At 38.5% G+C, this 57671-nt stretch carries 56 protein-coding genes and 2 tRNA genes (1 of these 58 running past the window's edge); 22 read left to right on the top strand and 36 right to left on the bottom strand.

Annotated elements, in window-relative coordinates; translation table 11 throughout:
* From iscX to trmJ, 9 genes are all read right to left on the bottom strand, one after another.
* Positions 1-116, bottom strand: the 5' portion of a protein-coding gene (iscX, locus tag AACV33_RS15375) for a Fe-S cluster assembly protein IscX (RefSeq protein WP_012549528.1). It extends 85 nt beyond the left edge of the window; 116 of the gene's 201 nt are visible here — the first part of the coding sequence; the start codon lies at positions 114-116; the stop codon falls past the left edge of the window.
* A gap of 128 nt (positions 117-244) precedes the next feature.
* Entirely contained in the window at positions 245-583 is a 339-nt protein-coding gene (fdx, locus tag AACV33_RS15370; protein WP_012549527.1) for an ISC system 2Fe-2S type ferredoxin, read from the bottom strand.
* A 2-nt stretch (positions 584-585) separates the two neighbouring features.
* Entirely contained in the window at positions 586-2439 is a 1854-nt protein-coding gene (gene hscA / locus AACV33_RS15365; RefSeq protein ID WP_182699402.1) for a Fe-S protein assembly chaperone HscA, read from the bottom strand.
* A gap of 35 nt (positions 2440-2474) precedes the next feature.
* Positions 2475-2990, bottom strand: coding sequence for a co-chaperone HscB (gene hscB / locus AACV33_RS15360; RefSeq protein ID WP_012549525.1), 516 nt, complete (start codon positions 2988-2990; stop codon positions 2475-2477).
* A gap of 15 nt (positions 2991-3005) precedes the next feature.
* The gene (iscA, locus tag AACV33_RS15355; RefSeq protein ID WP_012549524.1) at positions 3006-3329 is read right to left on the bottom strand and encodes an iron-sulfur cluster assembly protein IscA; all 324 of its coding nucleotides are present in this window, start codon (positions 3327-3329) and stop codon (positions 3006-3008) included.
* A gap of 120 nt (positions 3330-3449) precedes the next feature.
* Entirely contained in the window at positions 3450-3827 is a 378-nt protein-coding gene (gene iscU / locus AACV33_RS15350; RefSeq protein WP_012549523.1) for a Fe-S cluster assembly scaffold IscU, read from the bottom strand.
* Positions 3828-3860: 33 nt separating this feature from the next.
* Positions 3861-5075 carry an IscS subfamily cysteine desulfurase gene (locus AACV33_RS15345; protein WP_023603714.1) on the bottom strand — a complete coding sequence of 405 codons (1215 nt, stop codon included), beginning with the start codon at positions 5073-5075 and terminating at the stop codon, positions 3861-3863.
* A gap of 31 nt (positions 5076-5106) precedes the next feature.
* Complete coding sequence (gene iscR, locus AACV33_RS15340) at positions 5107-5613, bottom strand: Fe-S cluster assembly transcriptional regulator IscR (RefSeq protein ID WP_012549521.1); 507 nt, start codon at positions 5611-5613, stop codon at positions 5107-5109.
* Between the two features lie 105 nt (positions 5614-5718).
* Positions 5719-6447, bottom strand: coding sequence for a tRNA (cytosine(32)/uridine(32)-2'-O)-methyltransferase TrmJ (gene trmJ / locus AACV33_RS15335; RefSeq protein ID WP_023603715.1), 729 nt, complete (start codon positions 6445-6447; stop codon positions 5719-5721).
* Between the two features lie 208 nt (positions 6448-6655).
* Between trmJ and suhB the strand changes: the two genes are divergently transcribed.
* Positions 6656-7459, top strand: coding sequence for an inositol-1-monophosphatase (gene suhB, locus AACV33_RS15330; protein ID WP_023603716.1), 804 nt, complete (start codon positions 6656-6658; stop codon positions 7457-7459).
* Positions 7460-7563: 104 nt separating this feature from the next.
* Here the strand turns inward: suhB and truC are convergent, their stop codons facing one another.
* Positions 7564-8319: a tRNA pseudouridine(65) synthase TruC gene (truC, locus tag AACV33_RS15325; protein WP_182699430.1), complete on the bottom strand. Its 756-nt coding sequence runs from the start codon at positions 8317-8319 to the stop codon at positions 7564-7566.
* Between the two features lie 32 nt (positions 8320-8351).
* Positions 8352-8672, bottom strand: coding sequence for a YqcC family protein (locus AACV33_RS15320; RefSeq protein ID WP_012549517.1), 321 nt, complete (start codon positions 8670-8672; stop codon positions 8352-8354).
* 102 nt (positions 8673-8774) lie between these two features.
* Between AACV33_RS15320 and AACV33_RS15315 the strand changes: the two genes are divergently transcribed.
* On the top strand, positions 8775-9815 hold the full coding sequence (locus AACV33_RS15315; protein ID WP_182699401.1) for a DUF3549 family protein: 1041 nt from the start codon (positions 8775-8777) through the stop codon (positions 9813-9815).
* Positions 9816-9817: 2 nt separating this feature from the next.
* Entirely contained in the window at positions 9818-10126 is a 309-nt protein-coding gene (locus AACV33_RS15310; RefSeq protein ID WP_012549515.1) for a DUF3301 domain-containing protein, read from the top strand.
* 67 nt (positions 10127-10193) lie between these two features.
* Here AACV33_RS15310 and AACV33_RS15305 read toward each other — a convergent pair whose 3' ends face one another.
* The 7 genes from AACV33_RS15305 to AACV33_RS15275 form a co-directional block, all read right to left on the bottom strand.
* Complete coding sequence (locus tag AACV33_RS15305; RefSeq protein ID WP_065611467.1) at positions 10194-11471, bottom strand: carbohydrate porin; 1278 nt, start codon at positions 11469-11471, stop codon at positions 10194-10196.
* 242 nt (positions 11472-11713) lie between these two features.
* The gene (locus AACV33_RS15300; RefSeq protein WP_182699400.1) at positions 11714-12724 is read right to left on the bottom strand and encodes a LacI family DNA-binding transcriptional regulator; all 1011 of its coding nucleotides are present in this window, start codon (positions 12722-12724) and stop codon (positions 11714-11716) included.
* 69 nt (positions 12725-12793) lie between these two features.
* Positions 12794-13117, bottom strand: coding sequence for a PTS lactose/cellobiose transporter subunit IIA (locus tag AACV33_RS15295; protein ID WP_017023005.1), 324 nt, complete (start codon positions 13115-13117; stop codon positions 12794-12796).
* A gap of 10 nt (positions 13118-13127) precedes the next feature.
* On the bottom strand, positions 13128-14063 hold the full coding sequence (locus AACV33_RS15290; protein ID WP_182699399.1) for an ROK family protein: 936 nt from the start codon (positions 14061-14063) through the stop codon (positions 13128-13130).
* A gap of 29 nt (positions 14064-14092) precedes the next feature.
* Positions 14093-15502 (bottom strand): glycoside hydrolase family 1 protein, encoded by a 1410-nt coding sequence (locus AACV33_RS15285; protein ID WP_182699398.1) that lies wholly within the window; start codon positions 15500-15502, stop codon positions 14093-14095.
* Between the two features lie 86 nt (positions 15503-15588).
* Entirely contained in the window at positions 15589-15894 is a 306-nt protein-coding gene (locus AACV33_RS15280) for a PTS sugar transporter subunit IIB (RefSeq protein WP_017023002.1), read from the bottom strand.
* Between the two features lie 32 nt (positions 15895-15926).
* Positions 15927-17297 carry a PTS sugar transporter subunit IIC gene (locus AACV33_RS15275; RefSeq protein WP_065611477.1) on the bottom strand — a complete coding sequence of 457 codons (1371 nt, stop codon included), beginning with the start codon at positions 17295-17297 and terminating at the stop codon, positions 15927-15929.
* Positions 17298-18224: 927 nt separating this feature from the next.
* Between AACV33_RS15275 and AACV33_RS15270 the strand changes: the two genes are divergently transcribed.
* Together AACV33_RS15270 and AACV33_RS15265 are read left to right on the top strand one after the other, a co-directional pair.
* Positions 18225-18494 (top strand): hypothetical protein, encoded by a 270-nt coding sequence (locus AACV33_RS15270; RefSeq protein ID WP_017023000.1) that lies wholly within the window; start codon positions 18225-18227, stop codon positions 18492-18494.
* Positions 18494-18949: a YaiI/YqxD family protein gene (locus AACV33_RS15265; protein ID WP_182699397.1), complete on the top strand. Its 456-nt coding sequence runs from the start codon at positions 18494-18496 to the stop codon at positions 18947-18949. Before AACV33_RS15270 ends, AACV33_RS15265 begins: the two co-directional genes overlap by 1 nt.
* A 61-nt stretch (positions 18950-19010) precedes the next feature.
* On the opposite strand, the gene AACV33_RS15260 is transcribed toward AACV33_RS15265, so the two are convergent.
* Together AACV33_RS15260 and syd are read right to left on the bottom strand one after the other, a co-directional pair.
* A complete protein-coding gene (locus AACV33_RS15260; RefSeq protein ID WP_023603724.1) occupies positions 19011-19784 on the bottom strand; it encodes a Zn-ribbon-containing protein in 774 nt (257 codons plus the stop codon).
* Between the two features lie 103 nt (positions 19785-19887).
* Entirely contained in the window at positions 19888-20436 is a 549-nt protein-coding gene (syd, locus tag AACV33_RS15255) for a SecY-interacting protein (RefSeq protein ID WP_017022997.1), read from the bottom strand.
* Between the two features lie 108 nt (positions 20437-20544).
* Here syd and queF point away from each other — a divergent pair, with 108 nt between their 5' ends.
* The 5 genes from queF (at position 20545) to xni (ending at position 27814) form a co-directional block, all read left to right on the top strand.
* Positions 20545-21390, top strand: coding sequence for an NADPH-dependent 7-cyano-7-deazaguanine reductase QueF (gene queF, locus AACV33_RS15250; protein WP_065611479.1), 846 nt, complete (start codon positions 20545-20547; stop codon positions 21388-21390).
* Between the two features lie 119 nt (positions 21391-21509).
* Positions 21510-23732, top strand: a complete 2223-nt coding sequence (locus AACV33_RS15245) for a tetratricopeptide repeat protein (protein WP_182699396.1) — start codon at positions 21510-21512, stop codon at positions 23730-23732.
* Positions 23733-23908: 176 nt separating this feature from the next.
* A complete protein-coding gene (locus AACV33_RS15240) occupies positions 23909-25471 on the top strand; it encodes a GGDEF domain-containing protein (protein WP_017022994.1) in 1563 nt (520 codons plus the stop codon).
* 128 nt (positions 25472-25599) lie between these two features.
* On the top strand, positions 25600-26958 hold the full coding sequence (ppnN, locus tag AACV33_RS15235) for a nucleotide 5'-monophosphate nucleosidase PpnN (RefSeq protein ID WP_017022993.1): 1359 nt from the start codon (positions 25600-25602) through the stop codon (positions 26956-26958).
* 82 nt (positions 26959-27040) lie between these two features.
* Complete coding sequence (gene xni / locus AACV33_RS15230; RefSeq protein WP_182699395.1) at positions 27041-27814, top strand: flap endonuclease Xni; 774 nt, start codon at positions 27041-27043, stop codon at positions 27812-27814.
* 205 nt (positions 27815-28019) lie between these two features.
* Here the strand turns inward: xni and rlmM are convergent, their stop codons facing one another.
* From rlmM to AACV33_RS15215, 3 genes are read right to left on the bottom strand one after another with little or no spacing between them, the layout of a single operon-like run.
* Entirely contained in the window at positions 28020-29111 is a 1092-nt protein-coding gene (gene rlmM, locus AACV33_RS15225; RefSeq protein ID WP_017022991.1) for a 23S rRNA (cytidine(2498)-2'-O)-methyltransferase RlmM, read from the bottom strand.
* Positions 29108-29494: a DUF423 domain-containing protein gene (locus tag AACV33_RS15220; protein WP_023603728.1), complete on the bottom strand. Its 387-nt coding sequence runs from the start codon at positions 29492-29494 to the stop codon at positions 29108-29110. Before AACV33_RS15220 ends, rlmM begins: the two co-directional genes overlap by 4 nt.
* Positions 29487-30395: a transcriptional regulator GcvA gene (locus tag AACV33_RS15215; RefSeq protein WP_012549496.1), complete on the bottom strand. Its 909-nt coding sequence runs from the start codon at positions 30393-30395 to the stop codon at positions 29487-29489. The genes AACV33_RS15220 and AACV33_RS15215 overlap by 8 nt, the downstream gene beginning before the upstream one ends.
* 361 nt (positions 30396-30756) lie before the next feature.
* Between AACV33_RS15215 and csdA the strand changes: the two genes are divergently transcribed.
* A complete protein-coding gene (csdA, locus tag AACV33_RS15210) occupies positions 30757-31974 on the top strand; it encodes a cysteine desulfurase CsdA (protein WP_182699394.1) in 1218 nt (405 codons plus the stop codon).
* A 24-nt stretch (positions 31975-31998) separates the two neighbouring features.
* Positions 31999-32424, top strand: a complete 426-nt coding sequence (gene csdE / locus AACV33_RS15205; protein WP_023603729.1) for a cysteine desulfurase sulfur acceptor subunit CsdE — start codon at positions 31999-32001, stop codon at positions 32422-32424.
* Between the two features lie 84 nt (positions 32425-32508).
* Here csdE and tcdA read toward each other — a convergent pair whose 3' ends face one another.
* The 3 genes from tcdA to AACV33_RS15190 form a co-directional block, all read right to left on the bottom strand.
* Entirely contained in the window at positions 32509-33318 is an 810-nt protein-coding gene (gene tcdA, locus AACV33_RS15200; RefSeq protein WP_017022987.1) for a tRNA cyclic N6-threonylcarbamoyladenosine(37) synthase TcdA, read from the bottom strand.
* Between the two features lie 94 nt (positions 33319-33412).
* The gene (gene mltA, locus AACV33_RS15195; RefSeq protein ID WP_182699393.1) at positions 33413-34513 is read right to left on the bottom strand and encodes a murein transglycosylase A; all 1101 of its coding nucleotides are present in this window, start codon (positions 34511-34513) and stop codon (positions 33413-33415) included.
* 178 nt (positions 34514-34691) lie between these two features.
* A complete protein-coding gene (locus AACV33_RS15190; protein WP_182699392.1) occupies positions 34692-35078 on the bottom strand; it encodes a DUF2850 domain-containing protein in 387 nt (128 codons plus the stop codon).
* 150 nt (positions 35079-35228) lie between these two features.
* Between AACV33_RS15190 and argA the strand changes: the two genes are divergently transcribed.
* Positions 35229-36569, top strand: coding sequence for an amino-acid N-acetyltransferase (argA, locus tag AACV33_RS15185; protein ID WP_182699391.1), 1341 nt, complete (start codon positions 35229-35231; stop codon positions 36567-36569).
* A 61-nt stretch (positions 36570-36630) separates the two neighbouring features.
* Here argA and AACV33_RS15180 read toward each other — a convergent pair whose 3' ends face one another.
* The 5 genes from AACV33_RS15180 to AACV33_RS15160 form a co-directional block, all read right to left on the bottom strand.
* Entirely contained in the window at positions 36631-36963 is a 333-nt protein-coding gene (locus tag AACV33_RS15180; RefSeq protein WP_069591564.1) for a DMT family transporter, read from the bottom strand.
* 229 nt (positions 36964-37192) lie between these two features.
* Positions 37193-39217, bottom strand: coding sequence for an exodeoxyribonuclease V subunit alpha (gene recD / locus AACV33_RS15175; RefSeq protein ID WP_182699390.1), 2025 nt, complete (start codon positions 39215-39217; stop codon positions 37193-37195).
* On the bottom strand, positions 39210-42836 hold the full coding sequence (recB, locus tag AACV33_RS15170; protein WP_182699389.1) for an exodeoxyribonuclease V subunit beta: 3627 nt from the start codon (positions 42834-42836) through the stop codon (positions 39210-39212). Before recB ends, recD begins: the two co-directional genes overlap by 8 nt.
* 335 nt (positions 42837-43171) lie before the next feature.
* Positions 43172-46591 (bottom strand): exodeoxyribonuclease V subunit gamma, encoded by a 3420-nt coding sequence (gene recC, locus AACV33_RS15165; protein WP_182699388.1) that lies wholly within the window; start codon positions 46589-46591, stop codon positions 43172-43174.
* A gap of 80 nt (positions 46592-46671) precedes the next feature.
* The gene (locus AACV33_RS15160) at positions 46672-47661 is read right to left on the bottom strand and encodes a TDT family transporter (protein ID WP_182699387.1); all 990 of its coding nucleotides are present in this window, start codon (positions 47659-47661) and stop codon (positions 46672-46674) included.
* A gap of 135 nt (positions 47662-47796) precedes the next feature.
* Here AACV33_RS15160 and AACV33_RS15155 point away from each other — a divergent pair, with 135 nt between their 5' ends.
* The gene (locus AACV33_RS15155) at positions 47797-48672 is read left to right on the top strand and encodes a LysR substrate-binding domain-containing protein (RefSeq protein WP_065611499.1); all 876 of its coding nucleotides are present in this window, start codon (positions 47797-47799) and stop codon (positions 48670-48672) included.
* A gap of 32 nt (positions 48673-48704) precedes the next feature.
* Here AACV33_RS15155 and AACV33_RS15150 read toward each other — a convergent pair whose 3' ends face one another.
* Complete coding sequence (locus tag AACV33_RS15150) at positions 48705-49340, bottom strand: alternative oxidase (protein ID WP_026025540.1); 636 nt, start codon at positions 49338-49340, stop codon at positions 48705-48707.
* Positions 49341-49554: 214 nt separating this feature from the next.
* On the opposite strand from AACV33_RS15150, the gene AACV33_RS15145 reads away from it, so the two are divergent.
* The 3 genes from AACV33_RS15145 (at position 49555) to AACV33_RS15135 (ending at position 51629) form a co-directional block, all read left to right on the top strand.
* The gene (locus AACV33_RS15145) at positions 49555-49845 is read left to right on the top strand and encodes a YebG family protein (RefSeq protein ID WP_012549481.1); all 291 of its coding nucleotides are present in this window, start codon (positions 49555-49557) and stop codon (positions 49843-49845) included.
* 397 nt (positions 49846-50242) lie between these two features.
* The gene (dapD, locus tag AACV33_RS15140) at positions 50243-51274 is read left to right on the top strand and encodes a 2,3,4,5-tetrahydropyridine-2,6-dicarboxylate N-succinyltransferase (protein ID WP_182699386.1); all 1032 of its coding nucleotides are present in this window, start codon (positions 50243-50245) and stop codon (positions 51272-51274) included.
* A gap of 166 nt (positions 51275-51440) precedes the next feature.
* On the top strand, positions 51441-51629 hold the full coding sequence (locus AACV33_RS15135; RefSeq protein ID WP_012549479.1) for a YqaE/Pmp3 family membrane protein: 189 nt from the start codon (positions 51441-51443) through the stop codon (positions 51627-51629).
* Positions 51630-51644: 15 nt separating this feature from the next.
* On the opposite strand, the gene AACV33_RS15130 is transcribed toward AACV33_RS15135, so the two are convergent.
* Positions 51645-52577, bottom strand: a complete 933-nt coding sequence (locus AACV33_RS15130; protein WP_182699385.1) for a LysR family transcriptional regulator — start codon at positions 52575-52577, stop codon at positions 51645-51647.
* A gap of 109 nt (positions 52578-52686) precedes the next feature.
* Between AACV33_RS15130 and chrA the strand changes: the two genes are divergently transcribed.
* The gene (gene chrA, locus AACV33_RS15125; RefSeq protein WP_065611503.1) at positions 52687-53838 is read left to right on the top strand and encodes a chromate efflux transporter; all 1152 of its coding nucleotides are present in this window, start codon (positions 52687-52689) and stop codon (positions 53836-53838) included.
* A 36-nt stretch (positions 53839-53874) separates the two neighbouring features.
* Here chrA and AACV33_RS15120 read toward each other — a convergent pair whose 3' ends face one another.
* On the bottom strand, positions 53875-54258 hold the full coding sequence (locus tag AACV33_RS15120; RefSeq protein WP_304503132.1) for a type IV pilin protein: 384 nt from the start codon (positions 54256-54258) through the stop codon (positions 53875-53877).
* A 151-nt stretch (positions 54259-54409) separates the two neighbouring features.
* Here AACV33_RS15120 and AACV33_RS15115 point away from each other — a divergent pair, with 151 nt between their 5' ends.
* Genes AACV33_RS15115 through AACV33_RS15100 form a run of 4 tightly spaced genes read left to right on the top strand, consistent with a single transcriptional unit; the run spans position 54410 to position 57176 of the window.
* On the top strand, positions 54410-54925 hold the full coding sequence (locus tag AACV33_RS15115) for a GspH/FimT family pseudopilin (protein WP_023603743.1): 516 nt from the start codon (positions 54410-54412) through the stop codon (positions 54923-54925).
* The gene (locus AACV33_RS15110) at positions 54903-55523 is read left to right on the top strand and encodes a PilW family protein (protein ID WP_065611507.1); all 621 of its coding nucleotides are present in this window, start codon (positions 54903-54905) and stop codon (positions 55521-55523) included. Before AACV33_RS15115 ends, AACV33_RS15110 begins: the two co-directional genes overlap by 23 nt.
* Complete coding sequence (locus AACV33_RS15105) at positions 55523-56779, top strand: hypothetical protein (RefSeq protein ID WP_182699384.1); 1257 nt, start codon at positions 55523-55525, stop codon at positions 56777-56779. The genes AACV33_RS15110 and AACV33_RS15105 overlap by 1 nt, the downstream gene beginning before the upstream one ends.
* Entirely contained in the window at positions 56769-57176 is a 408-nt protein-coding gene (locus AACV33_RS15100; RefSeq protein ID WP_182699383.1) for a type IV pilus modification PilV family protein, read from the top strand. The genes AACV33_RS15105 and AACV33_RS15100 overlap by 11 nt, the downstream gene beginning before the upstream one ends.
* A gap of 257 nt (positions 57177-57433) precedes the next feature.
* On the opposite strand, the gene AACV33_RS15095 is transcribed toward AACV33_RS15100, so the two are convergent.
* Positions 57434-57510, bottom strand: a tRNA-Trp gene (locus AACV33_RS15095).
* Between the two features lie 38 nt (positions 57511-57548).
* Positions 57549-57625 (bottom strand) — tRNA-Asp (locus tag AACV33_RS15090).
* Positions 57626-57671 lie beyond the last annotated feature (46 nt).

The raw sequence follows: 57671 nt of genomic DNA, 5'->3' as shown, positions 1-57671 counted from the left end.
AATTCCAATATCCACTCAAGTAAATCCGTAAAGCGAACCGTTTTAGGGTCAACTTCTGGGTATTTTTCTACTAATTCAATCGCAATATCTTGAGAATCTATCCATTTTAAGCTCATAATCACATCCTTAAATTATGTTGATACCATTAACTTACTAATATAAAAAAAGGTAAGTTCTGAGGGGTAAGCTATTACTCACATCTCATCCCTTACCTTTTTAGAAGAGGCTAATTAATTCGTTAAAATTAATGCTCTTCTGATGCTAAGTTTAGTGTATATTTTGGAATTTCTACCACTAAATCTTGTTTTGCCATTCTTGCTTGGCAACCTAAACGAGATTCAGGCTCTAGACCCCATGCTTTATCTAGCATGTCATCTTCAAGCTCATCACTTTCTTCTAATGAATCAAACCCTTCACGAATAACAATGTGGCACGTTGTACAGGCACATGATTTTTCACATGCATGCTCAATAGCAATACCATTTTTTAATGCAACATCTAAAACGGTATCGCCTTCATTCGCTTCAAGCACTGCGCCGTCAGGACATAATTCACTGTGTGGTAGAACAATTATCTTTGGCATTTCTATACCTCATCAATAGATTGACCAGCTAATGCGGCACGAATAGAGGCATCCATTCGACGCGCTGCAAACTCTTGGCTTGCTTCATCAGCGTGTTTAATTCCGTCTTCAATTGCTTGCGTATCAGTACCTTTACGTACCGTAATTAACGCTTCAACTGCTTGTAATATTACTGTTTGTTCTTCTTTCGATAACAATGCATCACCATCGTTATTTAACGCTACGACTAATCCTTCGATAACACGATCGGCTTCAACTTGCTGCTCTGCTAATGCACGAGCTTGCATATCTTCTTTAGCAAACGTCATTGAATCTTTCAGCATGTTCGCTACTTCATTATCACTTAAACCATAAGAAGGCTTAACTTGAATATGAGATTGAACACCAGTGCTTTTTTCCATTGCCGTAACAGATAAAAGACCATCGGCATCCACTTGGTAAGTCACTCGAATATGTGCAGCACCAGCTGTCATTGGAGGAATGCCTTTCAATGAGAAGCGCGCTAATGAGCGTCCATCTTCAACCATTTCACGCTCACCTTGAACAACATGAACCATCATGCCTGTTTGACCGTCTTTAAAAGTCGTAAATTCTTGTGCTTTAGCTACTGGGATTGTGGTATTACGAGGAATGATTTTTTCAACTAATCCCCCCATGGTTTCAATACCCAGAGACAGTGGAATTACATCGAGTAATAACATTTCTGCGTCTGGTTTATTACCCACTAAAATATCCGCTTGAATGGCTGCGCCAATAGCAACCACTTGATCAGGATCGATACTGGTTAATGGTGTTTTAGCAAAATAATCACCAACAGAACGTCGAACGATAGGTGTTCTTGTTGAACCACCAACCATGACCACTTCCATTACGTCTTCAGAACTAATATCGGCATCTTTAAGAGCACGGCGGCACGCCATTAGTGTTTTCTTTACTAATGATTGAATTAATTGATTAAAGATATCAACCGTAATAGTGCCTGACCATTCTTTAAAAGAAACCGTGACTGAATCTGCATCTGACAATGCGACTTTGGTTTCTGTTGCTAATGTCAAAAGCTCACGTTGTTCTTGATTAGAAAGGGCCGTCGTAATTTCTGCTTGATCTTTAATCCATTGGGATAGTACATGGTCAAAATCATCACCACCGAGTGCTGAGTCGCCCCCTGTAGCTAGTACTTCAAATACACCTTTTGATAAACGTAATATTGAAATATCAAACGTACCACCACCAAGGTCATAAACCGCAATAATACCTTCTTGACCAGAATCAAGACCATAAGCAATCGCTGCGGCCGTTGGTTCATTTAATAAACGTAGAACATTTAAACCCGCAAGTGTTGCTGCATCTTTTGTTCCTGCTCGTTGAGCATCGTCAAAATAGGCAGGAACCGTAATTACGACACCTTCAAGACTGCCACCTAAAGTGACTTCTGCGCGATTGGATAATGATTTTAAAATTTCAGCAGACACTTGAATTGGATTAACATCACCCTGAGTAGTATGGATAACAGGTAACCCATTATCGCTTTCCGTAAATTGATACGGTAAATCAGGATAACGAGCCTGAATGTCTTTCAATGAACGGCCCATTAAACGCTTTACTGAAATAATGGTATTTTGAGGATCAGAAGCAGCCGATTGGTAAGCATTAGCACCTACACAAATTTTATCATCTTGATATTTCACTACAGATGGAAGAATCACGTTACCTTTCATATCGGGCAATGTATTCGCTTCACCACTTCTAACAGAGGCTACCAGCGAGTTAGTGGTTCCTAAATCAATGCCAACCGCTAACTTATGTTGATGCGGTGCAGCACTTTGTCCAGGTTCAGAAATTTGTAGAAATGCCATCGGTAATATCCTTCACTTAGTTAATCTAACAAAGATTAACCTAATAATTTATCTTCTAACTTTTCGACTTCTTGGTTTAGCTTATCAATAAACTTAAGTTTACGAACGCTTTGTGCCGCTTCTTGCCATAACTCGGATTCTAATTGCTGCTTTAATTCAGCTAATTGAGTTTTACGCATTGCAGAAACATTTTCTGAAAAATCAAACAGTGCACTTTCAGGATCTGAACTTGATAGCAAGTCTTCGAGATCTTCTCGTAACTCCATCTGTTGCATTAGAAACATAGGATCTTGCATTGTGGTTTGTTCGCCACGAATGTCATGTCCTTGCTCTGATAATATATACTCTGCACGAGTGACTGGATTTTTAAGCGTTTGATAAGCGTCGTTGATTTGTGCCGCTTTTTGAACGGAAAGCAAGCGGTCACGCTCTGAAGAGGTCGCGAAATTGTCGGGGTGGAATCGTTTCTGCAATTCAAGGAACTGAGCAGAAAGAAGGCCACCATCCAGTTCAAACTGGTTTGGTAGCCCAAATAATTCAAAATGATTCATAGTTAACGTTATGCTCTATACGTTGAAGCTTTCACCACACCCACATTCACTTTTTACGTTAGGGTTGTTGAACTTGAAGCCTTCATTTAGACCTTCTTTGGCAAAGTCTAATTCAGTGCCATCCATATAAGCTAAACTTTTTGGATCGATGATGATTTTTACACCAAACTTTTCAAAGACTTCGTCTTCTTCATTTAGATCATCAACAAACTCAAGAATATACGCCATACCAGAGCAACCAGAGGTTCTTACGCCTAAACGTAGACCAATGCCTTTTCCTCGGTTTTCAAGAAATGTTTGAACACGGCTTGCTGCTGCTTCGGTTACTGAAATGGCCATACTACAACCTTTACTATATTTGTTTTGTGGTCATGGATGTCATTAACTAATAATGACCTACTTAGATAACAAAGCGCTTTACTATATTACAAACAAAACGCTTTATTAGATTGCTTAATCTTAGTGCTTATTACGGTAATCAAGTACCGCTGCTTTAATTGCATCTTCCGCTAAGATTGAACAGTGAACTTTTACTGGTGGTAATTCTAGCTCTTCTGCAATTTCAGCATTTTTCAATGCAGCAGCTTCGTCAAGAGTTTTACCTTTAACCCATTCAGTTACTAATGAGCTTGACGCAATTGCAGAACCGCAACCGTATGTTTTGAATTTTGCATCTTCAATAATGCCTTCTGGAGACACTTTGATTTGCAATTTCATTACGTCACCACACGCTGGAGCACCAACCATGCCGCTACCAACTGATGGATCATCTTTTTCAAATGAACCTACGTTACGTGGGTTTTCGTAGTGATCGATTACTTTTTCGCTATAAGCCATGATAAATACCTCTAAATTCTGAAACGTCCGTGTTTAGTGGTGTGCCCACTCAACCGTGTTTAAGTCGATGCCTTCTTTGTACATATCCCATAACGGAGACATATCACGCAGTTTATTTACTGCCTGGCTAATTTGTGTAATTGCATGATCAATTTCTTCTGCCGTTGTATAACGACCAAAAGAGAAACGAATTGAACTGTGTGCTAATTCATCATTCAAGCCTAATGCACGCAATACATACGATGGTTCAAGACTCGCTGAAGTACATGCTGAACCAGAAGAAACAGCAAGATCTTTCAATGCCATTAGCAATGATTCACCTTCAACAAACTCAAAGCTGATGTTTAAGTTATGTGGTACACGTTGGTCTAAATCACCATTAATGTGTACCGCTTCCATATCTTTAACACCATCAAGAAGACGATCACGCATTGCTAGGCAATGGTCGTAATCTTTTTGCATCTCTTCTTTTGCAATACGACAGGCTTCACCCATACCAACAATTTGGTGAGTTGCTAATGTACCAGAACGGAAACCTCGTTCGTGGCCACCACCATGCATTTGTGCTTCTAAACGAATACGTGGTTTACGACGAACGTACAATGCACCAATGCCTTTAGGGCCATACATTTTATGAGCAGAAAGTGAGATTAAATCTACTTTCACTTCTTGTACATCAAGTGGGATTTTACCCGCTGATTGCGCGGCATCTACATGGAAAACAATTTTACGTGAACGACAAAGTTCACCGATTGCCGTGATATCTTGAATCACACCAATTTCATTATTTACGTGCATAATAGAAACAAGAACCGTGTCTTCACGCATTGCTGCTTCTAATTTAGCTAAATCAACCAAACCATTTGATTCTGGATCTAAGTACGTTACTTCATAGCCTTCGCGCTCAAGTTGACGACATGGATCAAGAACCGCTTTATGCTCAGTTTTACATGTAATTACGTGCTTACCTTTCTTATGATAGAAATGCGCAGCACCTTTAATTGCAAGGTTATCTGATTCTGTAGCGCCTGATGTAAATACGATCTCACGTGGATCGGCATTTAATAAAGCAGCAATATTGTCACGAGCAGTATCTACTGCTTCTTCAGCCTGCCATCCGTAACGGTGTGAACGTGATGCTGGGTTACCAAAGCATCCATCCATAGTCATATGTTGAACCATTTTATCGGCTACGCGCTTATCAACAGGACAAGTCGCCGAATAATCAAAGTAAATTGGCAGTTTCATTTTCATCTCCGAGAATACAGACGTTTGACCGTCAAAAGCGGACATTAACACCCACAGAATTTGTTAATTTTGAATTCGTTACTAACCCATTATTTAAGGCTGCATCGATGTTTTGTCGATCTGATACTTGTTGAACTTCATTATCAACCATCAGCTCACCAAGGCTTATACCATCTAAGAAGCTACTGATACGTGAACTTAAATCACGCCACAATGTGTGCGTTAAACAACGCGTGCCACCTTGACAACCTTCTTTACCATGGCACTTAGTTGCATCAACCGATTCATCAACCGCCGAAATAACCATTCCAACCGCAATTTCATCTGGTTTTAATCCTAAGCGATAACCACCACCTGGACCTCGAACACTAGCAACTAAACCAGCTTTACGTAATTTAGAGAATAATTGTTCAAGATAAGATAATGAAATTCCCTGTCGTTCCGATATATCGGCAAGTGGCACAGGCCCTTCTTGAGCATGCAGTGCAACATCAAGCATTGCCGTTACTGCATACCTTCCTTTCGAAGTTAATTTCATAAGTTACCTCATACCCACACTATTCGTATGGAATGAAGTTTCCCATACCTGACCATTTTGGTCAAGTATTTATCCTACTATTTTAGTCAAGTATTCTAATTGCATCTATTTTTTAAGATTTGAGCTTCTTTCTACCGCAGTTAATATACCGCGTAATGTACGTAATTCATGAATTTCAGGACGAGCACGATTAAACATCCGGCGCATCTTATTCATTACTTGTCCTGGATGAGCCTTATTAATAAAGTCGGTATCCGTCATCACTTTTTCAAGATGCTCATAAAATAATTCTAATTCGTTATTTAAAGGATATTCCGCTTCTTTAGATTCACCTTTATACGCCTGACTATCTAACCAAGCAACACGCGCTTCATAACTAATTGTTTGCACTGCCATTGCTAAATTTAATGAGCTGTATTCAGGATTTGCTGGAATACATACATGAAAATGACATTTCTGTAATTCTTCATTGGTTAATCCAACTCTTTCTCGACCAAATACAAACGCAATAGGATGAGACGGCGCTTCTTCTATTGCTTTGACGCCCGCTTCTCTTGGTTCTAACATTGGCCATTCGAGTGTTCTTGAACGAGCACTTGACCCAATAACTAAACCACAATCAGAGATAGCTTCATCTAATGTACTAACAATACGCGCTCGATTCGCAATATCACTTGCACCGGCAGCTAATGCGATGGCTTGACCATCAACTTCACATTCAGGCGCAACTAATACCATATTAGTTAAGCCCATTACTTTCATGGCACGAGCCGCTGACCCAATGTTTCCTGAATGGCTAGTACCAACAAGGACAATACGAATTCTATCTAACATGTTATTTTTCCATATGATGAAAAGAGCCGCCGGATACTACCATAAAGCAATATCCCTTTCTTCTTTATATACCAGAGATTTTAACCTGTAATCGCTTTTTTCATAATAAAGACACGAACTGAACAAAAAATAAACGCTTCCTTTTAATTATTAATTTATGTATACTCGCGGCCGATTTCTGTTCTTTAACATCTTTTGGGATATAACTATGCATCCAATGCTAAATATTGCTATACGTACTGCGCGTAAAGCCGGTGACTTTGTTGCTAAATCTTTTGAGCAAACTGACAAAATTGAAACAACAAAAAAAGGCAATAATGAGTTTATTACGAACATCGAAAACGATGCTCAATATATGCTTGTTGATATGATCAAGAAATCTTACCCTGATCACAGCATCATTTCTGAAGAGTCTGGCCTAATCGAAGGCAGAGACGCTGACGTTCAATGGATCATTGACCCATTAGATGGCACTACTAACTTCGTTAAAGGTATCCCACACTTCGCTATCTCTATTGCTGTTCGCATTAAAGGTCGCACAGAAGTTGCTTGTGTATACGATCCAATCCGTAATGAATTATTCACAGCTCAACGTGGTTCTGGTGCTCAACGCAACAACCAACGTATGCGTGTGCAAGAATTAAAAGACATGAATGAAACCATTCTTGCAACAGGTCTTCCTTACCGTCAAAAACAACACGCTGAAAGCTACACAAAAATCCTAGGCGCAATGTTTGTTGAATGTTCTGATATCCGCAGTTCTGGTTGCCCTTCTCTAGATTTATGTTACTTAGCAGCAGCTCGTATTGATGGTTTCTTCGCTCTAGGTCTTAAGCCTTGGGAAATCTCAGCAGCAGACCTAATCGCTCGTGAATCTGGCGTTATCTGTACTGACTTCACTGGCAATACTGACTACATGAAAACAGGTAACCTAGTTGCTGGTAGCCCACGTATGGTTAAGTCTATGCTTAAAAAAATCCGTGACAACGGCAGCGAAGCTCTTACTAAATAGACGCGTTGACGACATAATTGTCATTGATTGAAAATTGAATTAAAAAAAATGGAAGTGAATTTATTCACTTCCATTTTTATTATCTCGATGTTATTGATGATCGATCACAGCTCAATTTCCCACCCAAAATTAGCCATTAGTTTATTCCACTTGTCACCAACACTCGCTTTTATTACAACATGCTTATTCGTGCTCGGATGAATGAAACTCAATTCAGACGCGTGTAATAATAAACGGTGACTATCTAAATTATTTTGAAATAATCGATTATGTTTGCTATCGCCATGAGTCGTATCCCCAACAATTGGGTGGCGTAAATGCGCCATGTGACGACGTAGCTGATGTTTTCTGCCTGTATGCGGCTTTAATTCCATCAAGCAATATCGACTGGTTGGAAATTTACCTGTTGAATAGGGTAATTCAACGTTAGCTAAGGGTTTATATTCCGTTATTGCTTCTTTTGCCTCAACGTCTTTTGACGCCTTTTTATCCGCAATTTTATCTAATTGTTCTTTAAGTGGGTAATCAAGAATACCCCCCTCTTCTATCCAGCCACGCACAATAGCATGATACGTTTTTTTAATTTCTCGACTTGCAAATAACGGTGAAAATTGAGCAGCCACCGCGCTTGATAACGCAAAAAACAAAATGCCAGATGTAGGTCTATCTAAGCGGTGTAATGGAAAAACATGTTGGCCAATTTGATCTCGTAATGTTTGCATCGCAAATACGGTTTCATGTTTATCAAGCCATGAGCGGTGAACAAGCATTCCTGCCGGTTTATTAATGGCTATCAAATCGTCATCACGATACACGATCTCTAATTCAATCGGCTTTGGTTTTTCTTCATGTTCGCTCAACGCTTCAGTGTTTATATTGTGTTTATTAATGTTCACAAAATCTTACCTAACTTATCAATATTCTGGCAAATACCTATGATCTCAGTAGTGCCTTTTTGATTTTTCAATGCTTCTTCGATATAAGGCGCGATAGAGAATCCTTTCGGTAATGGGTGCCCATTTTCGATTAAAATAAACATCTTAGGGATAAAAATCCACTGCAACCACTCTGTTGAAGATAACGTATCAATAGCAAAAGGTTCTGTACTCGCCAACGCAGACAAAGACGGAGTTGCTGTCTGCCAATGACCATGATGCTGTAATTGCTCAGTTAACTGCTTTAATAACACCGTTAATGATAATGAAGTTGTCATAACCGATTGTTCTCGCACTCTCTAATACTTTTAATGACAAAGGATACCATCTTATCAACGGTTGGGTATAATCGAAGCATTAACCATTGAATAAGATATATCATGGAACAGATTTATACGCTTAGCCAACTAATCCAACAGTCCAATTGTGAGTATGCTATTTATGATTTAGGTCGTCGTGTCCAACGCATTGACAGTAAACAATTTGAGTCAATTGAAGCGGCACAACAACCTTATCTTTTTCCTTTGCAACGTCATGCTCACTTAGCTATCGCTTATTGGAATGAAACAAAACAACCTTGGATTTGGTTTTTAAAACTACCTCTAGATGAACGCAGTCTGTTGCAACAAGCTGATGTAGGTAATTTTATTAAGTATGTAATTGAAGCGATTGGTGTCTCACTAAGCAGTGAGTTAAATGAAGATCAACAACAAAATCTGTCCAACAATCCATACACGTTTAAGCCTAAAGATGACAAGATGGCGATGTTTCATAGCCTCTTACGCGCTGACTTAAAACAGCCAATGAGTCAATATTACGAACATGCGAAAACCTATCTTTCTGGCAATAATGGTTGGACTAATTGGCAATCGGTTGGCGTTCAAGGGTTAGCTGATGTATGTGCAAATCTAGATAAAGACAATAACTCAGTCGCACTGCGTAACGCATTAACCCACCTACCAAATACAGTTTTATACGCAACGCTAGGGTGCTTAGAGCACATTAAATTGCCAGAAAAACTAGCTCAAAGACAACTTGAAATCATTAATGATCTTTGCGACTCAGATGCTGCTGATTTATTTTTATTATCAGCCCACATTCGCGCCCTTTCTGGCGCACCTAAAAAGGTCCTTTCTGAAGCATTAGCTCAAATTCTACGTAGTGAACGATTAAGCCACCCTGAAGTATTAGTCGCAATTGCAGGGCGTTGCTGGGGAAGATTAGAAGACATTGCTATTGCGAATCAATTTTTACTTCGTTTGGCCCAAACCGGTGATCAGCAACTCTTTAATCAACTGTTTGCCGATCTCGTAATGCAACCAACATTACGTATGTGTATGTTACAAATTCTACACGGTGATGCCGACTCTCAACTGGCTCAAGCATTAGTCAAACTACAGCAAAATACGAAGAGTGAATAAAAATGGAGAATCTCTTTGCGATACTCGGCTTAACGTTTTTTTGCTTTCTATTTTGGCAGCAACGAAGACAATCAGAATTTGCTAACCAAGCAATTCAACATTATTGTAAAAAAATGGAATTACAACTATTAAGTGTCGCAAGAGGCTCTTATGGTTTTCGTCTACCTAGTGGAAAAAAGCGCCTTTATACTACGTATGAATTTGAATTTTCTTCCATTGGTGATGATCACTATACGGGGAAATTGATCATGGTTGGATTTAAAGCCGCTAAATTTAATCTACCTCCATATCGTATTGATGGTGAGTTTTAATACAAACGGTATAAGTGGGTAGTAACTCAATGCTACCCACTTAAGAGCTTAAGTTATACGATGATAATTACCACCACGCCTCCCACATTGCACCCACTGCAAATGTGTCTTGCTTACCGGTTTCTCCGCGAGTTAAATCTACTTCAGTATTTGAATCACCAACCGTTGCATAGAATCTCAACATTGGGCGTGCTCCTGAGTCCATATCAAAACTGATATTTTGAGATAGTGTGACTTTCCACGCGTCGTTCTGTCCACTTTGATTATCAAAATCAACCACAGAATAACCCGCTTCCAACCAAGTAGAATGAATACTATTCCATGCATATGTTGGTCGGACAATTGCACTGTAGTTCGCTCGGTCATCCTGACTTGCATTTTTATCTTCTAACGATTGATAACCTGCTAAATATTCAATATTGGTTTGATTACTAATAACCAACTTACCTTCTAACTGCATAAGCAACGTAGTGAGATCTTCCGTTTTATTAAAGATATTATTATCGACATTGTTGCCATAACGAGTAACAAACTGATTCGTCATTGCACCATAAGTATGATCAAGTTGAATGGCTAATTGGTATGAATCAATATCATCCACATAGCACTGTTTATCCAGCCCAGTGCCCGTACATGTTTGCGTATCTTTATCTGTCTCTGTATTTTTAGAAGAGAAACCATAGTTAGCATACAGTGATAATGCTAATGCATCTGTCAGGTTAATATCATGCAATTTAGAGGTAATCGCATAATTTCCGCTATCACCAGTACCGCCATTGTCATCAACTTGCGCAACCGCTGCCATGTCAAATTTTACACTGCCAAATTCAAGGTTTTTAATACCAGCACCTTGAGCATCATTCTGCATCCAAAAGTAATCATTTAACCCTGTTTGAGGACGATTATGGAAATCTCGGCCAGCCCAAATATAAGCATTAGGTTGTGATTCAAAAACATTCGTAGCCCCCGCATAGAATTTTTTCAAACCAACTTCATCACCCCAATGCTCTAACATTAAAACGACATCCCAAATCGTACCATTATCAGAGACGAATCCTTTAGCAAATTGAAATTCCCCCCCATTACTTTCGTTACCTAAACGACCCGTAGCATTTCCAATCAATTGACCATCAGCAGAAACGTATTTCTCTGTGTCATCTGAAAAGTGAAAACCATAACGAGCGTACCCTGAAAATACAATGCCATCAGGTATGTCTGTTTCCGGAGAAATAACTAAGGGTTGTTGATCATCTAATTGGATATTATCTAGCAATTCTGTTTCAGCCAAAATGATTGGTGAAGAAAGTGCAGCTGTAACAGCAAAAGCAACAGGTAATAACTTCATTTTATATTCCTTTAAATATTTAGACAGCAAAAAACAAATCAATGCAAAAACGCACTAATTAAAGTTATTCATTTATTCTCTATTTAATTATTAAACACTTACTTAAATATATTCAAACACAGAAAGTGTTAACTATTAAGTTAATCACATGGCTTTTATATTTATATATATTTTATTTTTGTGCTTTAAAAAGAATAGTTAAATCCGAACGAATCATATCTACGTACGGATATTTATATTAGTTACTGGTTTTTATTATATATACTAGAATCACGAATAATAAGTTCGCCAGTTAATACTTCGGTTGTTGGTTTGATTTCTTTATCCGAGATTAACGCTAATGCTTTATTCATTGCTAGTTGTGTTATTTCTTGTATTGGAACATTAATTGTTGTTAATGCAGGAGATAAGAACGCGGATATCTCATCATTATCAATACCTACAATTGAAATATCTTCAGGTACTCGCAGGTTCATTTCTTTCAATGCCTTTATTGCCCCTAGAGCTAAATGATCATTAAAACAAAATATAGCGGTAATTTTATCTGATTTACTCAATAATTCTTTGCACGCTTGATAACCATCTTCCAACTTACCATGCTTCACGATGGTTAAGCTCTCATCGTAATATACACCATGTTTTTCTAGTGTTTCTTTCGCACCTTGTAATCTTATTTTTCCGGTACTTGAAGCCAAACTAATAGTAATAATTGCAATATTTTTATGTTTTAATTCAATAAGATGCTCTATTGCCATTCGACTTGCATCATATTGATCAAAAGCAACAGCATGCCCTAGCCCATCAGGTAATGTTCTATTGATAACAACTAAAGGAATAGGTAGTGTTTCTTGGATCTTACAATAATCAGTCGCTGTCATGGTTCGGCTATAAATTAAAATAGCATCACACTTTCTAGAAACTAATGAATTAATGGCTTCTATTTCGGTTTCAAGTTGGTTGTGACCATCAGTAACAATTAACTGCTTACCTGATTCTTCTGCAATTCTTGTTGCTTCTTTGAGTAAAATACCAAAATAATAACCATCAAAGAAAGAGACAATAAGACCAATGCTATTTGAACTATTTGTTGCCAATGCTTGAGCTACGAGGCTCGGTTTATAGTTCAATGTCTCCATTGCATCAAAAATCAGTTTTTTGGTTTCTTCCTTTACCGGCCCTTTCCCATTCATTACTCGAGAAACCGTCGCTTTAGAAACACCAGCAAGCTTACATACATCATTAATTGTTGCCATTCACCCACCAAATACACCCAAAAAGAACTAGCGTAATAATAGCTAAGTTATTACGCTAAATACACTTTATTATTTATTTTGCAAAACTCGATGGATCTCAATCAACTCTTGGATCATTTCTTTTGCAAGCATAGAAGTCATTATATGATCTTGAGCATGCACCATAATTAAATTTACCGGTACTTTACCTTCCCCTTCATCAAGACCAATTAACTGCGTTTGCACATCATGAGCTTTTTTTGATGCTTCTGCTGATTGTTTTAATAACTCATCAACTTTATCCCATTCACCCGATTTTGCAGCTCGAAGGGCTTCCATTGCGCATGATTTTGATTCACCAGCATTAATGATCAGTTCCATTACCGTGCTTTCTAGTTCTTCACCGACTAACATCGCTTTATTCCTATTTAATTTGATTGGTCATTGATAAAAAGTGATAAACAGATCCAATTAATCCGCTGTCATTATTAAACGTACTTTTTTCAATAGTGACTAACTCTTTAACATTAAATTTATTTATTGATGGTTGAGTTTGTATAATCTCTTCAAATTTATGTTCTATATTTGAAATTAAATCATCTCGATTACTTATTGCACCACCAATGATTATTTTCTCTGGATTTAAAATAAACGTTAAATTATATAAACCAATGGCTATATTCTTATAAAAGTCATCAATAATATTAATTGCAATATTATCTCCAGACTCCGCCAATTTAAATATATCTTTACCTGATAAATTTTCAATACTATTAATATTTTTTAATTTAGAATATCGACGTCTAAGTCCTTCTCTTACTGATGCAGTAAAACTCATTGTTGCTGTCGCTTTATCTTCAGTATCAAATATATTCTTTGTGAACATATAACCAAATTCACCCGCCATGAAACCATGACCTCGAACCATTTGATTATTGATATAGATAGCACCACCGATACCTGTGCCTATCGTAATGCAGATAAAATTATCAACCGATTGTGCTTTACCAAGCCACTTCTCAGCTAAAGCCACACAATTAACGTCATTTTCTAATTCAACCGGTAATGACAATTTTGCAACCATTACCTCTTTAAATTGAAATCCATAAAAATCATCAATGGCTCCACCAGTTTTTAAATACCCCGTGTTTACATCAACAAAGCCAGGTAATGAGAAAGCCGCACCATCAAACGTATATCGTGTAGACCATTGTTCTTTTATATCAACAATGGTTTGAATGATTTGCTCCCCACTTGACTCAGTTTGCACCTTGCCTTGCTCTAGAATGTGGCCGTGTTCATTCAACACGCCAAACTTAATGTCTGTTCCACCAATATCAAACGATAAATACGTTGCCATAATTCGACTTTCCCATTTCTAATATAACGCTAGATATTTTCACCACGAGTCGCGATAACATCTTTAAACCAATGGAAAGACGCTTTTTTCTTACGCTCTAGTCCATTTTGATGATCAACATAAATAAACCCATATTGCTTTTTGTAACCGTTTAACCAGCTCAATAAATCAATCGCTGACCATGCGTAATACCCCTTAATGTGAACACCACGACGAACCGCTTCTTTTACTGCACCTAGATGATCTTTAATAAAATTGATTCGCGAAATATCACACACTTCACCATCAATAATCGGATCTTCATCACCCAATCCATTTTCTGTAATGTACAGTTTGATCTGACCATAATGCTCTTTTATCATTTCAAGCCCAGCAACAAACCCTTCAGGTGAAATTTCCCAATCCCATTTAGTGTATTTTTTATCGTCCATTTTAACTGTGCGATATACATTATCGTAACTTGAGTTGCCCGGAGAACCAGTCGAATTTTCACGAGTGATTTTACGAATTTCCATACCACTTTCAATTTTTTCAACACGTTGTGGTTGGTAGTAATTCAGTCCCATAAAGTCATTCAACGGTGCGGCTTCAAAAATAGTTTGTAGTTCTTCATCAGTCCAATCGGGCAAGTTACCTTCTTCTTGTAGTTGCTTAACCACGTATTCAGGATACTTACCTAATAGGATAGGATCATAGAACCAATTCATACTAAATTGGTTCGCATGCATTGCGGCAAAGTGACTCGCCTCTGAATCATCGACCCCAAATGCAGGGCTAAATACATGACTCAAGCCAATCTCACCAAATTGATTCAGTTTTTTATACTCAATCACCGCCTTAGCGTGTGCATAAAATACATTATGCGTCGCTTGAAAATATTTCTTAGGATCATTTTGAATCCCTGGTGGGTGTGCGCCTGCCATATAACCTAATGCGCAAAACACAACGGTTTCATTAAAAGTAATGAAATGTTTAACACGATCACCAAACTCATTAAAACATAGCTTTGCAAACTCAACATACGCATCACAGGTTGCTTTGTTTAACCATGAACCTTCTTTTTCTAGCGTTAAGGGTAAGTCCCAGTGATATAAAGTGACAAAAGGAACAATGCCATATTTCAAACATTCATCAATGACATTGTTATAAAAATCGATTCCTTTTTGATTAATCTCACCGGTGCCATTTGGAAAAATACGAGCCCAAGAGATTGAAAAGCGATAAGACTCTAAGCCCATTTCAGCCATTAATGCGATGTCTTCTTTATAACGATTGTAATGATCAATTGCGATATCGCCATTAGTTCCTTCGAACGTTTTCCCTGGAATTTTAGTAAACTCATCCCAGTTTGTTGGACCTTTTCCATCTTGATCCCATGCGCCTTCTATTTGGTAAGAAGCCGTTGCTGCGCCTAATAAAAAATCATTTGCAAATTTCATCTCGAATTCCTGCTCTACTGCTGCTAACAAATCGATAGCCAACTGATGTTTGTATTGGCCTAAGTCTTCTTAGGCCTAGAATATGATTAACTTAAAAGTACCAATGCATCTTTAAGGATCTTGTCGCCTTTCATCATGCCGTAATCCATCATGTCGATGACTTCTACCTTTTTATTTACTTCATCTGCCAATTTCTGAAGCTCATCTTTCTTGAAGCGGATTTGTGGCCCTAATAAAAATAAATCATATTCAGCTAAATAATCTTGAATGGTCTCAACACCATGAGCTTCGATATGAATCTCCAATCCTTGTTGTGCCGCTGCTTCTCGCATTTTTTTAACAACCATTGATGTAGACATGCCCGCTGCACATAGTAGTAAAATCTTTTTCATAATAACCTCGATAATAATCTAATAAATTTCAATTAAGCTGTTGCTGTCGTTGTTACAGATTCTGTTTCTGGCGCTGTTGATTTAGCTTCTTCTTGCGCCGTTAATTTGTCTAGATACTTAAAGAATGGGAAATACACACATAACGTCATACAGAAGACTGCGACTTGTAATACAGCGGCACTCCACCCCCCAACAATAAATCCACTCAATACTATTGGCGTTGTCCATGGCACTTGAACGGCCGTGAATGGTCCAACAAACCCCATGTTAATTGAGGTATAAACCATGATTGCTGACAGCACTGGAGCAGTAACAAATGGAATAAACATAATTGGGTTAAAGATGATTGGTGTTGCAAAAATTACAGGCTCATTGATATTAAAGATACCAGGAATAAAAGAGAGACGACCTAGCTGCTTAAACTGAACAGAGCGGGCAAATAGCACCATACAACACACCAAGCCAAACGTTAGACCTGAGCCACCAACAGTAATGAATTGGTCAACAAATTGGTTGGTCACTATTTTTCCATTCTCACCAGCAATAAGAGCTTCGCCTGCATTCACTATAGATTGATTATGAAGTGCATTGGCTGTAACGATAGGTCCCATGATACCCATAACAATGACTGGCCCATGAACACCACACCACCAAAGTAAAGAGATAAGTAAAGCAATACCTACTGCACCAAAAAATGAATCAGACATGCTCTGTAACGGTGTTTGAATAATATGGTAAATGGTTTCAATAAAGGTTCTTTCAAACACCACTTCAAAGAATATGTACGTTAAGAAAGCAAGAGTGATAATAATAAAGCCAGGAATCAATGATTTAAAGGCATTAGATACACCTTCAGGCACGCTATCTGGCAGTTTAATCACCCAATTACGGTTAAAGGCCATTGAGTAAATCATGCCAACAACTAAACCAATAACAATAGCTGCAATCATGCCTTTACCACCTAGGAAGGCTTTTGGTATCACACCACCTATATGCGTCACACCATCTGGCGCCACAACAAAAGCGTTCATCACAATAAGAAGAGACACAATGGCTAATACCCCCGCATTTACGCCATTGTGCCCTTCATATTTAACGTAAGTGTAAGCGATACCAAAAGCTCCAATCAGTGCCAAAATATCAAAAGTAGCGCCAACAACTTGAAACAATGGTGTTGACCATTCAGCACCAAAAATTCCCGCCATAAATTGGTCATAGCCATCAATAGGAACAAAGGCCAATAACAAGAATACCGAGCCAATGATTGTCAATGGCATGGTTAACATGAAGCCTTCTTTAATGGCTACAATTGGTTTTGAATTCACTACCTTTAAAAGCTTAGGAAGGATTTTATTTACCTTCTCCATTATTGTGCTTTGCATAGTTGCCGCTTGCGTACTCATTTTTCACCCCTGAATTGAATTTTAAACATGCGAATTAATTTAACCTGAAATCAATGTAACCGGTTTCAGTAACCGGTTACATATCATAATTGAGCAAGTTTGATTCAACTCACGCTTATTAATTAAACGAATAATAAAAATGTGATCTATGTAATTTATTACTGAAGTTATGAGGGGAATGATCTTTTAAAGCAGATAAAAAAGAAAAACCCCACTAAGCTTTCGCCTAATGGGGTCATAACTCTACTCGCAGCAGTCCGGCTACTAATGGGGCTCCGTGCATCAATTCCTTGATAGTATGCTGAAATCCGTCAGCGTATCCTTTCATCGCTATCCTAGCGGTGTCCATGATCTAATCCTGATCCGTTAACAGTCCATCGCTAACTTTCTTCACTTATCCTTAAACGGTGTCCCTTACATCATCCTGATGCTTTATCCTTCCTCTATCCTAGAGGGGTCCACTGTCTTTCCTTAGTAGTAACCATCCTAGTTACTATTGAATCCATTCAATGTCCAAATTTGCTTTCCATGCCGATTACTCATCCTAAGTAACCGAGTGCTTCATCCTAAAGCGTACCAAATCCTTGGTCGTTCCTATTCCGTGTCAGTATCCTTCTGACACCAATAAGATTACGCTTTTTACTTTTTTGAACAATCCCTTGCATACAAACTTTTAAAGAAATAGAGGGTGAGATATAAGATTAAAAATAAATAGCAATAAAAAACAATAAGATAAGAAACGACCACAAACTAAAGCCGATAAAACAAACGACATATCTCAATCATCTTGTAAGAGATCTCTTACACGTTGCTTCTACTATGTCTTTACTCCCTCTTTAAATGTTCTATATACCTAGCGAATTACTTCTGTGGTGAATTAGATCAGTATTCGATATCATGGCGAAAGATGAAGCATAGGAAGTCATAATGAAAAATGTAACGGATGAACTGCAAACAATAATGCAGGATTTAATGAATGAAGGTAAAAAACCAACCACCGCTCTCGTTAAATCTCGCTTAAGTACTCAAGTTCCGATCCCTGCAATTATTACAGCGATTAAATCATTTAAATCCAGTGCTCAAGTTCCAAAAATTGAAGTCCGTGAAACGTCATTGACTGCAGATGAGCGTATTGCTCAGCTTGAACAACAAATAAAAGAATTAACCCAGCGTTTAAACGCTTTGGAGAATAAATAATGCAAATTTGGGTAGATGCTGACGCGTGTCCAAAAGTAGTGAAAGAAGTTCTTTGTCGCGCCGCTACACGTACAGGGCTTCAAATTACTTTTGTTGCTAACCACTACGTACCGGTTCCGACAGCGCCAAATATTAAATCTATACAAGTTGAATCAGGCTTTGATGTTGCAGATGATGAAATAGTAAGACGCTCTGAAGCGGGTGACTTAGTTATTAGTGGGGATATTCCACTGGCCGCTGAACTTATCGAAAATAAAGTTCAAGTATTGAATCCTCGCGGCGAACTCTATACTGAAGCGACGATTAAAGCGCGACTGAATATCCGTGACTTTATGGATACAATGCGAGCAAGTGGTATTCAAACTGGAGGTCCTGCGGCATTATCGCAGACAGAACGACGTGAATTTGCCAACCAATTGGATCGTATTTTAGCGAAAGTGAAAAAACCAATTTAATCGATCTTCGTTGGTATAAATAAAGATCCCGCATTCATCGCGGGATCCTATTCAGCTCTATCTACTCTTTAAAGTCCCAAGATAAATTACTGACTAATCGGCATTCATCGCACTTAAAATCAAACACGTCATGGATTGGCTCTTCTAACGCCCAATCTCCATCGCATACTGGGCATTTACGTGCTAATTCTTTTTCTTTGCTTTCACCACCCACGCGATAAATGTACAGATACGTTGAAATACCACTCAGTACTTCCATACGACGACACAAATCCCAACCGCGCTTAAACAAACGACTCTCACTTGAGCTCACTTCATGCAATGCTGGATGCTCAACCACTGACCCATTCATTTGCAATTGATCACACGCACTCCAATCTTCTTGCCATTTTATGAATTGTTTTTGATCGCCATTGGCAACCGCCGGTAAGCGATAAAGAGGAATAGGTTGAAATGTCTCACCGTGACGAATTGGCGAGCAAGTATGTAAATGAGTAGTGTACAGAATTTGCCAGCTCACCTTTTCACTCTCATCACTTGGATCCGAGTTCATGTCTTGGCCAACCACTCTTATTTTTGGTTGCAACAATCCGAAATCACTTAGTTGCTTAAGCGCTAGATTCACTTGCGGACTGTGATTATCAGGATGAAGAGAGTCTTCTTCTGGACAAATAACACGAGCAACAAAGTTAGTGCCCTTCATTAAGACTGGTAGTTCACGTCCAATCACTTGTCCGTTATAACGCAGACAATCTAAACAGTAATTTATCGCTTTCTCTACCGCTGCCATTGAGGTATCGCAGTACACTTCAAAATCTAACTCAGTTACAAACATTAACGCGTCTTTCCTACTACAACTTTAAAAATAAAAATTCCGATACATACACCTTATCGGAATCCATTTAACTCTGCTCGTTACCTGACACAATAATTTTTATTTACGCGACAACAGGTTCAAGCTTTTCTAAAAACTCAGCCATACTTTCTGCTAATACTTTTCGCTTTTTCGTTCCTACGGTATCTAGAATCACTTCCCCAGATTGATTACAAATAGAAATCACTTCCATCTCATCATCCGTCACCGCAATAAACAACGTAGGGACTAATTTTAATCGACGCTGCATAACAAGGTGCCCTAGCATGTTCCCTTGTAAATTCTCAAGATCTTCATCACTCCAAATTTGAAGTAATTCAACATTCATATCTTCAAATTTAGCCGTCATATCAGCACTAAATTGAGCACCATAAAACGCATGAAAATCATCATGCAGATCGAGTTCAATGCCATTCTCGATATTAACCAATCGAATACTTTCATCGCGAGCGACGGGTTGCCATGAAACCTCTAAATCGCGCGTTTCATCAATACAAGGAGAAGCTAATCCCACTAATTCTTCATTTATCGGAAGGCTATCATGTTTTTCTTTCCATGCTTCGACATAACGTTGACTAAAGTTAGCAAGCGCTTGCTCTACCGAAAGTGGCATTCGATTCTCCTAATAAGACAAAAATTCAAGTAAACTAGCGTCAATTGCATCAAATAACGCTAATTTACTAAGCGACCTTTATTCTAATCTACTTTTGGCATTTTCAATATGACTAAATACACGAACGCTGATGAGCTAAAATCACTGACTCTTGGCCAGAAAACTGAATATAAACACAGCTATGAGCCAGAGTTGCTGCAAGCAGTTCCTCGCAGTTTAAATCGCGATGATCTAGCTCTTGGCGATGAATTACCTTTTGTTGGTTGTGACGTATGGACACTCTATGAACTGTCTTGGTTGAACCAAAATGGTTTACCTCAAGTTGCCATTGGGGACGTTGTATTACCTGCAACAAGCCCTAATTTAGTTGAATCGAAGTCCTTTAAATTGTATTTAAACAGCTTTAACCAAACTAAATTTTCATCATGGGAAGACGTAACCAGTACGCTAATTAAAGATTTAAGCGTATGTGCAGGTGAAGATGTTATGGTTAACATCCACCCTGTTCAAGCTTATTCACAACAACCTATTGTCGATATGCAAGGTGAATGTATTGATAACCAAGACATTGTTATTAATAGCTATGAGTTTGATGCTAATTATTTAGAATCAAGTACATCAGAAAAAATGGTGAATGAAGTTCTGCATAGCCATCTACTAAAATCAAATTGTCTGATCACCAATCAACCAGACTGGGGCAGTGTTGAAATTAATTACGAAGGCAATAAAATTGATCGTGAAAAATTGCTTCGCTACTTAATTTCGTTCCGTCAACATAATGAGTTTCATGAGCAATGTGTTGAACGTATTTATACGGACATTATGAAATTCTGCTCACCAAAATCATTAACGGTATTTGCTCGTTACACTCGTCGTGGCGGATTAGATATTAACCCATTCCGCAGTTCTCATTTAGTTAAGCCTGAACATAATCGACGTTTGGCTCGCCAATAAGAAATAACACGAAAAGCACATATTTATCGTCTAATTTGTCTACTTTGAACCGTTTTCTTAGTAGACAAATTTCATGACAACGATAGTATGTAATAGTTGTTTTTTAGTGGATGATTTACATGCCTTTGCGTCAATGCTTTCTTGTTATTTTGATTTTATTCCCGCTTTCTGCTTGGGCTAAATTTTTCTCTGCGCCAATTCTAAATGATGCTTATCAATTATTAGAAACAAACCCAGAGCAATCCCTCTCTATTGCTAATCAATATCTAGAACAACGCCAGATATCACCAAGCCAAGATCCTAATCGAATTCAAATCAACAATGATTCTGAGCGTACTATTCGTACGCCAATCAGTACTGTTGAGGCATTTCAAATAAAAGCACTCGCCAATAAACGATTAAGTCGAAATCGTGAATCCATAGAATCAATTAAACAAGCAATCTCTTTGGCTGATGATTTCAGTTTAAAATCAAGCTACCTTGAATCAAAACTAATTTATGCCAGTTTATGGTGGGATTTAACGAAAGACGTTGATGAAACGAATACTATTTTAGACGACATCCAACAAAATTTATCTCAATTAAATACCAAGACAGATATCCATCAAAAAATATATTTTGGATTAGCATTAATTCATGCTCAAGTCGAGTCAGGGCAAGGAAACAACAATAAAGCCCAACGCTACTTTAGCGAAGCCATGAGCTACGGTAATTCACTGAACGATCCAAGTAGCATGATTTATTATCATATCTCTTACGGTCGACATTTCTTAAAGAACAAGCAATTTGACCAAGCCTTAACGGAACTATTAAGTGCTTATTGGCAATCTATTGAGGCTGATAATAGTGGCCAATTAGCAAGTACTAATTATTTATTAGGTCAGCTTTTCTTCCAACGAAAAGTACTTGATAAAGCCCTTGAGCATGCTTCTCAATCTGCCGAGTTTTATGGTCGCTATAATAAAAGCGAACAGCTTTCTAATGTGCTTGTGTTAATCGCGAAGATCCACCTTGAACAAGGCCGATTCAACTTAGCGCTTGTTCAATATTTTAATGCCCTCGATCAAGAGAAAGAAAAGAATAACGTAAATAAACTGATTTCACTTCGTTTAGACATCGCGAATACGTATTTCTTACTTTATAACTACGCCCTTAGTGAGCATTACTTAAAACAAGCAAACAACCTAAACGAATACGTTGATTTACCAAAAGAGCAAGCCGTCGCCAACTTACTTCAGGCAAAACTAAACCTAGTGCACAACAAACCGAAACTGGCTGTTAGCGACATTCAAAAAGCAATTAAATACAGTAATCAAGATAATAATATTTCATTAAAATTACAGTCTCAGAAACTTCTTTCTGAGACCTATGAAAAAATGGGATTATTTAAAAAAGCACTGGTTGCACAACGTGAATACGAAACATTAAATTCATCGCTTCAAGCTGCTCAAAACCAGATCAATGAAGAAGTTTTCCGCCAACAAAAAAGTATTATTGAACAATCTTTACATTACCAAGGTTTAGAAGAGCAATTAAAAGAAAACCATGTTCAAACGCTTAAAATACAAAAGATTGCCGGTTTCTTAGTCGTATTACTGACTGTGTTGGCTATTTATTCTTTTAGAAAACAACAGGTAAACCGATTCTTAAAAAAACGCTTACATTTATTACTCAATAAATACTATACCCATCCAAGAAGTGGATTACGTAACTTACGATTGCTAACAGAGCGTTTACCTTCGTCTTTACAACAAAGTAGTTCCAACTTAGAACAATGGCATTTAGGTGAGCTAATCAATGAACCATTAAGTGACCGCTTACGCTTTACCCTTTTTAATGTACCTATGCTACAAGATTTATATATGACCCAAGGGTATCAAGAAGGGTTAGCAATAGAGAAAGAATTTGGCGATCATTTATCGGCTGTAGTGAGATCCCCTAGCCGTATTTATCATTTTTCAGATGCGAGTTTTCTTTACATAGAGCATAAATCAGACACAACAAGTTGCGCACAAGAAATGGCAGAAACCGTTCAACAATGGATAAACGACTTCACATCCGATGTTATGACAGATAAAACCGTTAATATAGGAATGGTTGAATACCCATTTTTACCCCGAGCATATACTGCGATTAATGATCGGGAGCTGATTGATATTTTATTGATGGCAACGAACACGGCAAGAGATATTCACGCCCAAGAATCAGGCAGTCAATGGGTGCATTATCGAGCAATAGATAACGCACCAGCGGCAAGTTTTGCCACGAATAATATACGTTCAGCGTGTGAACAAGCCATCAATCAAGGCTTAATCAAAGTGTACTCGTCAAGAAATACATAATCATTTTAAAAAACAACTCACAAATTTAATAAAATTTCGCTACAAATGATTATCAACTATACAAACACCGTTATTTTTTTTAGTCTGTTAATTATAAATTTGTTATTATGAAGAGTATTGAATTTCTCAATATATACACTGCCACTTATTCTAATATGAGTTTTATGTAAGTTATTATGATTGAAGTATCCATTGTTGCCTCAGAGTTAAGCCAATTAAAGCAACAATTAGATCAAACGCGCTTATCACACCGTGACACCTCGTTGAAATCACGCCGTGAAATATTGTTGCTTAAACGCATTATTTTGCGATTTTGTGCTGCGTGTAAACATCATGATAGCGATCTAGATAAAGAAATTATTGAGCTTGCTCATGATATTGAACATATCGAAAACACCTCAGATTTAACCGTCCGTATTGCGACTTTTGAACGCTTAATTAACCGCTATCAATTAAATGTCCAAAAAGAACATTCAGTAATGGAAGAACATATTTCTTATTGTGGCGAGACATTACAGCGTGTTGTTGGATTGCCGACAGGTTTAAAAAGAGACTTACGTAATCTACTTAGGCACCCATCTCAAGATGGAACTAAACATATCCAACGTATTGTTCGCCTTATTGAGCTGTACGAAAGAGCAATTAAGTTTATTTCAGCGGGTAGCGTATCTTCCGAAATCAATGCCAATGAAATCATTGATGTTGATACTCAAGAGCAATTAAGTAATGAATTGCAACACCTGATCTCAGAGCTTGATTTCAATAACACCTCCGGTGAAGACCTCCTTGATATCAGAAATAAACTGCTCACTGGCGTTGATGCTGTATCCCTAATTGATTTAGCCCTGCAAACGTTACAACTCGTTCTTCAAGGCACAAATAAAGAACGAAAAGCATCCCAAGTCTTTGTTGGTGAGATGAACACTCAAGTGGCTCAAATCATAAAAACGAGTGAGCAAAACCAAGAACAAGGCCAATCTTATTTAGATCAACGTTCATTACTAAATGAAGAATATGGCCTTTTAATCAAACAAGCCGAAAACATTCTAGAAAGTAAAATAAGCGCACAAGAACACAAAACAAAAATGTCGTTACTGCTCAATGAAATGAGCGATCTTGCAGAGCGAAATAAAGCCATGCAGGAGCGAGAAGCCGCACTAATAGAACGTCATGAATACACAACAAAAAAATTAAATAGCGTCTATCAAGAAACTCTAGAATATCGTCGTCAATTAAACGATCAACAACAAAGAGTGTTTAAAGATCCATTAACCAATGTTTATAATCGCGCTGCTATGCATGAACGTTTAGATTTAGAATATAAACGCTGGGTCCGTCATCAACACTCTCTAGTATTAAGCATGATAGACATTGATCAGTTTAAACGTATCAATGAGCAATTTGGACACCTCGCTGGTGATAAAGCACTTAAAATCATCGCAAAAACCATAGAAAAACAAGTCTCGAATACTGATTTTGTCGCTCGATTCAGTGGTGAGGAGTTTTTAATCCTCTTTACAGAAACCACGAAAGAAGAACGAGAAACGGTGCTTAAAGCGATCCAAGCTGCCATCGCAAAATTACCCTTCAAATTTAAAGGCAATCACGTTCAAGTCACGGTTTCTATTTGCAGTTCTGAATTTACCAACAGTGATATTCCTGAAAAAGTCATCGAACGATCAGTTCAAGCGCTATACAAACAAAAAACCAAAGGCACTCAACAACGCATTTGTGCATAGTTACCTTTTATATTGCCTACGATAAATCCATAACCCTCTCACTTTTTTACTCTTTTTCTAGCTAAAGTCCCCATTGCTGTGTAAGTTTACTATTCGAACAATAATAAAAATAAGCTAGGGAGGCGCATATGATCACTCATATAAGCCCAGCAGGTAGCATGGATTTGCTATCGCAATTAGAAGTCGACCAACTAAAAAAAACCGCATCGAGTGATGTCTATAGAATGTATCGCAATTGCACTTTAGCGGTTCTAAACTCAGGCAGCCACACTGACAGCTCAAAAGAACTCCTCGATAAATATAAGTCATTTGATGTTTCAGTAACACGACGTGATCGTGGTATTAAGCTTGAGTTAAGTAACCCACCAGAACATGCGTTTGTTGATGGCAACATCATTAAAGGGATCCAAGAGCACCTTTTCTCTGTGTTACGCGATATGGTATATGTGAATATGCAAATAGCGGATCACAATCGATTGAATTTAACCAAAGCCACTCATTTAACTAATCTCGTTTTTAGTATATTACGTAACGCAAAAGCGCTTCATACGGGAATTGAACCTAACCTTGTCGTGTGTTGGGGGGGGCATTCAATTAACCCAATCGAATATCAGTACACTCGTGAAGTTGGTCATGAACTTGGCTTACGTGAGCTCAATATCTGTACTGGTTGTGGTCCAGGAGCAATGGAAGGTCCAATGAAGGGCGCCGCGATTGGTCACGCTAAACAACGTTATTCTCAAAGTCGTTTTGTTGGATTAACTGAACCCTCAATTATCGCCGCTGAGCCACCAAACCCTATCGTCAATGAACTGATTATCATGCCTGATATTGAGAAACGTTTAGAAGCGTTTGTTCGTATGGCACATGGAATCGTTATTTTTCCTGGTGGCCCAGGGACTGCTGAAGAATTACTGTATATCTTAGGGATCATGATGAACCCTGCTAATCGTCAGCAACCAATGCCTATCGTTCTTACCGGTCCAAAAGAGAGTGAAGCTTACTTCCTTTCAATTGATACCTTTATTCGTGAAACATTAGGGGAAGAGGCGACTCAGTATTACAGTATTGTCGTTGGCGATCCTGAAAAAGCAGCGGTGATCATTAATCACGGGATCAAAAAAGTGAAAGAATATCGTAAAGCAACCGATGATTCTTACAGCTTTAACTGGGCATTAAAAATAGAGCCAGAGTTCCAACTGCCATTCGAACCCAATCATGAAGCGATGGCGTCACTTGATTTGCACCTTAACCAACCAACAGAAAGTCTTGCTGCCAACTTGCGCCAAGCTTTCTCTGGTATTGTGACGGGTAATGTCAAAGCGGAAGGCATTGCCGAGATTGAAAAGCACGGTGTGTTTAAGTTACACGGCGAACCAGAATTGATGGAAAAAATGGATCGTCTACTTCAAGATTTTGTTGAGCAAGGCCGAATGAAGCTTCCGGGCTCTAAATACGTCCCTTGTTATGAAATCGTCGTTGATTAGGGGTAGAATCTCACCTCATCACTAACGTACAATAAGAGGCCTACTAGGTCTCTTTCTTTTTATACATAGGAATGAATACGTTATGGCAATTCATCTGGTTATTATCGATGCTCTCAATCTCATTCGTCGTGTTCATTCAGCACAACCAAACCAAGATGATATCCAAGCAGTAGTGACAACGACAGGCCGTACAATTAATCGTATTTTAAAAGAAACCGAACCAACTCATATCATTGCCGTCTTTGATCACCACCTTCAAGACAGAGGGTGGCGAGCCGAAGTATTGCCTAAATACAAAGAAGACCGAAAACCAATGCCTGAAGCTCTGCAAAAAGGCATGGATACAATTCAAGAATCTTGGTGGAAACTGGGGATTGACTCTCTTTTATCTGATGGAGATGAAGCTGACGATTTAGTCGCAACACTTGCCAATAAAGTAGCCTCTCGCAACGAACAAGTCACAATAGTCTCTACCGATAAGGGCTATTGCCAGTTACTTTCCCCGACGCTACGAATTCGTGATTATTTCCAACATCGTTGGTTAGATGAACCTTTTATTGAAAAAGAGTTTGGACTAAAGCCTGAACAATTGGCCGATTACTGGGGATTAGCTGGAATTAGCTCAAGTAAAATAACGGGGATCCCAGGGATAGGCCCTAAAGCAGCATTAGAAATTTTGACTCAATTTCCAACAATTGAAGCGGCCAATGAATCCGATGAATTACCAAAGAAATACCGTAAGAAATTTGATGAGCATTACAATACCTCGATTCTATGTCGAAAAGTCGCCGGTTTAAGAACCGATATTGAACTTGGATTTAACTTACAAGATATACGATATGAGAAGCCAGAATAGTTGAAATTAAAACAATGAATATAATGTGCTTTTCTACAAAAGAAAGATGGCTGTATTTGATGTGGTTATTACGTCGATGACAAACCGTTTTTTTGCGCCAAAGTACATCATATTTAACACTGTATTTAAATAAAAACGCCCGTAGATCAGACGATCTACGGGCATTTTTATTTATCTTGCAAGAGCGTTTTATCTCATAGCAAAATTAATGTGGAGAGATATTTGTAATCGCTTGAATATGTACCGTAATTTCTTCACGGTCATGATACAAATGCTTCGCTTGAAGTTTGTATTTAAAGCCATTCTTATTTAAAAATTCTTTTAAGTTTTCAATATCTTGAAGAACTTCGTCGTAACGACCTTTCATTGGTAACTTAAGGTTGAATAGTGCTTCTTTAGCCCAACCTTTAATTAGCCATTCACCCATAAGGTGAGCAACTCGTGCAGGCTTTTCAATCATGTCACACACGATCCACGTTACGTTCTTTCTTTGTGGTTCAAATTTAAAACCATCAACCATGTGGTGTTTAACTTGACCTGTATCCATTAAGCTTTGTGCCATCATGCCATTATCAATCGCATGAACAAACATAGAACGCTTAACCAGTTGGTAAGTCCAACCGCCAGGACAGGCACCTAAATCAACAGCCCACATACCAGAAGCCAAACGAGTATCCCACTCATCTCTTGGAATGAATACGTGAAACGCTTCTTCCAATTTCAATGTAGAACGACTTGGTGAATCTGAAGGGAATTTTAAACGAGGAATACCCATAAAGAATTTTGAGTTATTATTCGTATATGAGTAACCAACATAACAGTGGCCAGGTTCAATAAAGCACACGTGCATTACTGGGATTCGATCAGTATCTCTTGCTGTTAGCATTTGCTTGCCGCGTAATGCTTGACGAAGTGGCACAGTAAATTTACGACAGAATTTTAATAGCTCTTTCGCTTCATTCGTATCCGGAGTTTCAATACGAATATCACCACAATGAGGCACGCCTTCAACACTACTTAATGCATCAAGGATCGGAGAAATACGATCTTCTGTTGGTAGGTCACTTAATTCTGTTGCAACAGCAAACATTTGACGAGCAAAAATAAGCTCATTAAATTTAATCTGTTGAATCAGTTTATCTGCATCGCCTTCCTGATAGCATTCAAATAATACATAGCCAGTGTTACTTTTTAGGCGAGGAAAACCAAACACTTCAAGTTGAGTGGCTTTATCTTGGATCTCACCTGCGCACTCTTTTTCAAAACCAGAGCGACAATAGAACATTACTTGTTTCACTTTGAAACCTCAGTCAAACGATAAGTTGAAACAGCCAGCGTCAGCCAACCGCTAATAAAACAGAGTCCACCTAATGGAGTTATTGGCCCAAACCACTTAATTCCTGTGAACACTAATGCATATAAGCTACCACTGAAGAAAATTATGCCAATGGTAAATAGCAAGGCGGCGTATGATACCCCTTTTGACATGGAATTTCTCAACAAAATTCCACAACCAAATAAAGCCAGAGTATGCCACATTTGGTACTGTACCGCAGTCTGATATACATCAAGGAGATACGGTGATAATACGTCTTTTAAACCATGAGCTCCAAAAGCGCCTAAACCCACGGTTAATGCCCCACTTAAGCCTGCAATAAGAAAGCATAGACGACTATTCATCATCCACCACATCTTGCTCACTGCGTGCTTTGCTTAGCACCCACTCTCTAAAGGTGGCAATACGACCCGTATCGGCCTGCTTTTCATTACACACCAGATAAAATGCATTTTTACTAATAAGTAATTCTTCAAATGGAGCAACAAGTCGACCTGCATCTAATTCTGGTTGAGCTAATACATTATTACCTAATGCGATGCCTTGTCCGTGTGCGGCAGCTTGCAATACCATGGTAGAGTGACTAAAAATTGGGCCTTGGTTTACATTCATACCTTGTAATTCAAACTGTTTAACAAACAACTTCCAATCTTTACGTGAGGTATCATGCAATAACGTATGGAATCGAAGATCATCAATCGTCGCTAATGGCTTTTCGTTCAATAACACTTGAGGTGAACACAGCGGTAATAATTGCTCTTGATACAATAGTTCAACTCTTAGCCCCGGCCAATTACCTCGACCATAATAAATAGCAACATCAACATCTTCTGTTAATGAACCTTCATCCATATCAACGGCTTTAATTCGCACATCAATATCTGGTTCTTTCTGATTAAAATCAGACAAACGAGGAACTAACCATTGAATTGCGAAGCTTGGCGGTAAACTAATGGTTAACGCGCCTTTCGCACTTCTTTCCAATACTTTATCTGTTGCTTCAGATAGAGATGAAAAAATCTCTTTGATATCTAAAAAGTAACCTTGCCCTTCCTCTGTTAGAAGTAAAGAACGATTACGACGACGAAAAAGCTTAAGCCCTAGAAATTCTTCTAACGCTTTGATTTGATGGCTAACCGCAGCCTGCGTAACAAATAATTCTTCTGCTGCACGGGTGAAACTTAGGTGTCGAGCTGCCGCTTCAAACACACGCAGAGAATTTAACGGTGGTAATCTTCGAGACATAAGAACTCACATTCTGAATCATTAGTTTTTTTAATGCTAACTATTATAAATTGTCCATTGTCGAACTACCAGATAAAACCTACTATTGCTTTGCAGTTTAGAGGAACGACCTATATTCCTCCCTGAGTATTTTTTCAATCTCTAAGCTGCAATGTTGTGTTTGCATATATTGGCTTGACTCTTCAAGCCCGGAATTACTGTCATTATGATAAGTAATCCATACTTACTGTCTTTTTAGCCTTTGGTTAAAAAAAATTGTTAGCACCGTTTAATACGGTGCTTTTTTTTGTCTGTAATTTTGACTTACGGCCAAGAAATCCGCATCATTCCCCCAGTTTGCTAACCACTAAAGAAAATCACTATGACCGCATTTACTGTTGACGCTGTTCGTTCTCAATTTCCCGCTCTATCACAAGAAATTAACGGGCAACCTATCGCTTATTTTGACAGCGCTGCCACCACTCAAAAACCACAAGTGGTATTAAATGCGATTCAAGATTATTACCAAAATGATAATGCTAACGTGCATCGTGGTAGCCACAGCCTAACCGCCTCCGCAACCTTAAAATTTGAACAAGCAAGAGCAACCGTTCAACAGTTTATTAATGCGAAAAACGCTAAAGAAATAATTTGGACTCGCGGGGCAACAGAGGCCATCAATCTAATCGCGCAAACTTACGCTCGTAGCACATTACAACCAGGTAATGAGATCCTAATTAGTGAATTGGAACATCATGCTAATATTGTGCCTTGGCAAATTGTGGCAGAGCAAACTGGCGCAAAAATTATAAAAATACCAATGAAACAAGATTGCACATTAGATATGTTCGCTTTTGAGTCATTGGTAACCCAGAACACAAAAATCGTCGCTATCGCTCAAGTAACCAATGTAACAGGCACATTAAACCCGATTGATACCATCATAAAAGCAGCGCATAACGTGGGAGCTATTGTCGTTATTGACGGCGCTCAAGGTATTGTTCATCACGATATTGATGTTCAAGCAATGGATGCGGATTTTTACGTTTTCTCTGGGCATAAACTGTTTGCGCCAGCAGGCATTGGTGCTCTCTATGGTAAACAGCATCTATTGGAGTCCATGCCAGTTTGGCATGGTGGCGGTAAAATGGTTGAAAAGGTTTCATTTGAAAAAACCACGTTTGCAGAACTTCCCGGGAAATTTGAAGCGGGTACACCAAACGTTGCTGGTGCGATTGCCTTTGCTACTGCAATCAAGTGGATTAAACAATTCGCCCACGATGATCTAAATACTCATATTAACGAACTTCGTCATATGGCAATTGATGGAATTAAAGACATTGAAGACTTACGTTTTATAGGGCTACAAGATAATACGAGTTTATTTTCTTTTGTGATTGATGGTGTTCACCACCAAGATATTGCGACTTTATTAGATCAACAAGGCATTGCTGTACGCTCTGGTAACCATTGTGCGCACCCAATGTTAGACGCATTAGGATTAACGGGAACTGTACGCGTTTCATTTGCCTTGTATAATACTAAGCAAGATGTTCAACGTTTTATCGACGCGCTAAATAAAGCCGCTGATATGCTATAAGCCCAAGTTTAAGGTATTTTATTTATGTCTACATTCCCTTCATCACCTTTTGGTTTTGACGTCACTCACACCACGGTATTGGATTTAATGAGTGAAGCGAAAGGCTGGGAAGATCGTTATCGTAACGTGATTCAATTAGGTAAAAAACTGCCTAAAATGCCAGAAGAACGTCAACAAGAGACCGTGACTATTTCTGGCTGTGAAAGCAAAGTGTGGTTACAACATGAAGTGGTCGATGGGGTTTATTTTTTCTGTGCTGATTCTGATGCGCGTATTGTTCGAGGACTTATCGCATTAGTAATGGCTGCGGTTAATAATAAAACCGCAGAAGAGATTAGCGCATTTGATATGGATGGATACTTTGCTCAATTAGGGTTAATAGAGCATTTAAGCCCATCACGCGGTAATGGGCTTAAAGCGATCATTGAAACGATTAATCGCTTAATTTAAAGCAGGAACGAGAACGCTTCGCTTCAAGGGGCTAGATACGAGAAAGAGCCAATAAAGCTCTTACTCGTCCCTTAACTCTAATCTCTATTTACTATGTTTCTCTATCAACTTCTCTACAATTCTCGACACCGCAACAAATCCAAAGGTCGCTGTAACTACCGTAGCGGCACCAAACCCTGTTGCACAATCCATACGTTTAGGCCCTTCCGCTGTTGCTTTAGTTGCACACACAGAACCATCCGCTTGTGGGTACTTCAAATGCTCAGTCGAGTACACACAATCAATACCAAATTTACGTTTTGTATTCTTAGTAAAATTATGATGATGACGTAACGTATCACGCAATTTCTTTGCTAAAGGATCTTGAATTGTTTTGGATAAATCCGTAATCGCAATTTGAGTAGGGTCAGTTTGGCCACCAGCACCACCGGTTGTAATTACTTTAATCTTGTTGCTCTTACAATAAGCTAATAACGCCGCTTTAGGTTTCATGCTATCAATGGCATCAAGTACGTAATCAAATTCTTTAGAAATATATTCTGCTTGGTTTTCAGGGGTAATGAAGTCATCAATCAAATTAATCTTACATTCAGGATTAATTAATTTAATGCGTTCAGCCATTACTTCAATTTTACTTTGGCCGATTGTTCCCGTCATAGCATGGATCTGACGGTTAATATTCGTCACACACACATCATCCATATCAATCAAGGTAATCTCACCAAGACCAGTACGAACTAATGCCTCTACAGCCCACGATCCGACACCACCTATACCTACCACACAGACATGTGCAGCACGCATTATTTCTACTTCACTATTACCATACAAACGGCGAGTGCCACCAAAGCGTTGGTCATAACTTTCAGAAGCAGGCGTGGTTAATTCGCGCATGGGTTTCCCTTACTCAAAAACAAAAAAAGAGCACGATTTATACGCACTCTTTTTTAGAAGATCAAGCTTTAAGAAATCCAGCTCTATTTCAGCCCTATTTCTTTTTTTGCATTTCCCATGGATTTTCAGTTTCAGAATCTTTTAAACCTAATTTCCATACTCGACCAAAATGTTTAAAGTGCCCTGCAGCAATACCCGCTTCAGGCCCCATTCCATAATATTGGTCTAAATGATTTTCTTTTACTGCGCCACCAGTATCTAATGCAAGTAGAACTTTAAGTACATGCTTACCAGTCCATTTACCGTCTTTATCCAATTGTGGAACTTCCGCAAGTATAGGGGTTCCCATAGGCAATAAAGTACGATCTGCTGCAACAGCTGCCCCTGCAATTAAAGGGATACCCGCCGTACCTAATACATGATTGGCGTCCCTTGGTGAAAAGAAAACATACGATGGGTTAGTTTCTAACAATTCACGAACGGTCGCATCATCGTTTCTTTCAACCCATTCTTTAATCGCTTTTAACGACATGTCTTTGCGTTCAACTTCACCGCGTTCAATGAGTACTTTACCAATACTCACATAAGGATGGTTATTCTTCCCACCGTAGGCAAAATACTCTAGCTTGTCATCGTCACCAAAATGAATAAAACCACTGCCTTGCACTTCCATAATAAATGGGTCAATCATATTATCTGAGTAACCAAGCTCTAAACCTAACCCAGATAAAGCGCCTGCATTTATTTCAGCACGTGTTGGACAATTAGAACCACATGCTGGTTTATCATAAACAGGGTATTTAAATTTATCCGTTGGCTTATGACGCATTTCAATCACTGGTGAAAAATAACCAGTAAACATCACATTCCCTTGTTTATCCCCCCCCCCCATTTGAGAAAATTGAATTCCGTAATTTGATAATTCAGCTGGATTTGAACTTTCATCAATCCACTGTTGAAGTTTCGTATAAAGCTCTTCATAACGTAAAGACATGGATTCAGAACGCTCTACCACTTCTTTGCTTTGATTTTTAAATGCACTAAAATCAGAGGGTTTATCTGAATTAATATCACTGACTTCATTTAAGTTACTGCTAAAACTGCCATCCAAATACTGCTGAGCACGATCAGTCGGTTGATCAGCACAACCGGCTAAAGCAAGAAGAATACAAACAAAAGGAAGTTTACGAAGCACAATAAGACCTTACTTATTAAATAGTGCGGCAAGAATGACAAACAAATAGAAAGAGAGCAATTACCTAGAATGGAATAAATGTAAGAAAAGGAGAATTTTGACAAAAATTGACACAAAATCAGAGGTTAAATTCTAAGTAAGCTCAGGTAGTGACACTTACTTAGAAAGAAAATTATTATTATTGTTTACGAAAACTCGACTTGTAATGCGTTGGTTTCATTCGCAGTAATTCAGCACCATCATTGTCTTCTACAAGGTAAACATACTCTGTTTCACCGTGCATATAAGTTAATGTCTTCCCATCGAAATCAAACTTTGTATTAATTAAACGGCCGTGAGTATAAACACCACTCGAATTCACCGTAAAACTGTCCTGAACATAAGTAGGAACCCCTAACTCAACCCAATTACCGTACAATTGAGAAACGGGCATTTGAGCAAAAAATCCAACACGAAACATCGCAGCGATCACAGCAGATACTAAACCAACGGCAAAAAAACTCATTAATACTAATAAACGAATTTTTCTCTTCTTTAACTCTTTTTGTTGAGTCTGACTCATCATGGCGCCTACTAAAAACTATTATGTTATTAATCTTATCGGCAATCTGTAGAAATATTAAGAAAAACTTATGTGACCTTGCACTAAACACTTGTATATAGTTAAATACTTAGTCAATATAAATGCATAACTAATTACTCATGGATGAATAGTGTGAAGTTTCGTAGTACTGCTTTAGTTAAAGGCTTTCGCCAATCGGCACCTTATGTGAATGCTCACCGTGATAAAACCGTGGTGATTATGCTTGGAGGTGAAGCCATTGCTGACCAAAACTTTGCAAATATCGTTAATGATATTGCTCTCCTAAACTCTCTTGGGTTACGGATTGTTATTGTTTACGGCACTCGACCTCAAATGCGATCCCAACTCAAAACAAATGGTCATCATGCGCCTTTTCACAAAGGGATCCGAGTCACCGATGAGCAAACTCTTGAATTAGTTAAACAAATTGCAGGCCAACTACAACTCGATATTACCGCCCGCCTCTCTATGAGTTTAAACAACACCCCAATGGCTGGCGCACAAATTAATGTCATCAGTGGTAACTTTATTATTGCTCAACCTCTTGGCGTTGATGATGGCATTGATTATTGCCATAGCGGACGAGTTCGTCGTATTGATACTAATGGTATTAATCGTATGCTCGATCAGCAATCAATTGTTCTGCTTGGCCCTGTTGCAAGCTCAGTCACTGGTGAGTGTTTTAATTTACTTTCCGAAGACGTTGCTACTCAATTAGCGATTCGATTAAATGCAGATAAATTAATTGGCTTTTGTTCAGAGCAAGGGGTTCTAAATGAAAATGGACAAATTTTAGCCGAGCTATTTCCTAGTGAAGCAGAGGCCATTCTTAAGCGATTAGAAGAAACCGTTTCTCCCGATGATGGCAATTCAACAGGGACAACTCGATTCTTAAAAGGCTCAATCACTGCATGTAAGGCCGGCGTTCCTCGTAGCCATTTAATTAGTTACAAAGAAGATGGGGCATTAATTCAAGAATTATTTTCTTTTGATGGTATTGGTACTCAAGTTGTAATGGCCAGTTCTGAACAAATTCGTGATGCTGAAATTGATGACATTGGCGGTATTATGGATTTAATTCATCCATTAGAAGAAGAAGGTATTTTAGTACGTCGATCTCGAGAACAACTAGAACAAGAAGTCGCTCAATTTACCATCATTGAAAAAGACGGATTAGTGATTGCTTGCGCCGCTCTTTATCCTTTTCCTGAAGATGGCATGGCTGAAATGGGCTGCGTTGCGGTTCACCCTGATTATCGAGACGGAGATCGCGGAGTCACATTACTCAATAGCTTACGCTTTAAAGCCAAGCAATTTAAATTATCACAACTGTTTGTTCTTACCACTCGCAGCCTGCATTGGTTTAGAGAGCAAGGGTTTGTTGAAGTTGATGTCTCGCAATTACCGATGACAAAACAAAAATTGTATAACTACCAACGTAAATCAAAGATCTTAGTGTTAAAAGAACTGTAAACGAAAAAAGCCGCAACGGAATTATCCCTTTGCGGCTTTTTAATAATCGTCTTTGTTCTCTTTAGTGACTAGCAGTATTAGAAAACAAATTAACAACCAGTACACCAGATAAAATCAGAGCGATTCCGGCTAATGCTGGTAAATCCAGTTTTTGCCCATAAGCAAAATATCCAATACCTGCTACTAAAACAATCCCAGCCCCACTCCATATCGCATAAACAATACCTACAGGCATGCTTTTTACGGTTATTGAAAGTAAAAAGAAGGCGATAGCATAACCCACAGCAACAATAATACTCGGGGTTAGCTTAGTGAATTGCTCTGTTTTAGGAATAAAAGAGGTCGCTATCACTTCGGAAATAATAGCAATAATAAGCGCCATTGCTGGTGGCATTGAAACAAGTAATTTAAACATATAACGGAACAGCCATATTAATACCAACTCTATCAATCATCTAATTGAACATATTGGTAGAAAAAAAGATCCGGCACTCCTTCCGAATTTTAGAGGCGTAATTATAAGCATTTGTTTCATATTTACTAGAGGTGCTGACGAAAATCACTATTACGTATATGAAATAATACAGTGGCTACTATTTTCTTTACTAGCCACTGTTATTGTTCTAACTCATCAATGCTGCTAATCCACTGTTTCTCTGAGTTTTAATCATTACACCTCGCGCCACCACTTTCTCTGTGGCAAACAGATCGAGTTTTTTCTTAGCTCGTGTGACGCCAGTGTAAATCAACTCTCGCGTTAAGATTGGGCTGAACTCAGCAGGTAAAGCTAATACGGTATGCTCAAACTCAGACCCTTGAGATTTGTGAATCGTCATCGCATACACGGTTTCATGCTCAGGTAACTGGCTTGGTAGCACACCACGAATCGAACCATCCGGCATATCAAAATAAACACGTAAACGTTGATCAACAGGATCTGGCATCGCAATACCAATATCACCATTATAAAGACCTACACCATAATCATTTTGAGTAACCATCACAGGACGGCCTGAATACCACACTTCATCACCATGAGGAATCAAATCAGATTTTCTTAATCCTTTTTCAATTCGTTGATTAAGTCCTACAACCCCAAAGTCGCCTTCGCGCATTGCACACAATAATTGAATATGGCTAAAGGCTTTTAGTGCCACTTCTGGTTTATCGCCCGCATGGATATGGCCTAAATAACTGCGATAGCCATTTACCATCATGGTGATCATTGCGTTATAGCTGTCATTACTTAAATCATGAAACCGAATATCAGAAAATCCTTTGGCCCATACCGCTTCTACTTTAAATTTGCTGCCTTCATTAATGGCTTTGGCAAGTTGTCCAATACCTGAACGCGCATCAAAACGGTAACTCTTTTGCAGCATACACAAGCTATCGGCTACCGCGTTATTGTGCGATTGCACAGGCAAAGCATAGCCTGTTAATTGAGATAATTGTTGTGCTTGATTCTGGCTGTAACCCATTTTAGTAAACTGACAGATATCACCTAACACCGCTCCCGCTTCAACCGAGGCTAGCTGATCTTTATCACCCAATAAAATAACACGCGCGTGTTCTGGTACCGCATCGAGTAGTCGGGCCATCATAGGTAAATCGACCATCGAGGCTTCATCCACCACCAATACATCAAGGTGTAACGGATTGCTTTTGTTATGACGAAAATCCACTTGGTTTGGAATATAACCAAGCAAGCGATGCAGCGTACTTGCGTCTGTCGGGATCGCTTCTTTTACTTCTGGTGCTAAACCAATAGATTGCACCGCTTGACCAATGGATTCAGTCAAACGCGCTGCGGCTTTACCCGTTGGAGCCACTAACTTAATTGCGATACTTTTATTATCTTGCTGAGCTTGAGTCACTAGGGAAGCCAAAAGCTTAGTAACCGTGGTTGTTTTACCCGTTCCTGGGCCACCAGAGATCACAGAGAATCGACGAGTTAACGCTACCGCTGCCGCAACTTTCTGCCAATTCACACAGTGCTTAGTTGGGATTAAGTTATCCAGCGGATCTAATTCTGAAGACTTAGTGGCTGCGAGTAAAACCGCATCAATCGCTTGCCAATCTAACTCACTAGAACTAGATCCCACAACATCGAGCATATCGCACACTAATTGCTGACGAGATACTTGATTATTATTCTCTAATTTTTTAAGCCCACTGAATAAAAAATGGTATTGGCGAGCAAATAGCTCATCCAATGTATTCGATAACTGAGCATTTACCGCCACACTTTGCGCCGCTTTAGTGATACGGTTGGCAACACGCTGCTCAAACGACCAATAACGTTGTAAATACAAACGAGTTCCATCAAAGGCTAGTGGCGTTGCTTCCGTGCCATTAGATACCGTCGATGCCGCTGATAATTCACTAATCCACTGGTTTTTCTCTGGTACTAACGCTAACAATGCATCACGATATTTTGCGGGCAACGTAAACAAATCACCTTGCTCTACTTGCTCGATATCAATACACACGTGGCCTTTACCTAACTCATGGCTAGTCATTGCGGCGAGCAACATGATTAAGTTTTTATCGCTGTTCTTTTCCTGTTGGCCTAAAAACTTAGCAAATTGAAGATCCAATGGGCGAAGCACACCATGAGCCATTAAGTGTTGTAATTGCTTAAGCATCGACTTTTTCTCCATCTACCAATTTCTCTAATTCTTCTAATAACACTTCACTTGGTTTTGAATAAAAGACCCCATTTGAATTGCTATCATGCCCCTCATGACTTTCTTCAATACCACGCAAGAAAATATAATACGCACCACCAAAATGAGTGTCGTAATTATAATCGGCAATCCGGCTTTTCAAGAATCGATGAAGCGCTAAAGCATACAGCTGATATTGGAAGTCATAACGATGATCTCGCATTGCTTCAATTAAAGCGTCACCGCCGTAGCATTCTGAAGAGTCGCCTAAATGGTTAGATTTCCAATCGAGAACGTAATATTTTCCTTCATGCTCAAACACTAAATCGATAAAGCCTTTCAACATTCCACTCACGGTAGAAAAGCCTAACTCACCCGCACGTGCAGAGACTTCATCATGTTTAGCGATAGTTTTATTGACCAAACTTGAGTTCAATAGCGTTATCGGCAATAAAAACTCCATTTCAACCAAACGTTGAGTTGGGCCTTTGGTTGCCAATCGTAAATCGTGACCATCCAACGGACAATCGAGCACGCGTTGCATCATGCTTTGAACGACGTCTAACCATTCCACATCGTAGTTTTCTTTTTCTAACAACTTAATGATGATTTGTGTATTTTCTTCACTGATGATGGGTTGAGTAAATTCAACCTCTTCAAATAACGAGTGTAAAAACGTACCCGCTCTCGCACCGCGAGGGAAAGTAAAAATAGTGCGTTCTGGCTCTAAATCCAATTCTTTGTCGTCTTTATCTTCAGCGGAATCCACATCCAAATTAATCAATTCTAATGACGAATCGTTATGATCGTTACCTTGTTTCACCAAACCCGAATAACTGGTCATCCACCAATTACTTTTCACAGGCTGATTCAATTTATTGGCTGTTAATGCTAACGAGTTGTCTTCTGTCTCTTTATAAAGCACATCACTTAAGGTTTGAGGTGACTGGATCACCATAGGCGAATTGCCTGCTATTAATTTTTCAAGACACGCTTGAAGCTCAGCAATATCACATTCATCCGCTTGTTGGATCAAATACCCTAAACCAGAAAGGTGTACACCCGTTGGTGGTTTTTTCGATGTGCCTTTACCGATAGGTGCCATACCAATATAACAAGCGTAAACCGCACGAGTCAGGGCTACATAAATCAAACGTAAGTCTTCGGCTAAACGTTCTTTTTCTGCCTTCTCAACGGAATCATCTTCTTTTAATAAATCCAACACCGCGTAACGATTATCTTCGTCATAAAAACTGACTTCGCCTTTTTTATCTATCGCACGATATGAGCAAACAAACGGTAAAAATACCAAGTCATATTCCAAACCTTTTGATTTATGAATCGTCACGATTTGCACCAAGTTACGCTCAGATTCTAAACGTACCGTTTGCTCTTCAGCATCGCCATTAGGTTCGGAAATCGCATCAGATAACCAACGCAACAATCCATAATCACTGTCGAGGGTTTGGCTTGTTTGTTGTAATAATTCACCAATATGCAATAAATCGGTTAAGTGACGTTCACCGCCATTTTCAGCCAGTAAACGCTCTGAAATACCTTGTTGAGTAATAATTTGATGCAACATAGGCATGATGCCACGTTGTAACCAATGCTTACGGTAGGCACGGAACTCATTAACGGCTAATTCCCACTGCATTTCATCCACATTAAATTGATGCAGTTGATCCGCCGTATAAGCAAACAAAGACGAGGCTAATGCAGAACGAACCGCTCGTGCATCCGTTGGCGTCATTGCAGCCTGCAATAAACGTAAAATATCTTTGGCTAATGGCGAAGAAAACACACTGTCTCGGTTCGACAAATAAACACTGGCGATACCCTGTTTTGATAACGCTTCACGAACCAATTTCCCTTCTTTACCAGTACGAACCAGTACGGCAATATTCCCAGCTTTAATCGCTTCTTTTTTCTCTCCATTTTGTAGATGTGCAGACCCTTGTTGAGAACCGGTCAAAATGGTTTGAATTTGCGCCGCCGTCGATTCCGCCATTACTCGTTGGTAATTGCCTTTGTTTATCGGGTTACCATCTTTGCTTTCTTGTAACCAAAACGTCATTGCTGGCTGAGTTTGATTCTCTAACGACCACGATTTCTGCTCTGCATTTTTTGGGTTATATTTCACCGGATAAAACGGAATATCATCATCGTATAAAAACGGTTGTTTACCATGCTCAAAAATACGATTTACTGACGACACCATATCGGCAGTTGATCGCCAGTTAGTATCAAGAGTGTAGTGATCCGCCACTTGGCGACGAGCCTGAATATACGTAAATATATCTGCGCCACGGAAAGCATAAATAGCCTGCTTTGGATCGCCAATCATGAACAAACCACACTGTGATTGATCTTGATAGATGGTATTAAAAATAGAATATTGAAGTGGATCGGTATCTTGGAATTCATCGATCAGAGCGACTGGGTATTGCTCTCGAATTTTTTCTAGTAATAAGGCGTTCTCTTGATTTTCTGTTGCTTCAGATAACTGACTTAACAAATCATCAAACGATAACCAATTCTTCTGTTCTTTTGCTTGCTGTAAGGTTTCTCGACAGCGATGAATAGCTAAAGATAACAATGGCTGTTTTATTTCTAATGGCTGCGCTAAAAATTCATCAATGAGTTTAAATACCGCGTGTTCTGGCGCTTCACCTTTTTTGGTTTTATCAATTAATAACGATTGAGAAAACTTTTCTAATTTGTCATGAATTTGCAGCGAAGTCGTTGGGTTACTTGCCCATACTGACACTTGCTCTAACCAATTTGGTAAATTCTTTTTAGTGTAACTACGTTTATCAACACCTGAGCCTGAAATTAAGGCTTCAAAATCGGCACAATGCTCTGACCATTGTTTTTTTAATTCATCAATACGAGCAATGCCCTGCTGACAGAACTCTTCTAGTGAGTTTTCTAATGGCTCAACCGTTAAATGCTTTGGGACACCAGTAAGACTATTGCCCATATCACCTAATAATGCAGAAGGGCTTGGCCAGCAATCATAAACACTTTCAGCCACCATTTTTGGCAGATGATAAAAACTACGACGCCAAAAATCTGCGGCCACTTGATGCATTAATTTGGCTTGGTCGGTAACAAATTCACTTTCAAACTGAGCGCCAGATTCAAATGCATTTTGGGTTAGCATACGCTGACAAAAGCCATGAATAGTAAAGATTGAGGCTTCATCCATACTGCGTTCAGCATTCAATAATATGTGTGCTGCCGACTTATGATCAGAAATAGCCGCTAATAACGGGTCAATAACGGGATCGCCACTCTCATAATCACTTTTATGCACAGCACGAGCAAACGCTAAACGAGCATCATGGATCTTAGTTCGAATACGTTCTCTTAATTCTGCGGTTGCCGCTTCCGTAAAAGTCACTACCAGTATTTTATCTACGGTTAATTCTTCACTATGGCGACTGTTCTCATCACCATGCCCTAATAGTAAACGTAGATATAAACTGGCAATGGTAAAGGTTTTACCTGTACCTGCGGAAGCTTCAATTAAACGTGTCCCATGTAAAGGAAACGTCATTGCATTCAATTGATTTGGAGCTGCGATTGTCGTCATCGAACATCACCATTTTTATTTATCATCAACACTCTGTTTTTACAGACTATTTGTGTGACCCATATCGAAGTTCATTAGGAACAACGATAATAAAATTAATAAAGCGACCAATGTGAGATCTTTCTCACGGTTCACTTTTTATGCTTTGTTACACTCAGCGCACTTACAAAGAGCTCATTAAATGTGCATTTGTATTAAAGGATTCGGTCAACCTCTGACCTGTGGCCGTACAGCGAACGCCCTACACTAAAAATGATTTACTGGCGGCCACCCTACTCTTTTCTTCCGTGCTTCTTCTTCAATACCTTATTTCTTAAGCATTGCTTTGTTTTAAATTACCGCTTTTCTTTCTCACTGTGTAACAAGGCATCATGTAATACGTTTTTCGCGTTATCAAAAATAATCTGACCTAATTCGTCACTCCACTCAGGCCACATACGCATGACATAATCATTGCTGTTTTCACCCGCGTAACGAGTTCCACTGTATTCATCAGCCATTTTTTTCAATGCTTTTTCATGAGTTTCTTCATCGTCATTCCACACACCTTTTTTATCAATGTGTGCTTCTAGTCCGGCCAACGCGGCTTTTGGTAAATAAGGCAATGGCGCACAGTTACCAGAAATATAAAGACTTAATATCACTTCTAAATGTTGATACGCTTTTTCTGTTTCGATTGGCTCAAAATGATAAATCGCATCGGTGCCAAACAGGTGAGTAAACTGTTGTTGCTTCATCGCACACAAACAAAGGTGATCAATCCACGTTGCTAAAACTTCATGAGAACGAATTTTACCCCCACGATAACGCAGCATTCCCGCTTGATAACGCTGTTTTAGCCAACCTTGCAATTCCATTTCACCATGAGGAAAAGTAAAGCGTAAACGCACTTCTTGATCCTCTAATGGTGATGTTGTTAATGGTTGAATATGGGCCACTAACTCTTTTACGGTGTTCACTTCTTTATCTGCCGCGATCTCACCAAAGCTACCAATAGGTAATTTTCCTTGCGCTTTTTGTTGCTGATAAAACTCACGACTTAACTGCAATACTTGGTTAGGATCATCATAGGCCAATAACTCCTCTAACAACTCTGATTTCATGCTGTAACCCGTTCTGCCATCAATAGAAAACGGTTCATCATCTTCCACTCGACTCTCTACCGTTTCAAAAAATACTTTTAAACCACGGTTAAAGAAATAGGCTACAGGCAAGCGCCAAAAGCGTTGTAGTTCGGTTAATTCAAGCTCTTTTGATTCGGGTGAAAATACTAAAGGTTCAGTTTGGAATTCTGGCGCAGCTTTTCCTTCCAGTTTTGCGGTTGGTAGCCATTCACTGGCATAACTGGTGTTATCACCCACAAAACTCTGTTGGCTATATGGGACTAATGGATGCTCTATTGTTAATTTTTTAACTAGGTGTTTAGCAGACTCTTCAGGGTTCAGCTCACTATCGCCATCTAGACAATAACTTTGCTGACAATACTCAAGCAGTTCACTCACCAAAACAGAAGGGGCTTTTTCTGTATTATCTCGAATAGAGCGACCTATATAGCTGAGATAAAACGCTTTATTCGCCGATTGCAGTGCTTCTAAAAACAGATATCTATCATCATCTCGACGAGAACGGTCACCCGGTTTCATGCGTTTCTGCATTAAATCGAAACCTTCAACTGGCATGGTTCGCGGATAAGACCCATCCGTCATACCAAGTAAACAGACCACATCAAATGGAATTGAACGCATCGGCATTAAGGTACAGAAATTTACTTGTCCCGCTAAGAAACGCTGACTCGCTTTACCACCTGATAAATTGTTTTTCAGATAATTATTAATAATTGCCGCTGAAATTGGCGCTTCAAAACCCGCATCTTCTAAATTTTCTTCCAGTTTTTGCAATTGATCTCGAATGCTTTTAACGACCAACTCACCTTCTAATTCGACAAGTAAAAAATCGTCCATTAGTTGGTTAATAATGGTGCGCCATGCATTAATTGTTTGCGCTTGGCCTAGGGTGATCTGATAAGTCAAAAGCTGATCAATAAAGTGCGCTAAGTTACCTGCTATTTCGGCATTCATGCCTTGCACTTGTTCGTAACTCGCCATGCCTTCAAATAAACCCGCGTCTTGCTCCATCGCATAACCAAGCAACATTCTCTGAATACCAAATAACCATGAATTTTGATTATGTTCAGGAAGATCAAAATGCGCAGAGGTGCTGTTATCCAATCCCCAGCGAATACCGGTTTCTTCTGCCCATCGCTTTACTATTTCAAACTGCTCGGCATTAAATTTAAAACGTGACATGACCGCAGGAACTTCCAACAAACTTAATAGCTCTGATAAACCACAACGATTCTCAGGTAACGCCATTAAGTTCATGAAGGCCAATAACACTGGATTTTCTTGCTCGGCACTTTGATCGGAAATAGCAAAAGGAATGTAGCGATCGAATGCTGCGTTACCAAAGACGGCTTGGATCGCCGCACTGTACACATTGATATCTGCCACCATCACAATAATATCGCGAGGTTTTAATTCTGGATCATTGGCAAACATATCCAATAATTGATCATGCAATACTTCTACTTCACGCATTGGGCTATGACATGAATGCAAAAGAATCGAACGATCATCAGCGCTGATTGGTTGCTTGTGCTCACTGTTATCAAGCACATCATCACGACTGCGTTCTTCTAAATTTAAAATATCAGATTGGATAGAATGTAAGAGATTGTCATTATTTACATCAACAAAAGCATCAATCTCTTGCGCTTCCATTTCTGATAATAGACAAAGATTATCTCGACCTAATTTCCCCCATGATGCAAGCAGTGAATTACCTACTTCTGAAGTGTGCAGCTCATCTTCAAAATTTGCATCAAGCGATCCTTTTAATTGCTCCGTATCACCGATTTGCTCACTGTGATCATCTAACCATTTTACTTGCAGACGATTACGCGCCTCTAAACGAGCGAGGTACTTTCTGTCTCGAATTTCACCCCAGTAATAACGACAAGGATTGGTAAACATTAAATGCACATCAATGTGTTGCCCAAGAGCCGCTAGCGCATCTAAATAACGAGGAGGTAATGAAGTGATACCCACCACAAATAAACGCTTAGGCATGCCTTTTGGCAAGGTTCCCGTTTGCAAATAATTTTCTAGAGTTTCAATAAAGTGCTCGAACATATTGGCACGATGATAAGGAGAATGACCCAGTGCTAGGGTTTGATCATACAGCGCTTGCCATAAAATAGGCTGCCAAGGATGTTCGCCTTCTAATTCAGTAACCTCTTCACCGGCTTCCCATTTTTGGACCCATTCTGGGCGGAATACTAAATATTGGTCAAAGATATCGGCAATTTTTGCAGCGAGTTGGTAGCACTTCAGTTGTTTGTCATCATTTTCTAAATAGCGTTGCAGTGGCGCAAATTCATCTTGTTTTAATAACTCTGGTAATAATGTCACGATCTTCCACGTCATGGCTTCTTTATTAAAAGCACTGCGCTTTGGCACGTCATCCAAAACTTGAGTAAACAAGTCCCAAATAAAAGTAGCTGGAAGTGGAAAAGTAAGATTGGCGGCAATGCCTAACTCTTTTGCGAGTTCGATTTTAAGCCATTGCGACATACCCGGGCTTTGAACGAGAATTTGTTCTTGCTCAAATGGGTTATCAAGAGGGTTTAGACGAATTAATTCAACGACAAGAGATTTAAGAACATCAAGTTGATTTGAATGATAAACAGTAAACACACCCAGCTCGCTTATAAAGAAATGAAAGTCTCTATAGCTTAACGTAACTGGATGTGTTTTAAGAGAAAAAGATTACGAGTTTAGTGTGCGTGTTTAGGGTTTGCTAAACGATTTGTCATTCGAGTAATCGGACGATAATGAGCTAGATAATGGACAGCAACATAACTAACAACACAGGTTGCTACCACTAATTCAACAACGGCAAGCATTCTGACTTGGTAGACATAATCAGCAACGACACCTTGAGATAACATCCAGTTCGCCGTTTTAAATAATGCCGTTGCACCAATAACCATAGGGAAGGTAAATGCTGCATAGCCTGGGCTAAATGGAAGTCTCATTAATTTAAAGAAAGCCATGTAAATTACGCTTGTCATTAATACAGCAATCCCAAATAAAAGCGCAATAATCACAGGCGATGGTGAAGCAGTTACTGTTAGATAGCCCGCTAAAGATAAGCTTGCTGGTGCTGCCATAATTGCAATCGTTGGTTTTGCAGCGTCAGGAACTTCATTACAAAACATTAAACGATAAATCATAATTGGTAGCATGATGGCATAAATAATTAATCCAAACATTAATATCCAATGCGCTACTGGTGCTAAGGCAGGGTTACCAGAAAAAGAAACATCCGCCACAACTAAACCAACAGGTGGAACGAACCAACTTGGCACCATGTGGTGTAGTTCAAAATCTTTTGCTCGATGATAAATAAAAGAGATTAAGAAAATAAGATGAAGTGCAATTGCAGCAAGCCATAAAGCATCACCAGCCGCTGGATAAAAATGCCCAAGACTGCTTGATACAACCATCGTCCCCATAGCAAACGTTGGGGCAACACTACCGACAACAGGATGTGCAAGCTCACTCCACAATACTGCTGGGTGTAATAAAAATTTAACAGCTAAAATAAGTAACAATACGGAAGCTATTGCTGCTGAAATCCATTGAGCATATCCATGGAAAGGAAGAGCATTCTCCCAACACCAGCCTAAACTGGCGATCCCAAGAGCTAACCCTGCCATTGGTGTTGGTGCGCCTGCTATTTTTTGTTTTGTGTAATTAAGCATGACATTGTTCTCTTTACTATTTAACGATGAAGCCAGTTTACTACCAGTCAATCATTAATAAAATTTGAATAAATTAAAGACTACGTTAAAATAAACTTAACGATGATAATCTATTAGTATTTAGGACTTCCTGTCATGAGAATTTCACTAAAACAACTCAATGTATTTACGGCAATTGCTCAAGAAAAAACAATGACCAAAGCGGCTGAGCGACTGTTTATTACAAAACCTGCGGTGAGCCTTTCATTGTCTGAACTTGAAAAGAATTTGGGTTACAAAGTATTTGATCGCGTAAATAATCGCTTAGTGTTAAATAGTGAAGGCCGCCAACTCCTTCCTTTAGCGGATGAATTACTAGAACGAGCGGAAGCTATCGAGCATCAATTTACTGCTGATAGTCAGTTGACTGGTTCATTAAACATTGGTGCCAGTGATACGATTGGTAATCATATCGCACCAGTTTTACTGAGTAAATTCCAACAACAACACCCTTGTGATATTCAACAATTATTTATTTCAAATACCGCTCAAATCATTAATCGACTGTTGGAATTCAAACTCGATATTGGCTTAGTTGAAGGGAAAGCACATCATCCCAAGCTAAACATGATTGAATGGCAACAGGATGATATGTACATAGTATGCGCCCCTTCTCACCCGTTAGCTATGCAGAAAATAATTACATTAGAAGACTTAGAAAACTCAACTTGGTTATTAAGAGAGGAAGGATCTGGTAGCCGGGAGTATTTCCTTAATCATATTGCATCCAATTTAAATGATTGGCATGAGTCCTTACAGCTTCACACCACCGAAGCCATTATTAATTGCTGCTCTGAAAATATGGGGCTCGCGTGTTTATCTCAATTAGCCGCTCAAAATTCGATTAATGATGGACGGTTAGTTCAGCTTCCTTATGAAAAGAAATTGACTCGCCCTTATTGGTTATTGGTTCATAAAGAAAAATATCAAACGCCATTATTGCAGTATTTTATGACTTTTATTCAACGTTAATGAGGCTATTTCTAGCCCCATAAAAATGATACCTAACGTTGGTGAGCAGGAAGATCGTGGTTTTCATAAGCGTCAGCAAACGAATGATTACGATCTCGATGTTTTGCTTCATCATCACGAATCTTTAAGATCACATCACGCAGTAGTGCGTCATTTGGTAATTGATAATAGTCTATCGCTATTTGTGGTGCAGCTTCGTTTTCCACGTCTCCATTATCAATTTTACTTAAATATTCGGTGTAACTTTTACAAGCTTCTTCTTCAAAATAACCGACCACTCGGTGAGCCACTTTTGATGAGAGTAAATAAATAAAGCTATAAACAACCATAAAGACACCTTGGCCCAATAAAACCAACGTGCGCTCTATCCAGCGAGGTTTTGCAATATCTAAAAATATCATTAAATGCATTCTTTCGTTTTCAGCTTCATTCAATAATTCGCGGATCCACCCTTCATCATCTTTCATACGACGTAATGCTTTTAGGTGATTAAACATGCCGGCAACCATCCCAGGAACCGCAGCAATCGTTTCTAAAATAACGGCACGCTTTGCATATTGAGAACCATAAAAAATATTTAAAAGAAACTTTAAGCACTGCGTAATTTTATAAGCAATACGCTCTGACATTTTCGTTGTCGCTTTATGTTTTAGTTCAAAATCTGACATCATTAAGCACTCCTTTATTTAAAGTTGCATTTAAAATACAACTTTAAATAAAATTACTCAACTATTTTCCTACATTTAATTTTTTACATTTTAGCCATAAAAAATCAGTCGATTATCTCCTAGCGTTACCTCTCTCTCGCTTTCTCTCCTCCAAGTGGACAAAAAACCTCATTTACTGTATAAAACACCAGTTAATTTAATAGGAGAGACGACCATGGCTGTTATCGTCAAATATGTAGTTGAGCGCAACGGAGAAGAGAAGATGACTTTTACCTCTAAAACTGAAGCCGATGCTTATGACAAAATGCTGGATGTTGCAGATGAACTTTTTACTCTGCTGAATGAAAGTAATTTAATTGAAGATGAAGGAAAACAAGAAGAGTTGTCTCTTTACCTGGCTAAGCACAAAGAAGATGTTTTAGTAGCTTTGGGCGCAAAACGTAAACCTGTACCTAAAAAAGCAAAGATTGAAGCCGTCAAAGACGAAGAGTCTGACGCCGCTTAATTCTAAAGATACGATATATAAAAATACAAATAGCGGCTTAATGATCCGCTATTTTCTTTTCTCCACGACCACTTTAAATTCCCTTTTCTTACCTCTATTCCCTTTTCTCATTAAAATTTTCTGATTTCACTCTTCTATATCACAGCAACTATCTTTATGATGTGAAGTAAGATTTATTTTTAATACCTATCGAATTAATTAAATGACAAATTCATTACATAAGGTAAATCACTTAAAAACAAGATAGAGATTTTAATAATCAGTCATCCTAATGACCGCAATCTTGTAATAAAACAGCTAACGTAGCGATGATTTGATTGAACCAATGTGAATGAACGGATAATGATTTAAATAGGTATAAATTACTATTATTGATATGAAAATGGAGAATCATTACATGGCTCATTTTGCACTTGCCTTTGGTACAGCGACAAAAAACCGCGACAATAAAATTATTGAAGCTTTTTTCCCACACCCAGTATTAAACCCATCAGAATCATTAGTTAACGCTATTGCTAAAGCAAGTGGTTATACGGAAGGCAATCAAGCGGTTGAAATTACATCTGAAGTTTGCACTGAACTTGCTAACGCTTTTGCAGCAAACGGGGATGTTCCAAACGCGGCATTCGCAGAAAAGGCAGTTCAATCAAAGCAGCCTCTTGTTCTTGTTGTTTTAGCAACTGATGAACAATCTCAATCTGTTGCTGAAGGCTTTTTGAAACTTCAATTGATCTCTAATCGTTTAGTTAAGCCACACGGCACTGTACTGGATGGTATTTTTGGTTTATTACACAATATCGCGTGGACGAACCAAGGCCCTATCGATCTTCCTGAATTAGCCGATCGCCAAATAGAAGCTCGCCTAGCTGGTGACACCCTGACTGTCGATTGTGTTGATAAATTTCCTAAAATGGTGGATTACGTTGTACCTACAGGTATTCGTATTGCCGATACTTCTCGTGTTCGTTTAGGCGCACATGTAGGTGAAGGTACAACAGTAATGCATGAAGGCTTCATCAACTTTAACGCAGGTACTACTGGTGTGAGTATGGTTGAAGGTCGTATTTCTGCCGGTGTTGTTGTGGGTAATGGATCTGATATCGGCGGTGGTGCTTCTATCATGGGTACACTTTCTGGTGGCGGTAAAATGGTTATCTCTATCGGTGAGAACTGCCTACTTGGCGCAAATGCAGGCCTTGGTTTCCCAATGGGTGATCGTTGTACGATTGAATCTGGCCTATATGTTACTGCTGGCACAAAAGTAAGCATGTTAGATAACCAAGGTAAAGAAGTTGAAGTCGCGAAAGCTCGTGATCTTGCAGGCAAAACAGATCTTCTGTTCCGTCGTAACTCTATCACTGGTCAAATCGAATGTTTAACTAATAAATCTGCAATTGAACTGAACAGCGAATTACACAGCAACAACTAATACTCACTTAATAATATGAGTATGCATTCATGCTCTATTCATTGATGAAACGGTATTCTTGTGGCCAGTAACTTTATTGTTACTGGCCATTTTTATTGAAAAAGACACAAGACAACCCCATTTATTAATAAGACTAACAACAAAATAAATTCACATAGGAAATACCATGAGACTCTTACTTGCTTTATTACTGCCTTGGTTACAGTTTTTTACTATCGGTCGGCCATTTAGTGGCGTCATTTGCCTTATTTTACAATTAACTTTAATTGGCTGGATCCCTGCCGCTATTTGGTCTGTTTATGCATTAAGCCAATACAATACTGATGAAAAAATTAAAGATGCATTTGGACGATAAACAAAACTCGTTGTATTATTTTTTGTAAGCGCTAACACTTTTTTCAATGGTTTGAATGAGCAACTCTTTAAGCCATTGGTAGCGTTTATTTTCTTTGTTACGAGTTTGCCAAATCAATTGAATATCAAATTCCCCAACTTCAATTGGAGGCTCTGAGTGGACCAATTGCTCAGAGAACAAATCCAGCTGTGCCATTAATTCTGGTACAACACAGATTAAATCTCTTTTTTTCATGAGATGCCTGATGGTTAAAAAGTGCTTAGAAGCGACGCTAACTGAACGATGCACTCCTAATCCCTTTAATTTACTATCTACGCCTGTTTTCAATGCACCGTCAGGACTCACTAAGGCATGAGGTAACGATATATATTCATCAAGCGTTATCGGCGTTTTAAATTGATGTCGATTACCATCCCACATACATACGTGCTTTTCTGTATATAATTTTTGATACTGTAACTCTTTTTGCTCTGGTTTCATGCTACCAATAACTAAATCAAGTGGTTCGCTATCAAACCTATCTTGGTAATTCGCTTTATCTACCGTGGTAAAACATAACTGTGCTTTTGGTGCTAATTGATGAATCGCATCAAAAATATCTGCTGCAAAAAGTAATTCTGCATAATCTGTCATTCCGATTTTAAAGGTCCCAGAGAACTCACTCGCCTCAAAGGTATCTGCCTTTAAAATATCCCCCGTTATTGTTTGTAGTACTTTATCTATCATAGGATAAAGTTGAATAGCCTTCGCGGTAGGGATCATTTTATGCCCTTGCCTTTCGAACAAAGGATCGTTTAATAACTCACGTAAACGAGAAAGACTATGGCTCATCGCTGATTGTCCGACAAATAATCTATCCGCAGCTAATGAGACACTTTTCGTTTCCATCAATGTTCTAAATACCACCAATAAATTTAAGTCGACCGCTTTCCAATTAATTTCATTCATAGTTAATAGTAATTTAATCGATTTGAATAATTGGATAGTAACTCGTAATCTTTATCCCATCAAAATGGAATGTCCGAATTTGGATGATACGTCAAAAGTTGAGTAGATTATGTTTGAAATATTTAAGCGATTTTTTTTATTAGGCTGGGTTAGCTTTGGTGGACCTGCCGCTCATATCGGTTACTTCCGCAATGAATTTGTACAAAAGCGAGGTTGGATAAGTGAAGAGGAATACGCACAACTGATCGCCTTGAGCCAGTTCTTACCTGGTCCAGGTTCAAGCCAAGTAGGCTTTGCTTTGGGTTATCACAGAAAAGGACTCTTTGGCGCTCTACTCGCTTCAATTGGTTTCACATTACCTTCCATTCTTATCATGGTGTTATTAGCAAATATAAGCCATTCATTCTTTGGTAATGACATCTTTGAAGGCATCATTCATGGATTGAAATTATTAGCCGTTGTTGTTGTTGCTGATGCCATCATGGGAATGTATAAGAGTTTTTGTAAGGACAAAATCACGATACTTTTATGTATTATGACCGCAACCTTATTATTAATACTCCCTTCAATAAGCACACAATTAATTGCACTGTTAATTGCCGCTATTATAGGTCGAATTTATCTAAAATCAGATAAGGTGACTGAGATTAAAAAAGAATCTAAAGGCATTAACTGGTTACCCTTAATTATCTTTGCACTTTGTTTCTTTGCTTTACCTGCTATCGTTAATCATTCGCCATTACTTCTTCTTTTTTCTGATTTCTTCCAAGCAGGTAGTTTAGTCTTTGGTGGCGGTCATGTAGTCTTACCATTACTACAAAATATCGTTGGCGACCAAATTAGTACGGATAGCTTTTTAACGGGTTATGCTGCAGCTCAGGCTGTTCCCGGTCCAATGTTTACCTTTGCAACGTTCTTAGGATATGAATTGTGGAGTGAACAGCCAATTCTTGGTGCTTTAGTTGCAACCATTGCTATTTTCTTACCGGGATTTTTATTAGTACTTGGAGTATTTAGTCATTGGCAGGTTCTAGCTCAAAAACCAGCATTAGCAGGAGCAATTACGGGAATTAATGCATCTGTTGTCGGGTTACTAATCGCAGCGCTGTATGACCCTGTATTTACAAGCGCCGTTGGCTCAGGGGTAGATATGGCATTGGTTATTGTTGGCTTTGCATTACTTAAAGTACTTAAACTTCCCATTGTAGGTTTGGTTGGCTTCTTTATTGCCGCTGGTGGTATGTTGCCTTTCGTTGGTTGATAAACATTAAGGTGGGTATAAATTCCCACCTTTAGTTTACCAGCATTCCTTAGGCTCACTTTTATTAAATTGATTTAAAGTAATCGCAGTATAAGTTTTCCCCGAGCATGTATCCTTTATCTGTACCTTTATAGGAGTAGCTTTAATCGTATAAGTTGTAGCAGTTAACCCCTCTAAGCTCAGAGTATATTTATCCGATTGTGTTTCACAAAAAGAACAAGTTCCCCCGCTAACGATAGAGCTAGCTATATCTGAATAACTAGCTATATATTTCGTTTCTAATTCTAATTGAATTTTCGCAATATCAGCTAAGGCAACGATACGGTTCGCCTTTAATATATGGTTTGTATACGCAGGATAAGCAATCGCTGACAATAAACCAATAATAGCAATTACAATCATAATTTCGATCAGTGTCATACCCCTTATATGAACACGAGATAAGTTACATTTATTTATTAGAATCATTTCTATTTATCCTTCTCTAAATATCTTTCTATTTTTCATACTTGGTATAATTTAAGCAAGAATTATTGATGCTTTATCAATAGTTTACAAAAGGATTTGAGAGATGAATCGCGGGTTTACCTTATTGGAGCTGTTAATTACAATCACCGTTTTGGCCATACTTCTATCCGTTGCTGCACCAAACTTCAACACAGTAAACAACAGCGTAAAAATGCAACGTTTAGCAACAGAATTAAACGGTTTTTTAATTCAAGCTAAATCAGAAGCAGTCCTAAGAAATAGTAACTTATGGGTGCATATTTCATTTCCTAAAACGGAAGAAAATAAAACCGGTTCATGGAATTTAGCTTTAAGAGATTCAGATAACATCTCAGGTAATTTAATCGCTTACATGGGTGGAAATAATTTTAATAAAACAACCTTGCAACATAACTACGATAGCCAAAAGATCAATTTTGAAGGCATTAGAGGAAGACCAGCCAGAGGCACATTCATTTTCTATCCTAATAATGATATGACCAAAAAATTAAAAATTATCCTGTCTAACCCACCTGGAAGAATAAAAGTTTGTTACGACAATACGAGTGGAGAGCTCTATGGATATAATTCCTGCTCATAAATACAAACAAAATGGATCTTCACTTATTGAGCTTCTGATCGCTTCATTTATTGGGGTTATTGCAATTAGTCTTGTTGGATCTATTTTTATTAATGGGCAACGTGTAGCAAAAAACCGAGGTCTAGAATTACTACTAGCTCAAAACCTAACGAGTACAATGCAAATTATAAAAGACGATATCCAAAGAGCAGGATACAACGGCACTGATGGACAGTCAGTAAAGCTGTCGGCTGCGACAAATATTATAGAAATAACACCAAATAGTATTGGTTTTGTGTATCACAAGAAACTATCTGGAGCACAAAAAACTTACCAAAATGTAATATATAAATACTCATCTTCCGATAAAAAATTAAAAGTATGTGAAGAAGAAACACTCATAACAAACATAAAAAGCCTAACTACGGTTAGTAATTGCTATTCACTTTTTGATACTCAAAACATACAAGTAACTAATTTTTCAGTGTTACGTAAACCGTTAATCACAAGCTCTGCAACCTCATCAATAATTGGTATTCAACTTGATACTGAACTAGTAAATATACCAACAATGAAAAAAGACTTAAGTTTCAGTGTCAAACAAAGGAATTGGCAATAATGAATATAGAGAAACAAAATGGCGCTGTTGTTTTAATAATGACATCACTCCTAATCCTTGCTGCTTTAATTTTATCTCTAGGAACTTACAAAAGTACTTTCTATCAAATAAAAAGATCACAAAATGAAGTTATTGCTAAACAAAGCAATTGGAAGGCAGAAGGTGCCATTGAATGCCTTTTTAGCTTTATAAATGAAAGTAAAACAGATCCATCACTGTTATCAAAGAATAATACTTCTACTGAGTATAGTAATATGAATACTCAGTGTAATATCAATAATCCAATAGAACGTCTTTACGCTCAACCAGTATCTTCAGCAAATTCTACAATTAACTATCAATTAACTTATGAACTAAATAATAAAAATCTAATCAAGAAAAATATAATACCAAAAATTACTTATGGAAACGGAGCGATACAAGCTAGAGGTAATTTGATTATAGATGGTTCTATCGATATATATCCTGATGTTACAGGTAAGAAAATTAATGAAAAAGATGAATGTGTGGCCATTAAATACACTGGATATATCGATTATAATTTTGGTTTTGGTGGATTGAAAACACTTAATCCTGAAGAAAATGGTCCCTATGATGGCTACAAAGGAACCTGCCACCCAGAAACACAATCAAACATTCAAGAAAATTCTAAAACTGATAATCCCGCTACTTCTGATAATTTTCTTTCTGATTATATAAAAGAAGAACACTACGATCCTTTTGAAGCATTTTTCCAAAAACCTCGTTCTAAACTATCAGAAGTAAAAAGTAAGTATACGCAAATAACAGGAAGTAAAACTGATTGTGATGTTCGCATTGCAGATGCATTTAAAACATCAGATAAAGTATGGGTCACTGGTGATTGCAATCTTGAGGGTGGCTCCTCATTAACAACTCTATCAAATGAATCTAGAAACCTTGTTATTGAAGGTGGGGTCGTTGCTTTAGATGGTTCAGGTACCTTTCATGGTTCCATTTATCATATGTTTATTGACATTCCAGTAGATGGAAAGGGTAATATCGACCTTACAGATAATTGGAAAAATATAGATACTGCGGCTCATATTACTGGTAAAACAAAGTTCATTTCTCATGTTCAACGTGGGGCTTTTATTCCAACGGGAGGGTTAATTTTGGATACCCCAAACTCCTCAACATTACTCAGAGGTTCAATTATATTTAAATATAAAAGATCTGCCCGTAAAGAAGAATACAACAATTTTACATGGCAAAAAGGATCTTGGAATGATCTATAGACAAAAAGGATTTAGCCTTCTTGAAATAATGATTTCATTTACCATTATTGGTATTGGTGCATTAGGCTTATTGAAGCTGCAAACGTTTATTGAGCTAAAATCTGAACATGCGACAAGGAGTATTGAGGCTCTATATAGTGCAGAAACTCAATTAGAAAAATTTCGTAGTCGCTCAATCTCTGGAGCAGGTGGAACTATTACTTATGATTCCATTGCTACATCGTCAAATGAAGTCACAATCAATGATGTTGCATATATGTTAACCTGGAACGTTGATAGCATAATTTCGGCCTCGGCAAAGCACATCACAATATCTAGTGCTTGGAACACAAGACATGGAAACCAAGAATTTGTAACCTTAGAAACCATCATATCTAAATACAACGAATTTGATTAATAGTTAATTAAACACAATAGTAGAATTTCAAACTCCGACATACATAGTCTTATGGCGGAGGGAGCCGCGAGTCTTTTCTTAAACTACAGATGGCAAAAAGCCCATACCTTTCGATATGAGCCTTCTTTAATATGGCAAGGGTGGAGAGATTAGAATTCCAAACATGCGCGTTCTTATGACGGGGGAATCCACTGCTCTTTCCTCAAACTACAAATAGCAAAAAGGCTCATATCTTTCGATATGAGCCTTTTTTAATATGGCAGGGGTGGAGAGATTCGAACTCCCAACACGCGGATTTGGAATCCGCTGCTCTGCCAGTTGGAGCTACACCCCTATAGTTATTTTAAAGACTTAACTCTGTCTATAAATAAGTGGCGGAGTGGACGGGACTCGAACCCGCGACCCCCGGCGTGACAGGCCGGTATTCTAACCAACTGAACTACCACTCCGCAGTGTCTATTCAGCATTATGCTATTACTTAAATAAAACGTGTCA

The organism is Aliivibrio sp. SR45-2, assembly GCF_963890165.1.
In the GTDB taxonomy this organism is placed as follows: Bacteria; Pseudomonadota; Gammaproteobacteria; order Enterobacterales; family Vibrionaceae; genus Aliivibrio; species Aliivibrio salmonicida.
Note: the sequence above shows the minus strand (reverse complement) of the source record. Positions and strands in the feature narration are given on the sequence as shown.

Excerpts from the sequence above, each read along its gene's own strand:
- AACV33_RS15295 (WP_017023005.1), bottom strand. The coding sequence starts at position 13,117 with ATGTTAGTCGGTGAAGAACTAGAAAGCACGGTAATGGAACTGATCATT.
- syd (WP_017022997.1), bottom strand. The coding sequence starts at position 20,436 with ATGCCACTTTCGGTAGAGCAAGCGCTTGCTAACTTTAGTCAACGTTAT.
- iscR (WP_012549521.1), bottom strand. The coding sequence starts at position 5,613 with ATGAAATTAACTTCGAAAGGAAGGTATGCAGTAACGGCAATGCTTGAT.
- AACV33_RS15180 (WP_069591564.1), bottom strand. The coding sequence starts at position 36,963 with ATGCCACCAGCAATGGCGCTTATTATTGCTATTATTTCCGAAGTGATA.
- hscB (WP_012549525.1), bottom strand. The coding sequence starts at position 2,990 with ATGAATCATTTTGAATTATTTGGGCTACCAAACCAGTTTGAACTGGAT.
- AACV33_RS15320 (WP_012549517.1), bottom strand. The coding sequence starts at position 8,672 with ATGACAACTTCATTATCATTAACGGTGTTATTAAAGCAGTTAACTGAG.
- AACV33_RS15310 (WP_012549515.1), top strand. The coding sequence starts at position 9,818 with ATGGAGAATCTCTTTGCGATACTCGGCTTAACGTTTTTTTGCTTTCTA.
- AACV33_RS15290 (WP_182699399.1), bottom strand. The coding sequence starts at position 14,063 with ATGGCAACGTATTTATCGTTTGATATTGGTGGAACAGACATTAAGTTT.
- AACV33_RS15160 (WP_182699387.1), bottom strand. The coding sequence starts at position 47,661 with ATGCTTAATTACACAAAACAAAAAATAGCAGGCGCACCAACACCAATG.
- AACV33_RS15275 (WP_065611477.1), bottom strand. The coding sequence starts at position 17,297 with ATGAGTACGCAAGCGGCAACTATGCAAAGCACAATAATGGAGAAGGTA.
- AACV33_RS15270 (WP_017023000.1), top strand. The coding sequence starts at position 18,225 with ATGAAAAATGTAACGGATGAACTGCAAACAATAATGCAGGATTTAATG.
- recB (WP_182699389.1), bottom strand. The coding sequence starts at position 42,836 with ATGACGACAATCGCAGCTCCAAATCAATTGAATGCAATGACGTTTCCT.
- AACV33_RS15150 (WP_026025540.1), bottom strand. The coding sequence starts at position 49,340 with ATGTCAGATTTTGAACTAAAACATAAAGCGACAACGAAAATGTCAGAG.
- AACV33_RS15345 (WP_023603714.1), bottom strand. The coding sequence starts at position 5,075 with ATGAAACTGCCAATTTACTTTGATTATTCGGCGACTTGTCCTGTTGAT.
- AACV33_RS15240 (WP_017022994.1), top strand. The coding sequence starts at position 23,909 with ATGATTGAAGTATCCATTGTTGCCTCAGAGTTAAGCCAATTAAAGCAA.
- hscA (WP_182699402.1), bottom strand. The coding sequence starts at position 2,439 with ATGGCATTTCTACAAATTTCTGAACCTGGACAAAGTGCTGCACCGCAT.
- suhB (WP_023603716.1), top strand. The coding sequence starts at position 6,656 with ATGCATCCAATGCTAAATATTGCTATACGTACTGCGCGTAAAGCCGGT.
- AACV33_RS15260 (WP_023603724.1), bottom strand. The coding sequence starts at position 19,784 with ATGTTTGTAACTGAGTTAGATTTTGAAGTGTACTGCGATACCTCAATG.
- xni (WP_182699395.1), top strand. The coding sequence starts at position 27,041 with ATGGCAATTCATCTGGTTATTATCGATGCTCTCAATCTCATTCGTCGT.
- chrA (WP_065611503.1), top strand. The coding sequence starts at position 52,687 with ATGTTTGAAATATTTAAGCGATTTTTTTTATTAGGCTGGGTTAGCTTT.
- AACV33_RS15130 (WP_182699385.1), bottom strand. The coding sequence starts at position 52,577 with ATGAATGAAATTAATTGGAAAGCGGTCGACTTAAATTTATTGGTGGTA.
- dapD (WP_182699386.1), top strand. The coding sequence starts at position 50,243 with ATGGCTCATTTTGCACTTGCCTTTGGTACAGCGACAAAAAACCGCGAC.
- AACV33_RS15105 (WP_182699384.1), top strand. The coding sequence starts at position 55,523 with ATGAATATAGAGAAACAAAATGGCGCTGTTGTTTTAATAATGACATCA.
- csdE (WP_023603729.1), top strand. The coding sequence starts at position 31,999 with ATGTCTACATTCCCTTCATCACCTTTTGGTTTTGACGTCACTCACACC.
- ppnN (WP_017022993.1), top strand. The coding sequence starts at position 25,600 with ATGATCACTCATATAAGCCCAGCAGGTAGCATGGATTTGCTATCGCAA.
- AACV33_RS15315 (WP_182699401.1), top strand. The coding sequence starts at position 8,775 with ATGGAACAGATTTATACGCTTAGCCAACTAATCCAACAGTCCAATTGT.
- AACV33_RS15145 (WP_012549481.1), top strand. The coding sequence starts at position 49,555 with ATGGCTGTTATCGTCAAATATGTAGTTGAGCGCAACGGAGAAGAGAAG.
- AACV33_RS15220 (WP_023603728.1), bottom strand. The coding sequence starts at position 29,494 with ATGAATAGTCGTCTATGCTTTCTTATTGCAGGCTTAAGTGGGGCATTA.
- iscU (WP_012549523.1), bottom strand. The coding sequence starts at position 3,827 with ATGGCTTATAGCGAAAAAGTAATCGATCACTACGAAAACCCACGTAAC.
- csdA (WP_182699394.1), top strand. The coding sequence starts at position 30,757 with ATGACCGCATTTACTGTTGACGCTGTTCGTTCTCAATTTCCCGCTCTA.
- AACV33_RS15155 (WP_065611499.1), top strand. The coding sequence starts at position 47,797 with ATGAGAATTTCACTAAAACAACTCAATGTATTTACGGCAATTGCTCAA.
- AACV33_RS15215 (WP_012549496.1), bottom strand. The coding sequence starts at position 30,395 with ATGTCTCGAAGATTACCACCGTTAAATTCTCTGCGTGTGTTTGAAGCG.
- AACV33_RS15305 (WP_065611467.1), bottom strand. The coding sequence starts at position 11,471 with ATGAAGTTATTACCTGTTGCTTTTGCTGTTACAGCTGCACTTTCTTCA.
- queF (WP_065611479.1), top strand. The coding sequence starts at position 20,545 with ATGACTAAATACACGAACGCTGATGAGCTAAAATCACTGACTCTTGGC.
- tcdA (WP_017022987.1), bottom strand. The coding sequence starts at position 33,318 with ATGCGCGAATTAACCACGCCTGCTTCTGAAAGTTATGACCAACGCTTT.
- recD (WP_182699390.1), bottom strand. The coding sequence starts at position 39,217 with ATGCTTAAGCAATTACAACACTTAATGGCTCATGGTGTGCTTCGCCCA.
- AACV33_RS15110 (WP_065611507.1), top strand. The coding sequence starts at position 54,903 with ATGGATATAATTCCTGCTCATAAATACAAACAAAATGGATCTTCACTT.
- AACV33_RS15120 (WP_304503132.1), bottom strand. The coding sequence starts at position 54,258 with ATGACACTGATCGAAATTATGATTGTAATTGCTATTATTGGTTTATTG.
- iscA (WP_012549524.1), bottom strand. The coding sequence starts at position 3,329 with ATGGCCATTTCAGTAACCGAAGCAGCAGCAAGCCGTGTTCAAACATTT.
- fdx (WP_012549527.1), bottom strand. The coding sequence starts at position 583 with ATGCCAAAGATAATTGTTCTACCACACAGTGAATTATGTCCTGACGGC.
- AACV33_RS15135 (WP_012549479.1), top strand. The coding sequence starts at position 51,441 with ATGAGACTCTTACTTGCTTTATTACTGCCTTGGTTACAGTTTTTTACT.
- AACV33_RS15245 (WP_182699396.1), top strand. The coding sequence starts at position 21,510 with ATGCCTTTGCGTCAATGCTTTCTTGTTATTTTGATTTTATTCCCGCTT.
- AACV33_RS15300 (WP_182699400.1), bottom strand. The coding sequence starts at position 12,724 with ATGGCAACAATTAATGATGTATGTAAGCTTGCTGGTGTTTCTAAAGCG.
- AACV33_RS15100 (WP_182699383.1), top strand. The coding sequence starts at position 56,769 with ATGATCTATAGACAAAAAGGATTTAGCCTTCTTGAAATAATGATTTCA.
- AACV33_RS15190 (WP_182699392.1), bottom strand. The coding sequence starts at position 35,078 with ATGATGAGTCAGACTCAACAAAAAGAGTTAAAGAAGAGAAAAATTCGT.
- trmJ (WP_023603715.1), bottom strand. The coding sequence starts at position 6,447 with ATGTTAGATAGAATTCGTATTGTCCTTGTTGGTACTAGCCATTCAGGA.
- AACV33_RS15265 (WP_182699397.1), top strand. The coding sequence starts at position 18,494 with ATGCAAATTTGGGTAGATGCTGACGCGTGTCCAAAAGTAGTGAAAGAA.
- AACV33_RS15280 (WP_017023002.1), bottom strand. The coding sequence starts at position 15,894 with ATGAAAAAGATTTTACTACTATGTGCAGCGGGCATGTCTACATCAATG.
- AACV33_RS15115 (WP_023603743.1), top strand. The coding sequence starts at position 54,410 with ATGAATCGCGGGTTTACCTTATTGGAGCTGTTAATTACAATCACCGTT.
- AACV33_RS15285 (WP_182699398.1), bottom strand. The coding sequence starts at position 15,502 with ATGAAATTTGCAAATGATTTTTTATTAGGCGCAGCAACGGCTTCTTAC.